At 70.2% G+C, this 57,671-nt stretch carries 48 protein-coding genes (2 of these 48 only partly in view); 30 read left to right on the top strand and 18 right to left on the bottom strand.

The features are described from left to right. Window positions 1-1,350, top strand: partial view of an ATP-dependent RecD-like DNA helicase gene (locus ACFU5O_RS03735; protein ID WP_384235859.1) — the 3' portion only. The gene continues 879 nt to the left of window position 1, outside the view; the window shows 1,350 of its 2,229 coding nt (coding positions 880-2,229); its start codon lies off the left edge, out of view; the stop codon is at window positions 1,348-1,350. Between the two features lie 167 nt (window positions 1,351-1,517). Next, window positions 1,518-2,807 (top strand): citrate synthase, encoded by a 1,290-nt coding sequence (locus ACFU5O_RS03730; RefSeq protein ID WP_384235857.1) that lies wholly within the window; start codon window positions 1,518-1,520, stop codon window positions 2,805-2,807. A gap of 487 nt (window positions 2,808-3,294) precedes the next feature. Here ACFU5O_RS03730 and ACFU5O_RS03725 read toward each other — a convergent pair whose 3' ends face one another. The 3 genes from ACFU5O_RS03725 to ACFU5O_RS03715 all read right to left on the bottom strand — a co-directional run bounded on the left by ACFU5O_RS03725 (window position 3,295) and on the right by ACFU5O_RS03715 (window position 7,065). Further along, window positions 3,295-5,748, bottom strand: a complete 2,454-nt coding sequence (locus ACFU5O_RS03725; protein ID WP_384235855.1) for a heavy metal translocating P-type ATPase — start codon at window positions 5,746-5,748, stop codon at window positions 3,295-3,297. 72 nt (window positions 5,749-5,820) lie between these two features. Beyond that, window positions 5,821-6,135, bottom strand: a complete 315-nt coding sequence (locus tag ACFU5O_RS03720) for a heavy-metal-associated domain-containing protein (protein WP_384235854.1) — start codon at window positions 6,133-6,135, stop codon at window positions 5,821-5,823. Between the two features lie 225 nt (window positions 6,136-6,360). Continuing rightward, entirely contained in the window at window positions 6,361-7,065 is a 705-nt protein-coding gene (locus ACFU5O_RS03715) for a TetR/AcrR family transcriptional regulator (protein WP_384236406.1), read from the bottom strand. 307 nt (window positions 7,066-7,372) lie between these two features. On the opposite strand from ACFU5O_RS03715, the gene ACFU5O_RS03710 reads away from it, so the two are divergent. Together ACFU5O_RS03710 and ACFU5O_RS03705 are read left to right on the top strand one after the other, a co-directional pair. After that, the gene (locus ACFU5O_RS03710; protein WP_384235852.1) at window positions 7,373-9,658 is read left to right on the top strand and encodes an MMPL family transporter; all 2,286 of its coding nucleotides are present in this window, start codon (window positions 7,373-7,375) and stop codon (window positions 9,656-9,658) included. Between the two features lie 41 nt (window positions 9,659-9,699). After that, on the top strand, window positions 9,700-10,755 hold the full coding sequence (locus tag ACFU5O_RS03705) for a zinc-dependent alcohol dehydrogenase family protein (RefSeq protein ID WP_384235849.1): 1,056 nt from the start codon (window positions 9,700-9,702) through the stop codon (window positions 10,753-10,755). Window positions 10,756-10,761: 6 nt separating this feature from the next. On the opposite strand, the gene ACFU5O_RS03700 is transcribed toward ACFU5O_RS03705, so the two are convergent. Both ACFU5O_RS03700 and ACFU5O_RS03695 read right to left on the bottom strand, forming a co-directional pair. Next, a complete protein-coding gene (locus ACFU5O_RS03700) occupies window positions 10,762-10,959 on the bottom strand; it encodes a helix-turn-helix transcriptional regulator (protein ID WP_384235847.1) in 198 nt (65 codons plus the stop codon). A gap of 448 nt (window positions 10,960-11,407) precedes the next feature. Further along, entirely contained in the window at window positions 11,408-12,319 is a 912-nt protein-coding gene (locus ACFU5O_RS03695) for a sugar phosphate isomerase/epimerase family protein (RefSeq protein WP_384235844.1), read from the bottom strand. A gap of 130 nt (window positions 12,320-12,449) precedes the next feature. Between ACFU5O_RS03695 and iolC the strand changes: the two genes are divergently transcribed. From iolC to mmsA, 5 genes are read left to right on the top strand one after another with little or no spacing between them, the layout of a single operon-like run. After that, on the top strand, window positions 12,450-13,484 hold the full coding sequence (gene iolC / locus ACFU5O_RS03690) for a 5-dehydro-2-deoxygluconokinase (protein ID WP_384235842.1): 1,035 nt from the start codon (window positions 12,450-12,452) through the stop codon (window positions 13,482-13,484). Next, window positions 13,481-14,371: a deoxyribose-phosphate aldolase gene (locus ACFU5O_RS03685; RefSeq protein WP_384235839.1), complete on the top strand. Its 891-nt coding sequence runs from the start codon at window positions 13,481-13,483 to the stop codon at window positions 14,369-14,371. The genes iolC and ACFU5O_RS03685 overlap by 4 nt, the downstream gene beginning before the upstream one ends. Before the next feature lie 16 nt (window positions 14,372-14,387). Beyond that, the gene (iolB, locus tag ACFU5O_RS03680; RefSeq protein WP_384235837.1) at window positions 14,388-15,218 is read left to right on the top strand and encodes a 5-deoxy-glucuronate isomerase; all 831 of its coding nucleotides are present in this window, start codon (window positions 14,388-14,390) and stop codon (window positions 15,216-15,218) included. Next, entirely contained in the window at window positions 15,215-17,116 is a 1,902-nt protein-coding gene (iolD, locus tag ACFU5O_RS03675; protein ID WP_384235835.1) for a 3D-(3,5/4)-trihydroxycyclohexane-1,2-dione acylhydrolase (decyclizing), read from the top strand. Before iolB ends, iolD begins: the two co-directional genes overlap by 4 nt. A gap of 23 nt (window positions 17,117-17,139) precedes the next feature. Then, complete coding sequence (mmsA, locus tag ACFU5O_RS03670; RefSeq protein WP_384235832.1) at window positions 17,140-18,642, top strand: CoA-acylating methylmalonate-semialdehyde dehydrogenase; 1,503 nt, start codon at window positions 17,140-17,142, stop codon at window positions 18,640-18,642. A gap of 82 nt (window positions 18,643-18,724) precedes the next feature. Here mmsA and ACFU5O_RS03665 read toward each other — a convergent pair whose 3' ends face one another. Beyond that, complete coding sequence (locus tag ACFU5O_RS03665; RefSeq protein WP_384235830.1) at window positions 18,725-19,102, bottom strand: hypothetical protein; 378 nt, start codon at window positions 19,100-19,102, stop codon at window positions 18,725-18,727. Between the two features lie 83 nt (window positions 19,103-19,185). Here ACFU5O_RS03665 and ACFU5O_RS03660 point away from each other — a divergent pair, with 83 nt between their 5' ends. Further along, entirely contained in the window at window positions 19,186-19,779 is a 594-nt protein-coding gene (locus ACFU5O_RS03660; protein WP_384235828.1) for a DUF4291 domain-containing protein, read from the top strand. Window positions 19,780-19,784: 5 nt separating this feature from the next. Here the strand turns inward: ACFU5O_RS03660 and ACFU5O_RS03655 are convergent, their stop codons facing one another. After that, window positions 19,785-20,984 (bottom strand): S8 family peptidase, encoded by a 1,200-nt coding sequence (locus tag ACFU5O_RS03655; protein ID WP_384235826.1) that lies wholly within the window; start codon window positions 20,982-20,984, stop codon window positions 19,785-19,787. Between the two features lie 467 nt (window positions 20,985-21,451). Between ACFU5O_RS03655 and ACFU5O_RS03650 the strand changes: the two genes are divergently transcribed. Both ACFU5O_RS03650 and ACFU5O_RS03645 read left to right on the top strand, forming a co-directional pair. Continuing rightward, on the top strand, window positions 21,452-24,310 hold the full coding sequence (locus ACFU5O_RS03650) for an alpha/beta fold hydrolase (protein ID WP_384235824.1): 2,859 nt from the start codon (window positions 21,452-21,454) through the stop codon (window positions 24,308-24,310). Next, on the top strand, window positions 24,307-25,185 hold the full coding sequence (locus ACFU5O_RS03645; RefSeq protein WP_384235822.1) for an ABC transporter permease: 879 nt from the start codon (window positions 24,307-24,309) through the stop codon (window positions 25,183-25,185). Before ACFU5O_RS03650 ends, ACFU5O_RS03645 begins: the two co-directional genes overlap by 4 nt. A gap of 34 nt (window positions 25,186-25,219) precedes the next feature. On the opposite strand, the gene ACFU5O_RS03640 is transcribed toward ACFU5O_RS03645, so the two are convergent. Continuing rightward, window positions 25,220-25,813 carry a DNA-binding response regulator gene (locus tag ACFU5O_RS03640; protein WP_384235821.1) on the bottom strand — a complete coding sequence of 198 codons (594 nt, stop codon included), beginning with the start codon at window positions 25,811-25,813 and terminating at the stop codon, window positions 25,220-25,222. A gap of 294 nt (window positions 25,814-26,107) precedes the next feature. Between ACFU5O_RS03640 and ACFU5O_RS03635 the strand changes: the two genes are divergently transcribed. From ACFU5O_RS03635 to ACFU5O_RS03625, 3 genes are all read left to right on the top strand, one after another. Next, window positions 26,108-26,482, top strand: a complete 375-nt coding sequence (locus ACFU5O_RS03635; RefSeq protein ID WP_384235818.1) for a hypothetical protein — start codon at window positions 26,108-26,110, stop codon at window positions 26,480-26,482. A 241-nt stretch (window positions 26,483-26,723) separates the two neighbouring features. Beyond that, complete coding sequence (locus tag ACFU5O_RS03630; RefSeq protein WP_384235816.1) at window positions 26,724-28,274, top strand: VWA domain-containing protein; 1,551 nt, start codon at window positions 26,724-26,726, stop codon at window positions 28,272-28,274. A 472-nt stretch (window positions 28,275-28,746) separates the two neighbouring features. Beyond that, complete coding sequence (locus ACFU5O_RS03625) at window positions 28,747-29,211, top strand: DUF1772 domain-containing protein (protein WP_384235814.1); 465 nt, start codon at window positions 28,747-28,749, stop codon at window positions 29,209-29,211. A 244-nt stretch (window positions 29,212-29,455) separates the two neighbouring features. Here the strand turns inward: ACFU5O_RS03625 and ACFU5O_RS03620 are convergent, their stop codons facing one another. Continuing rightward, window positions 29,456-30,001: a cupin domain-containing protein gene (locus ACFU5O_RS03620; protein ID WP_384235813.1), complete on the bottom strand. Its 546-nt coding sequence runs from the start codon at window positions 29,999-30,001 to the stop codon at window positions 29,456-29,458. A gap of 223 nt (window positions 30,002-30,224) precedes the next feature. Here ACFU5O_RS03620 and ACFU5O_RS03615 point away from each other — a divergent pair, with 223 nt between their 5' ends. Together ACFU5O_RS03615 and ACFU5O_RS03610 are read left to right on the top strand one after the other, a co-directional pair. Then, window positions 30,225-30,743: a flavoprotein gene (locus ACFU5O_RS03615; RefSeq protein WP_384235811.1), complete on the top strand. Its 519-nt coding sequence runs from the start codon at window positions 30,225-30,227 to the stop codon at window positions 30,741-30,743. Window positions 30,744-30,864: 121 nt separating this feature from the next. Further along, window positions 30,865-31,977 (top strand): NAD(P)/FAD-dependent oxidoreductase, encoded by a 1,113-nt coding sequence (locus ACFU5O_RS03610; protein WP_384235810.1) that lies wholly within the window; start codon window positions 30,865-30,867, stop codon window positions 31,975-31,977. Window positions 31,978-32,204: 227 nt separating this feature from the next. Here the strand turns inward: ACFU5O_RS03610 and cs1 are convergent, their stop codons facing one another. From cs1 to ACFU5O_RS03585, 5 genes are read right to left on the bottom strand one after another with little or no spacing between them, the layout of a single operon-like run. After that, complete coding sequence (gene cs1 / locus ACFU5O_RS03605) at window positions 32,205-33,185, bottom strand: clavaminate synthase Cs1 (RefSeq protein WP_384235807.1); 981 nt, start codon at window positions 33,183-33,185, stop codon at window positions 32,205-32,207. Continuing rightward, complete coding sequence (gene speB, locus ACFU5O_RS03600; RefSeq protein WP_384235805.1) at window positions 33,182-34,141, bottom strand: agmatinase; 960 nt, start codon at window positions 34,139-34,141, stop codon at window positions 33,182-33,184. The genes cs1 and speB overlap by 4 nt, the downstream gene beginning before the upstream one ends. Before the next feature lie 4 nt (window positions 34,142-34,145). Further along, window positions 34,146-35,513 (bottom strand): ATP-grasp domain-containing protein, encoded by a 1,368-nt coding sequence (locus ACFU5O_RS03595; RefSeq protein WP_384235802.1) that lies wholly within the window; start codon window positions 35,511-35,513, stop codon window positions 34,146-34,148. Further along, the gene (locus ACFU5O_RS03590; RefSeq protein ID WP_384235800.1) at window positions 35,510-37,057 is read right to left on the bottom strand and encodes an asparagine synthase-related protein; all 1,548 of its coding nucleotides are present in this window, start codon (window positions 37,055-37,057) and stop codon (window positions 35,510-35,512) included. Before ACFU5O_RS03590 ends, ACFU5O_RS03595 begins: the two co-directional genes overlap by 4 nt. A 1-nt stretch (window position 37,058) precedes the next feature. After that, window positions 37,059-38,780, bottom strand: coding sequence for a thiamine pyrophosphate-binding protein (locus ACFU5O_RS03585; RefSeq protein WP_384235797.1), 1,722 nt, complete (start codon window positions 38,778-38,780; stop codon window positions 37,059-37,061). 161 nt (window positions 38,781-38,941) lie between these two features. Between ACFU5O_RS03585 and ACFU5O_RS03580 the strand changes: the two genes are divergently transcribed. The 6 genes from ACFU5O_RS03580 to ACFU5O_RS03555 all read left to right on the top strand — a co-directional run bounded on the left by ACFU5O_RS03580 (window position 38,942) and on the right by ACFU5O_RS03555 (window position 47,364). Further along, entirely contained in the window at window positions 38,942-40,147 is a 1,206-nt protein-coding gene (locus tag ACFU5O_RS03580; RefSeq protein WP_384235794.1) for a GNAT family N-acetyltransferase, read from the top strand. Beyond that, window positions 40,144-41,826, top strand: coding sequence for an ABC transporter substrate-binding protein (locus ACFU5O_RS03575; RefSeq protein WP_384235792.1), 1,683 nt, complete (start codon window positions 40,144-40,146; stop codon window positions 41,824-41,826). The genes ACFU5O_RS03580 and ACFU5O_RS03575 overlap by 4 nt, the downstream gene beginning before the upstream one ends. Continuing rightward, entirely contained in the window at window positions 41,823-42,821 is a 999-nt protein-coding gene (locus ACFU5O_RS03570) for a hypothetical protein (RefSeq protein WP_384235790.1), read from the top strand. The genes ACFU5O_RS03575 and ACFU5O_RS03570 overlap by 4 nt, the downstream gene beginning before the upstream one ends. Window positions 42,822-43,196: 375 nt before the next feature. Continuing rightward, complete coding sequence (locus ACFU5O_RS03565) at window positions 43,197-44,747, top strand: penicillin-binding transpeptidase domain-containing protein (RefSeq protein WP_384235788.1); 1,551 nt, start codon at window positions 43,197-43,199, stop codon at window positions 44,745-44,747. A gap of 71 nt (window positions 44,748-44,818) precedes the next feature. Next, the gene (locus ACFU5O_RS03560) at window positions 44,819-46,444 is read left to right on the top strand and encodes an ABC transporter substrate-binding protein (RefSeq protein ID WP_384235785.1); all 1,626 of its coding nucleotides are present in this window, start codon (window positions 44,819-44,821) and stop codon (window positions 46,442-46,444) included. 140 nt (window positions 46,445-46,584) lie between these two features. After that, entirely contained in the window at window positions 46,585-47,364 is a 780-nt protein-coding gene (locus tag ACFU5O_RS03555; RefSeq protein ID WP_384235782.1) for a BTAD domain-containing putative transcriptional regulator, read from the top strand. 265 nt (window positions 47,365-47,629) lie between these two features. Here the strand turns inward: ACFU5O_RS03555 and ACFU5O_RS03550 are convergent, their stop codons facing one another. After that, window positions 47,630-48,700, bottom strand: a complete 1,071-nt coding sequence (locus tag ACFU5O_RS03550; protein WP_384235780.1) for an MBL fold metallo-hydrolase — start codon at window positions 48,698-48,700, stop codon at window positions 47,630-47,632. Window positions 48,701-48,829: 129 nt separating this feature from the next. Further along, window positions 48,830-49,990: a bifunctional glutamate N-acetyltransferase/amino-acid acetyltransferase ArgJ gene (argJ, locus tag ACFU5O_RS03545; RefSeq protein ID WP_384235778.1), complete on the bottom strand. Its 1,161-nt coding sequence runs from the start codon at window positions 49,988-49,990 to the stop codon at window positions 48,830-48,832. A gap of 454 nt (window positions 49,991-50,444) precedes the next feature. On the opposite strand from argJ, the gene ACFU5O_RS03540 reads away from it, so the two are divergent. From ACFU5O_RS03540 to ACFU5O_RS03530, 3 genes are all read left to right on the top strand, one after another. Continuing rightward, a complete protein-coding gene (locus ACFU5O_RS03540; RefSeq protein ID WP_384235775.1) occupies window positions 50,445-51,248 on the top strand; it encodes a chaplin in 804 nt (267 codons plus the stop codon). Between the two features lie 586 nt (window positions 51,249-51,834). Further along, entirely contained in the window at window positions 51,835-52,764 is a 930-nt protein-coding gene (locus ACFU5O_RS03535) for a DUF4394 domain-containing protein (protein WP_384235773.1), read from the top strand. Between the two features lie 345 nt (window positions 52,765-53,109). Then, entirely contained in the window at window positions 53,110-53,550 is a 441-nt protein-coding gene (locus ACFU5O_RS03530; RefSeq protein ID WP_384235771.1) for a CAP domain-containing protein, read from the top strand. A 78-nt stretch (window positions 53,551-53,628) separates the two neighbouring features. Here the strand turns inward: ACFU5O_RS03530 and ACFU5O_RS03525 are convergent, their stop codons facing one another. Next, window positions 53,629-54,000: a hypothetical protein gene (locus ACFU5O_RS03525; RefSeq protein ID WP_384235768.1), complete on the bottom strand. Its 372-nt coding sequence runs from the start codon at window positions 53,998-54,000 to the stop codon at window positions 53,629-53,631. Window positions 54,001-54,486: 486 nt separating this feature from the next. Next, window positions 54,487-54,636 (bottom strand): hypothetical protein, encoded by a 150-nt coding sequence (locus tag ACFU5O_RS03520; RefSeq protein WP_384235765.1) that lies wholly within the window; start codon window positions 54,634-54,636, stop codon window positions 54,487-54,489. Window positions 54,637-54,885: 249 nt separating this feature from the next. Between ACFU5O_RS03520 and ACFU5O_RS03515 the strand changes: the two genes are divergently transcribed. The 4 genes from ACFU5O_RS03515 to ACFU5O_RS03500 form a co-directional block, all read left to right on the top strand. Then, the gene (locus tag ACFU5O_RS03515) at window positions 54,886-55,176 is read left to right on the top strand and encodes a hypothetical protein (RefSeq protein ID WP_384235762.1); all 291 of its coding nucleotides are present in this window, start codon (window positions 54,886-54,888) and stop codon (window positions 55,174-55,176) included. A 363-nt stretch (window positions 55,177-55,539) separates the two neighbouring features. Further along, a complete protein-coding gene (locus tag ACFU5O_RS03510; RefSeq protein WP_384235760.1) occupies window positions 55,540-56,046 on the top strand; it encodes a hypothetical protein in 507 nt (168 codons plus the stop codon). Window positions 56,047-56,524: 478 nt separating this feature from the next. Beyond that, window positions 56,525-57,202, top strand: a complete 678-nt coding sequence (locus ACFU5O_RS03505) for a hypothetical protein (RefSeq protein WP_384235759.1) — start codon at window positions 56,525-56,527, stop codon at window positions 57,200-57,202. 112 nt (window positions 57,203-57,314) lie between these two features. Continuing rightward, window positions 57,315-57,671, top strand: the 5' end (the start) of a protein-coding gene (locus tag ACFU5O_RS03500) for a DUF4012 domain-containing protein (protein ID WP_384235757.1). It continues 1,404 nt past the right edge of the window; 357 of the gene's 1,761 nt are visible here — the first part of the coding sequence; it begins with the start codon at window positions 57,315-57,317; its stop codon lies beyond the right edge, outside the window.

Below are 57,671 nucleotides of genomic sequence, written 5' to 3'. Positions count from 1 at the left end.
GCCGAGCTGTCCCTCTCCGCCCAGCTGATCCGCCTGCTGCGCACGGACGAGGACCGCATGGCGGCCTTCCAGGACGTGGCCTGGGACAAAGCACTGGCCTGGCTCGCGGACCGTACGGGGGCGGAGCTGGCCCCCGAGCAGCAGGAGGCCGTGCGACTCGCGCTCACCCGGAAGGTGGCCGTCCTCACCGGCGGGCCGGGCTGTGGCAAGTCCTTCACGGTCCGCTCGATCGTCGAGCTCGCCCGCGCCAAGAAGGCCAAGGTGGTGCTCGCCGCTCCCACGGGGCGCGCGGCGAAGCGACTCGCCGAGCTCACCGGAGCCGAGGCGTCCACCGTCCACCGGCTGCTGGAGCTCAAGCCGGGCGGCGACGCGGCGTACGACCGCGACCGGCCCCTCGACGCCGACCTGGTCGTCGTCGACGAGGCGTCCATGCTGGATCTGCTCCTGGCCAACAAGCTGGTGAAGGCCGTCGCCCCCGGTGCGCATCTGCTGCTGGTCGGAGACGTGGACCAGCTGCCGAGCGTCGGCGCGGGGGAGGTCCTGCGGGACCTCCTGGCAGACTCCGGGCCGGTGCCGAGCGTACGGCTGACCCAGATCTTCCGGCAGGCCCAGCAGTCCGGGGTGGTGACCAACGCCCACCGCATCAATTCCGGGACGCAGCCCCTCACCCAGGGCCTCGACGATTTCTTCCTCTTCGTGGAGGACGACACCGAGGAGGCGGGCCGGCTCACGGTGGACGTAGCGGCTCGGCGCATCCCCGCACGGTTCGGCCTCGATCCGCGCCGCGATGTACAGGTGCTCGCTCCCATGCACCGCGGGCCGGCCGGCGCGGGCACGCTCAACGGCCTGCTGCAGCAGGCCATCACCCCCGCCCGCCCGGATCTGCCGGAGAAGCGGCTGGGCGGAAGAGTGTTCCGCGTGGGCGACAAGGTCACTCAGATTCGCAACAATTACGAGAAGGGCAAGAACGGAGTCTTCAACGGCACGGTCGGCGTGGTGACCTCACTCAATCTGGTCGATCAGCGGCTGACGGTGCTGACGGACGAGGACGAGGAGGTGCCCTACGACTTCGACGAGCTGGACGAGCTCGCGCACGCGTACGCCGTGACGATCCACCGTTCCCAGGGCAGTGAGTATCCGGCAGTCGTGATTCCGGTCACCACCGGCGCCTGGATGATGCTCCAGCGGAATCTGCTCTACACAGCGGTCACACGTGCCAAGAAACTCGTCGTGCTCGTCGGTTCCCGCAAGGCCATAGGGCAGGCCGTGCGCACCGTCTCCGCAGGCAGGCGTTTTACCGCACTCGATCACCGGCTGACAGGTGAGGCGCTCGTGGGAAGGATCACCTAAGGCTTCCGGAACCGGGGCGAAGGGGGCAGGATGAGCAGGTTGACGGCACTGAGTGCCGCCAATTGGCCCAATGGTCGACCCCGAGTGCACTCTCCTCAGCCAAATGGGGGATGGTAGAGACAGTCAGGGCACCTCGAAGAAGAGGCACTACGTCGGTGAGGGATGACGTGAGCGACAACTCTGTAGTACTGCGGTACGCGGACGGTGAATACACCTACCCGGTGGTCGAGAGCACCGTCGGCGACAAGGGCTTCGACATCGGGAAGCTCCGGGCGCAGACCGGTCTGGTGACCCTGGACAGTGGATACGGCAACACGGCCGCCTACAAGTCCGCGATCACCTACCTCGACGGCGAGCGGGGCATCCTGCGCTACCGCGGCTACCCGATCGAGCAGCTGGCCGAGCGCTCCACCTTTGTCGAGGTGGCGTACCTGCTGATCAACGGTGAGCTCCCGACGGTCGACGAACTGGCCACCTTCCGTGGCGAAATCACCCAGCACACGCTGCTGCACGAGGACGTCAAGCGGTTCTTCGACGGCTTCCCGCGCGACGCCCATCCGATGGCCATGCTGTCCTCCGTGGTCAGCGCGCTGTCGACGTTCTACCAGGACAGCCACAACCCCTTCGACGAGAACCAGCGCAACATCTCGACGATCCGGCTGCTGGCCAAGCTGCCGACCATCGCGGCGTACGCGTACAAGAAGTCGATCGGCCACCCCTTCGTCTACCCGCGCAACGACCTCGGCTACGTCGAGAACTTCCTGCGGATGACCTTCTCGGTCCCGGCGCAGGAGTACGAGCTCGACCCGGTCGTCGTCGCCGCGCTCGACAAGCTCCTCATCCTGCACGCGGACCACGAGCAGAACTGCTCGACCTCCACCGTGCGCCTGGTGGGCTCCTCGCAGGCCAACATGTTCGCCTCGATCTCGGCCGGTATCTCCGCTCTCTGGGGTCCGCTGCACGGCGGCGCCAACCAGTCGGTGCTGGAGATGCTCGAGGGCATCCAGGCCAACGGCGGGGATGTCGACTCCTTCATCCGCAAGGTGAAGAACAAGGAGGACGGCGTCCGGCTGATGGGCTTCGGCCACCGCGTGTACAAGAGCTTCGACCCGCGCGCCAAGATCATCAAGGCTGCCGCGCACGACGTTCTCTCGGCCCTCGGCAAGTCCGACGAGCTGCTCGACATCGCGCTGAAGCTCGAGGAGCACGCGCTCTCCGACGACTACTTCGTCTCGCGCAACCTCTACCCGAACGTGGACTTCTACACCGGTCTCATCTACCGGGCCATGGGCTTCCCCACCGAGATGTTCACCGTGCTCTTCGCGCTCGGCCGGCTTCCCGGCTGGATCGCCCAGTGGCACGAGATGATCAAGGAGCCGGGTTCCCGTATCGGCCGCCCGCGCCAGATCTACACCGGTGAGGTCCTGCGCGACTTCGTTCCGGTCGAGGCCCGCTGACGCCTGCGAGGGGTCCGGGGGCTCTTCCCCCGGACCGGCGAGGCCGTGCGTGACGTCACCCCGGCCGAGTCCTGCTCACGAGGTCGTTGCGACCTGCAGGCCGCCGAGACCTGCCCGGAGCATTGGGGTACTGCCCCTCCCCGGAAGCACATAGCGAGAAGCGCCCCGCTGCCGATCCCCCCACGGGTCGGCAAGCGGGGCGCTTCCCATATCCCCGGTGCGGATTCCCCCCACGGGATCCGGCCCGGGCGTCTGCTGGTACCCAGCAGAAGCTCTTCGCGCGGTCTGCCGGGGTACGTATGTCGGGAGGGCCGCTCAAAGCTCCCCGGTCTACGTGCCCCGGCCAACGCTTGCCTGGGACGTCCCCCAAGACATCCCATGAACGTCCCCCAAGACGTTCTGGCATCGCCCACTTAGACTCGCGAAGAGCCCGAATGGTTACCCACAAATATCTGTGATCTGAATCTCTTTGTGAAGGTCCTGTGTATCACGTGAAGGATCGCAGACGAAGGCTGTTGCTGACCACGAAAACGGATGAGAAAGCCATGGCGAATCCGGCGATCATGGGATTGAGCAGTCCGGCGGCGGCCAGCGGCAGGGCGGCGACGTTGTAACCGAAGGCCCAGAAGAGGTTGCCCCTGATGGTGGCGAGGGTCCGCCGGGAGAGCCGGATGGCGTCGGCGGCGACCATCAGATCGCCCCGCACCAGCGTGAGATCCGCTGCCTCGATGGCGGCGTCCGTGCCGGTGCCCATGGCCAGTCCGAGGTCGGCGGTGGCCAGGGCGGCCGCGTCGTTCACCCCGTCGCCGACCATCGCGACCGTCCGGCCCTCCGACTGAAGCCGCCGGACCAGGGCCACCTTGTCCTGAGGCAGTACTTCGGCGTACACCTCGTCGATACCGACCTCCGCCGCGACCGACTCGGCGACCGCCCGGTCGTCGCCCGTCAGCAGGACCGGCTTCATCCCCAGCGCCCGCAACCGTGCGACCGCCTCCGCGCTGGTGTCCTTGACCCCGTCCGCCACGGTCAGCACGCCGCGGGCCTTGCCGTCCCAGGCGACGGCGACGGCGGTACGCCCGGAGACCGCGGCGAGCTCATGCGGCGGCTCCACGCCGGCGTCCACGAGGAGGCGGGCGCGGCCCACGAGTACGGCGTGGCCCTCGACCGTGCCGCGGACTCCGAGGCCGGGTACGTTCTCGAAGGCCTCGGGCGAAGGGAGCCTACCCAGCGTGGCCACGGCGCCTTCCGCGACGGCGCGGGCGACAGGATGCTCGGACGCGTGCTCCAGGGCACCCGCGATCCGCAGCAGTTCCTCCTCCGTGGTGGGGCCCGTGACGTACACGTTCTGCAGGCGCATCCGGCCGGTGGTGACCGTTCCGGTCTTGTCGAGGACGACCGTGTCGACCGTCCGGGTCGACTCCAGGACCTCGGGGCCCTTGATGAGAATCCCCAGCTGCGCGCCTCGTCCCGTACCGACCATGAGAGCGGTGGGAGTGGCCAGGCCGAGTGCACAGGGGCAGGCGATGATCAGCACGGCCACGGCCGCGGTGAAGGCGGCCGTCGGATCGTCCGTGACCAGGAGCCAGGTGACCAGGGTGCCTAGGGCGAGCAGCAGTACGGCCGGGACGAAGACGGCCGAGATGTGGTCCGCAAGACGCTGCACCTGTGCCTTGCCGTCCTGGGCCTCCTCGACCATCCGGGCCATCCTGGCCAGCTGGGTGTCGGCGCCTACCCGGGTGGCTTCCACGACGAGTCGTCCCGCGGTGTTGACGGTCGCGCCCGTGACGCTGTCGCCGGTGATCACGTCCACCGGAACGGACTCACCTGTCAGCATCGACGCGTCGACGGCCGACGTGCCCTCGACGACGGTGCCGTCGGTGGCGATCTTCTCCCCCGGACGTACGACGAAGCGGTCGCCGACGAGCAGCCGGGAGGCGGGTATGCGTTCCTCCGTACCGTTCCTGAGTACGGCGACGTCCTTGGCCCCCAGTTCCAGCATGGCGCGTAGCGCGGCTCCGGCCTTCCGCTTGGCGCGTGCCTCCAGATAGCGGCCGAGGAGGAGGAACGTGACGACACCCGCAGCCACCTCGAGGTAGATGGCCGACGTGCCGTCGGCGCCGCCGGCCGACGGGTTGATCGTGAGGTCGAATCCATGGCGCATGCCCGGCATCCCCGCATGCCCGAAGAACAGCGCCCAGAGAGACCAGCCGAAGGCGGCGAGGGTGCCCAGGGAGACGAGGGTGTCCATGGTGGCCGCGCCGTGGCGCAGATTGGTCCATGCCGCCCGATGGAAGGGCATGCCGCCCCAGACGACGACGGGCGCGGCGAGGGTGAGGGAGAGCCACTGCCAGTTCTCGAACTGGAGGGCGGGAACCATGCCCATCAGGACGACAGGCACCGCGAGCAGCGCTGAGACCTGCAGCCGCTCACGCATGGCGGCGAGGGCGTGCTCAGAACCGGCCCGGAGCGGAGTGCCGTTCGCTCCGGGGGCCGAAGGGGCCTCGGGTGCGGTGCGCTGAGCTTCGGGGGCCGAAAGGGCCTCGGGTGCTGTGCCCGGGTCACCGGCGGGGCGGAGCTCGCCGGTGGCGGTCGTGGGCGCGGTCACCGGTACTTCCGCCGGCGACGCCTGGGCCGGCACGGTGTCCACGCCTGTGGGGCCGGCAGTGGAGGCGGCGGAAGCCCGAGCGGCGGGGGGCAGGCTCAGAGGCGTGGCGGTGTAGCCGGTCTTCTCCACCACGGCGATCAGGTCGGGCACGTCCGTGCTCTCGCCGAAGGAGACGCGGGCCTTTTCCGTCGCGTAGTTCACCGTGGCGGTGACGCCGTTCATGCGGTTGAGCTTCTTCTCGACCCTGGCCGCACACGAGGCACAGGTCATCCCGCCGATGAGGAGTTCGATCCGGGACGTGCCCGCTTCCGGGGTATCGCTTGCGATGTTGCTCATGTGACGTGGCTCCAGGCGCAGGGCCGGGCCCACCGCCATGACGGTTCGGCCCGGCCGGAAGCAGGATGAGGGTCAGGCCCGGCCGACCAGCTCATAGCCGGCCTCGTCGACGGCGGCCCGCACTGCGGACTCGTCGAGCGGAGCGTCGGAGATCACGGTGACCTGGCCGGTGGACGCCACCGCCTTGACCGACGTCACGCCGAGGATCTCGGAGATCTCGCTCGAAACGGCACCCTCGCAGTGGCCGCAGGTCATGCCCTTCACCTCGTAGACCGTGGTGAGGCTGCCCGGCCCGTCGGCCGCCGCGCCGCCGCCGTGGCAGGAACCGGAGGGTGAGCAGCAGGAGCCGGCGGCCTCGAGGGATTCGGTCTTCGTCTCGGCGGTCATGTCGTTCTCCTCTTCGAGGTCGTGTCGCGGTTCGCGAACACTTCGTGCAATGGAGGCGTTGGTGCATCACAGGAGTCCTGGGGATGCCGGGGCCTCCTGACCTTCACCAGGTTATACCCCTAGGGGGTATGGATGCGAGCTCTTGGGGCCGTCCTGCGGCTCGTGTTCCAGGAAAGTGCCGCAGTCATCGGCGTGGGGTCGCGCCGCTCGACGCCTCGGCGTCGGTCACGGACGCCGGGTCGCACCCCTCGACACCTCGGCGTACAGCGGTGCCAGATATCGGTACACGATGGTCTTCAGCTCGGTGATGAACGCCTCCCGCTCCTCGCCCTCGTGGGCCAGGATCAGCTCCAGCCCTGACTTGACCACGGCGAACACCATGCTCGCCGTCCGGTTGAGCTCTGCCGGCCGTGCCGTCGGGAGAAGCTCGCCGAGTATCTGCTCGACCCGGATGAGCAGCGCGGAGTGCACGGCGTCGTGCTCCTCGCTGATCCGGCCGGGGATCTCGGAGCCGTGCATGAGAACGGCGAAGGCGGGGTTCTCGCAGTTGAACGTGATCAGCGGGTCGAGGACCGAGTCCAGCAGTCGGTCCAGAGGCAGCGTGGTGTCGAGCATGTCGAAGACCGCGCCGTGGGACTCGCGCCAGCGCTGCAGCAGCTGCCCGCCGAGTTCGACCGCGATGGCTTCCTTGTTGGGGAAGAACTGGTAAAGCGTGCCGGGGGAAACGCCTGCCTCGCGGGCGATGGCGTTGGTGCTGGCAGCGGTGTAGCCGCAGCGGCAGAAGACGCCCGCTGCGGCCTCCAGCAACTGCGCGATACGGCGCTCTCCGCGGGCCTGCCGGCGGCGCGGCTGTGCCGACCTGGCAGGTGACTCTGCCGGCGCTCCGGTCGGGCCCTGTTCCGGCGCCCTGGCCTCCGGCCCGATCGGCATGGTGGTCGATGTCCTGGCTCGTGCCTGGGGCGACGTCCTGGCTCGTGCCCTGCCCGACGCCTTGGCCTGCTCCACGGCCGGGGGCTCCGTGGGTGTCACGGTCGGTGCCTCGGCCTCGGGTTTCTCTGGCATGTGAATCCCCGATCCCCAGTTCTCCGGTCGCGATTGACAAACACGAGTGGCCGCTCGCATTCTTGAAAAACGCGAGCGATGACTCGTGTTTGCCAGTCTATGGCAATCGTCGACCTGTGCTTCCTGCGTGCTGCCTGCCACGCCGCACCGGTCTCGGTGAAGGGGACACCGCACCATGTCTGGAGTCAACAGCGCGCCGCGCCCCGGCCGCTGGACCCGCATCGTCACCGCCCGACCGCGGCTGTCGTTGCTGCTCGCCCTGGTGATCACGGCACTCGCCGTGTTCGCGGGCAGCGGGGCTGCCGATCGCATGGGCAGCGGGGGCTGGGATGCCCCCGACGCCGAGTCGACATATGCCACGAAGGCCCTGGACCGCGAATTCCCCGCCGCGCGCCCGAATCTGCTGCTGCTCGTCGACAGCGGGCAGAAGAGCGTGGACGATCCGGCCGTCGTGGCCGAGGCCGCGCGGTTGGCGAAGCGGCTGGCAGGCGAGAAGGACGTCACGGGCGTCGGCTCGTACTGGCAGACCAGGTCGCCCGCGCTGCGCGCCGAGAACGGCCGGGAGGCTCTGATCGCCGCCCGGATCGAGGGGGACGAGAAGGCCGCCGGGGAGGTGCTGGAGCGCATCGCGCCCGGGTACCGGGGCGTGCACGGTCCCGTGAAGGTCTCCGTCGGAGGCCCGGTCGCGGTCATTCACGACATGCAGACGATCATCCAGGAGGATCTGCTGCGGGCCGAGATGATCGCCCTGCCGGTCACGCTGGTGCTGCTCGTGATGGTGTTCGGAAGCGCGGTGGCGGCCATGCTGCCGCTGGGCATCGGAATCGTCGCCATCCTGGGTACGAACGCGATCCTGCGCGGACTCACCGAATTCACCGATGTGTCGGTCTTCGCCCAGAACCTCACGACGGCCCTCGGACTCGGACTCGCCATCGACTACGCCTTGTTCATCGTGCGCCGGTTCAGGGAGGAGCTGGCCGCAGGCGCGGAGACCAGGGAGGCGGTCGGGATCACCCTGCGCACCGCGGGCCGGACGGTGCTCTTCTCGGCGCTCACGGTCGCCGTCTCGCTGGCCGCCATGCTGGTCTTCCCCCAGTACTTCCTGCGCTCGTTCGCGTATGCCGGGATCGCGGTGGTGCTGCTCGCCGCCTCGGCCGCACTGATACTGCTGCCCGCCGCACTGATACTGCTGGGGCACCGGGTGAACGCATTGGACCTGCGCCGGCTGTTGCGCGGGCGGGCAGGGAAGCAGAGCGGCGACGACTCCGTGGAGGGCGGCGAAAGCGGGGGCTGGGGCCGGGTGGTGTCCGTGGTGATGCGGCGGGCACCGATCTTCGCGGTCGCCACCACCGCGGCGCTGGTGCTGCTCGGACTGCCCTTCCTCGGTGTGAAGTTCGGGATCGCCGACGACCGTCAGCTGCCGTCGAACGCCGAGTCGCACGTCGTGCAGCAGCACATCCGGGACGCATTCCCCGGCAGCCCGGGCGGCGGCCTGGATGTCTTCGCCGAGGGTAAGGCCACCCCCGCGCAGTACGCCGAGTACCGCGACCGCATCGCCGCTCTGCCTGGAGTGCTGCGAGTGGACGGACCGCTCGTCTCCGGTGCGAACGCGACCTTCACGGTGCTGCCCGAGGAGGAGGCCGTCGGCGAGGAGTCCCAGCGGCTCGTGCGGGAACTGCGCGCGGAGCCTGCGCCGTTCGAGACCTCGGTGACCGGTTCGGCAGCGAGGCTGGTCGACTCCAAGGACGCGATAGGTGACCGGCTGCCTTGGGCGGCAGGCATCATCGCGGTCGTCACGCTGCTGCTGGTCTTCCTGCTCACTGGAAGCGTGGTGATCCCTCTCCAGGCCGTCGTGCTCAACGGGCTGAGTCTGACCGCGATGTTCGGGGCCGTGGTCTGGGTCTTCCAGGAGGGCCACCTTGCCGGGCCGCTCGCCTTCACGGCGACCGGTTCCATCGAGACGACATTGCCCGTACTGATGTTCTGTGTGGCCTTCGGACTCTCGATGGACTACGGAGTGTTCCTGCTTTCCCGGATCAAGGAGGAGTACGACCGCACCGGCGACCATGAGCACGCCGTGGGCTACGGGCTGCGCCGCACGGGCGGACTGATCACCGCTGCGGCCGTGATCCTGGCGGTGGTGATGGTCGCGATAGGCACCTCGCGCGTGAGCAACACCAAGATGCTCGGTCTCGGCATCGCCCTCGCCGTGGTGATGGACGCGATGGTGGTGCGCAGTCTGCTGGTGCCGTCCGTGATGAAGCTGACGGGCAGGGCGACCTGGTGGGCACCGGCTCCGCTGCGTGCCTTCCATTCCAGGTTCGGCCTCAGTGAAGGCGGGATATCCGGGCCCGCTCCGGCCGGCGGCAGCGCCGGGGAGCGGGACGGGGCGGAGCCGGCGGGCCCTGAGCAGGAGGACCGTGACGACCTGGACCGGGACAAGGCAGCGGTGGGCGGCTAGGTTCGAGCCGATCCGAGCGGACCCGGGAAGGGACGAGGCCGATGAGGGCTGTGGTGTTCGAGGAGTACGGACAGGACCCGGGCGTGCGCGAGGTCCCGGACCCGGTGCCGTCGGATCACGGTGTCGTCGTACGCGTCGAAGCCACCGGGCTGTGCCGCAGCGACTGGCACGGCTGGATGGGGCACGACCCGGACATCACCCTCCCGCACGTCCCCGGGCACGAGCTCGCCGGAGTCGTCGAGGCAGTGGGCCCCGCGGTTGCCAACTGGCGCCGCGGGGACCGGGTCACGGTCCCGTTCGTCTGTGCCTGCGGCCGCTGTGCCGCCTGCGCGGCCGGGGACCAGCAGGTGTGCGAGAGTCAGACCCAGCCCGGGTTCACCCACTGGGGCTCCTTCGCCGAATACGTGGCCCTGGAGCACGCGGACGTCAATCTGGTGGCCGTGCCGGAGGAACTGTCGTTCGCGACGGCTGCGGGGCTCGGATGCCGGTTCGCGACCGCTTTCCGCGCCGTGGTTGCCCAGGGGCGCGTGGCGCCGGGCGAGTGGGTCGCGGTGCACGGCTGCGGCGGAGTCGGGCTGTCCGCGGTGATGATCGCCGTGGCCTGCGGGGCCCGGGTGGTTGCCGTGGACGTCTCGCCGCGGGCACTCGAGCTGGCCCGCAAGTTCGGCGCGGCGGAATGCGTGGACGCCACTTCGCTGACCGGGGCGGGCGGTACGGCCGAGGCGGTGCGCGAACTGACGGGCGGTGGTGCCCATCTCTCGCTCGACGCGCTCGGCTCACCCGTCACCTGTGCTGCCTCGGTCCGGAGCCTGCGCCGTCGCGGACGGCATGTGCAGGTCGGCCTGCTTCCCTCCGCCGCCGGAGACCCCGTGGTGCCGATGTCCCGGCTCATAGGGCTGGAACTGGAGATCCTGGGCAGCCATGGAATGGCCGCGCATGCCTACGGTCCGATGCTGGAGATGGTCCGCTCCGGGGCGCTGCGGCCGGACCTTCTGGTGACCTCGGTGATCTCCCTCGATTCGGCACCGGCCGCCCTCTCCGCCATGGGAGGGGCCCCGGGCGCGGGCGTGACGATCATCGAGCCGGCCCGGACCTGAGCGAGCTCACTCCCTGCGGCTCCTGTTCCCTGGGCGGTTGGCGACCCAACTGCGGATCGTGTCCGCGTACCAATAGGGCTTTCCGGCCTCCACATGATCGGGCGGCGGAAGGAGACCGTGCTTGCGATAGGAGCGAACCGTGTCCGGCTGCACCCGGATGTGCGCGGCGATGTCCTTGTAGGACCAGAGCCGTCTGTCCGTCATGTGTGGCACCTCCCTGCGTGCGCCGCAGCGGGCGGCAGGAGGAGCCGTCGGGGGAGCTGCGACGCGGACGCTGGCGATCACTGAGCCTGTGCCCTATGAACGAATCCGGGCGGGCAGGAGGGAGCGGCTGTCGAGAGCCTGTGACGGAAGACCCGCGTAACGGAGACATGTGTGACGGGGTGGCAACCGCCGTGACGCAATCGGCGTCATCCGGCAGTTGACGGGAGCGGACCCGGGCATGTGTCACCGACAGAGCCGAGCCTTTCGCCATCGCCGAGCGCGCGCGAACCCTTGCCGCCGTCCGGGCGATGCCCAGCCCTCGCCGCCGCCCGACATGGGGCGGCGGGGCCGTCCTACGGCCGGAATCCGTGCCAGGGCGCCGGAACCGGCCCCACCTGGCCTGCACTTCAGTGCCAGTGCCAGTGCCAGTGCCAGTGCCGGCCTGCCGTCATGCGCCGCAGGAGCGGAGGAAACGGCGCGTGCGCTCAGCGATGGGGAAGGGCTTGTCCGGGGCGCACGGGTACATGTCCTGCTCGACGATGGCGAACAGTTCGGCGTCCAGCCGCTGGGCCGCGGCCAGTACCGGTTCCAGTGCCGGGACACCGGACGGCGGTTCACACATCACACCCCGCGCCACGGCCGGCCCGAACGGCACCTCGTCGGCGACCACTTCGGCGAGGATCTCCGGATCCACCTGCTTGAGGTGGAGGTAGCCGATCCGTTCGCCGTAGGTCTCGATGAGCTTGACGCTGTCGCCGCCGCAGTAGGCGTAGTGCCCGGTGTCGAGACAGAGCGAGACCAGGCCGGGGTCGGTCGCGTCGAGGAAGCGGCTGACGTTCTCCTCGCTGTCGATGTGGGTGTCCGCGTGCGGGTGGACCACGATGCGCAGCCCGAAGCGGTCGCCGACCTCCTGGCCGAGGCGTTCGGTCTGTGTGGTGAGGCTTCGCCACTGCTCGGCGGTCAGTGTCCGGTCCTCCAGCACGGCACCCGTCTTGTCGTCGCGCCAGAAGGACGGGATGACGACCAGATGGTCCGCGCCCATCGCACGGGTGAGCGTGGCGATGCCGGCGACATGGGCCCAGGTCTTCTCCCAGACGTCCGGCCCGTGGTGCAGCCCGGTGAAGACGGTCCCGGCCGAGACCTTCAGTCCCCGGGACGCGGTCTCCTCTGCGAGCCGGGCGGGGTCGGTCGGGAGGTAACCGTACGGGCCGAGCTCGATCCACTCGTACCCCGCCTGTGCGACCTCGTCGAGGAAGCGCTGCCAGGGAATCTGCTGCGGGTCGTCGGGGAACCACACGCCCCAGGAGTCAGGGGCCGACCCGATCCGGATGCGGTTGAGCGACGGTGCGGAGGAGGTCATGGCGGTCAGCTTTCCGGCCGCCCGAGAAAGGTGTCAAGCTTTCGTCCGAATGTAAGGACAAAATGTTGACAGCCCTCGGGAGTGGGGGCTAGACCAGGGGACAGCCGGGCGTGGAACCGAAGGGACACGTATGCCTCAGCCGTCTCAGTCGTACGACGTGATCACGATGGGCCGGATCGGGGTGGACCTCTACCCTCTGCAGACCGGGGTCCCGCTGGCACGGGTCGAGACCTTCGGGAAGTTCCTCGGCGGCTCCGCCACGAATGTGGCGGTCGCGGCGGCACGGCTCGGCCGCCGGGTCGCGTTGATCAGCCGTACCGGGAAGGACGCCTTCGGGGAGTATCTCCACGAGGCACTGCAGGAGTTCGGGGTCGACGACCGCTGGGTCACGGCGGTGCCGGGACTGCCCACGCCCGTGACCTTCTGTGAGGTCTTCCCGCCGGACGACTTCCCTCTCTACTTCTACCGGCAGCCCAAGGCGCCGGACCTCGAACTGCGCGTGGACGACCTCGACATGGCGGCGATCGGCGCGGCGCGGGTCTTCTGGATGACCGGGACCGGGCTGTGCGAGGAGCCGAGCAGGACCGCGACCCTGGCCGCGCTGGCGCACCGCGCGAAGAGCGGGACGACGGTCTTCGACCTGGACTGGCGCCCGATGTTCTGGACCCGTCCGGACGAGGCGCGCCCCTACTACACGCAGGCGCTCGCCCAGGCGACCGTCGCCGTCGGCAATCTCGACGAGTGCGAAGTCGCGACCGGCGAGCGCGAGCCTCACGCCGCGGCCCGCGCGCTGCTCGACGCAGGGGCCGAACTGGCCGTGGTGAAGCAGGGCCCCAAGGGCGTGCTCGCCGTCCACCGGGACGGCGCGACCGCCGAAGTTCCCCCTGTGGAGGTCGAAGTGGTCAACGGTCTCGGTGCGGGTGACGCGTTCGGCGGGGCGATGGTGCACGGGCTGCTGGCCGGCTGGGAGCTGGAGCGGGTGATGAGGTTCGCGAACGCCGCCGGCGCGATCGTCGCCTCCCGTCTCGCCTGCTCGTCCGCGATGCCTTACCCCGCAGAGGTGGACGCACTCCTCGACGGCCACGCCCCCGGGCCCGAGTACCGCCCAGAGCCGGGCAGTACACCGGGCCACGCCCCCGGCCACGCTCCCGGGACGGCGTCGTGACCCGCGTGGACGTCGGGGACCTCGTCAGGATCAGGGTGCGCCACCCCGAGGCCGTCGCCGAGGCAGCGGCCCGCCGACGCAGGCGCCCTCTCATCGGCGACCACGGCCGACTGATGATCATCGCCGCCGACCACCCCGCCCGCGGAGCCCTCGCCGTCGGTGACCGGCGGTTCGCGATGGCCAACCGCCTCGGCCTGCTGGAGCGGCTCTGCATCGCCCTGGAGCGCCCCGGCGTCGACGGAGTCCTCGCCACCGCCGACATCCTGGAGGACCTGCTGCTCCTCGGCGCCCTCGACGACAAGGTCGTCATGGGCTCCATGAACAGGGGCGGACTCGCGGGCGCCGCCTTCGAACTGGACGACCGGTTCACCGCATACCGGGCGGAGGACCTGGCCCGGCTCGGCTTCGACGCGGGCAAGCTGCTGCTGCGCATCGACTACGACGACCCGGGATCGCTCGAGACCCTGCACTCCACCGCGCGCGCGATCGACGCGATGGCCGCCCACCGGCTGCCCGTCTTCGTCGAGCCGTTCATCTGCCGCCGCGTCGACGGGCGGCTCACCAACGACCTGTCGGCCGAGGCGGTCACCCGGTCCATAGCCATCGCCTCCGGGCTCGCGGGCACTTCGGCCTACACCTGGCTGAAGATCCCCGTCACCGACGACCCGGACGACATGACGCGGGTGATGGAGACCTCGACGCTCCCGGCAGTCCTGCTCGGCGGCGAGGTGGGCGGCTCCGTCGACGACCAGGAGCGTGCCTACGAGAAGTGGCGGGGGGCGCTGCAACTGCCCACGGTCCAGGGTCTCGTGGTGGGCCGCTCGTTGCTCTATCCGGTCGACGGCGATGTCGCGGCGGCTGTCGACACCGCCGTAGGACTGCTCTAGGGGGTACGGAGAACTCATGACCCACACGGACGCCACCGCACACGAGCGGCATGTACGCGCAGGGACCGCGGCCGACGGGCCGTACGCGCTCGACATCGACCCCAAGACGGCAGGGTGGGGCTACACCGCGCTTCGCATCCTGGAGCTGCGCCCGGGCGGTTCGCATCTGCTCGGCGCCGGGGACAGCGAGTGGATCGTGCTTCCGCTCAGCGGCGGCTGTACGGTGCAGACAGAGGGCGAGACCATGGAACTGCTGGGCAGGGAGAGCGTGTTCGCCGGAGTCACCGACTTCGCCTACGTGCCGCGCGACGCCCATGCACAGATCGCCTCCGGCGCGGGAGGCCGCTTCGCCCTGGCAGGAGCGAAGTGCGAGCGACGACTCCCCGCTCGCTACGGCCCCGCGCCGGAGGTACCGGTCGAGCACCGCGGCACGGGCAACTGCGCCCGCCGCGTGAACAACTTCGCCGCCGCCGACACCTTCGAGTGCGACCGCCTCATCGCCGTCGAGGTGTTCACGCCGGGCGGCAACTGGTCGTCGTATCCGCCCCACAAGCACGACGAGCACCGGCCGGGCGAGGAGACCAGACTCGAAGAGATCTACTACTTCGAGATCGACGGCGAGCACGGATTCGGCTACCAGCGCGTGTCACCGTCGCGCCCCGGCGGTACGGACCTGCTCGCCGAGGTCCGCGGCGGCGACGCCGTCCTCGTCCCCGACGGCTGGCACGGACCGTCCATCGCCGCGCCCGGCCATGACATGTACTACCTGAACGTCATGGCGGGCCCGGGCCCCGAGCGGCAATGGCGGATCTGCTTCCACCCCGACCACACGGAGGGCTACCGATGAGCACGGGACCGAGCACGCCCCGCCCCGGCATGCGCCGCCTCACCACCGCACAGGCACTGGTCGCCTTTCTCGCCCGCCAGTACACCGAGCGAGACGGCCACCGGCAGCGGCTGATCGGCGCCACCTGGGGCATCTTCGGCCACGGGAACGTGGCGGGGATCGGCCAGGCACTGCTGGAGAGCGGTCCCGACATGCCCTACTACCAGGGCCGCAACGAGCAGGCCATGGTCCACGCGGCCGTCGGCTACGCCCGCCAGTCCGGCCGCCTCTCCACCCATGCCGTGACGACGTCCATCGGTCCCGGTGCCACCAATCTCGTCACGGGCGCCGCACTCGCCACCGTCAACCGGCTCCCCGTTCTCCTTCTCCCCGGGGACACGTTTGCTGCCCGCCCGGCGGATCCCGTCCTCCAGCAGCTGGAAGTCCCCTACGCGGGGGACGTCTCCGTCAACGACTGCCTGCGTCCCGTGTCGAAGTACTTCGACCGGATCACCCGCCCCGAGGCCCTGATCCCGGCAGCTCTCGCCGCCATGCGCGTACTCACCGACCCGGCCGAGACCGGCGCGGTCACCATCGCGCTGCCGCAGGACGTGCAGGCGGAGGCCTACGACTGGCCCGAGGAGTTCTTCGCCGAGCGCATCTGGGGCGTACGCCGCCCGCAGCCCGACCGGGAGGAGCTCGCGGCAGCGGCTGCGGCGGTACGTTGCGCCCACAGGCCCCTGATCATCGCGGGCGGCGGTGTGCACCACAGCGGTGCCGAGTCCGCGCTGAAGACGTTCGCCGAGGCGACCGGCATCCCCGTCGCCTCCACGCAGGCCGGCAAGGGCTCCCTGCGGTACGACCACCCGGCGGACGTCGGCGGCATCGGCCACACCGGCACGGCGGCCGCCGACGAGCTGGCCCGCGCGGCCGACCTCGTCATCGGCGTCGGCACCCGCTACTCCGACTTCACCACCGCTTCCGCCACCCTCTTCACCCACCCCGGCGTCCGCTTCGTCAATCTCAACATCACCGGCTTCGACGCCCACAAGCTCGCCGCGCTCCCGCTCGTCGCCGACGCCCGCGCCGGACTCGAGGCCCTCACCACCGCTCTCCGCGGCCACCACGTGGAGCACGGCTACGAGACGGAGTACGCGGACGACAGGGAGCGCTGGGAGCACCGCGTCGATGCCGCGTACGAGGCGCGCGACGAGGAGGTACGCCCCACCCAGCCGCAGGTGCTCGGCCTGCTCGACGGCCTGGTCACCGACGAGGACATCGTGATCAACGCCGCGGGTTCGCTCCCCGGCGATCTCCACAAGCTGTGGCGGGCCCGTTCCGCCGACCAGTACCACGTCGAGTACGGCTACTCCTGCATGGGATACGAGATCCCCGCGGCCATCGGCGTCGCGATGGCCGCGCCCGGCCGGCCCGTGTGGGCGCTCGTCGGCGACGGAACATACCTGATGAATCCCACCGAAATTGTCACCGCGGTGCAGGAAAACATTCCGATCAAGCTGCTCATCCTCCAGAACCACGGGTACGCGTCGATCGGCGGCCTTTCCGAGTCCGTCGGCTCCGAGCGCTTCGGCACCGCCTACCGCCATCGCGAGGCCGACGGTATGTACACGGGGGCGCCGCTGCCCGTCGACCTCGCGGCCAACGCCGAGTCGCTCGGGATGCGCGTGATCCGCGCCAAGACCGTGCGTGACCTGCGCGAAGCCCTCACGGAAGCCCGCACGGCCGACCGCCCCACATGTGTCTACACCGAGACCGAAACGGCAGACACTGTGTCGGGCGCGCCCCCCGCCCAGGCGTGGTGGGATGTTCCTGTGGCCGAAACCGCGACCCGACCGTCGGCGGTCAAGGCCCGGGAGGAGTACGACCGGCAAGTCTCAGCCCGACGCCGCCATCTCTGAAGGATCTGAAGGAGCTTTTCGTCATGACGAAGACCGTCAACCACTGGATCGGTGGCAAGACCGTAGAGGGCGCGTCCGGCAACTGGGGCCCGGTCACCGACCCGGCGACGGGAGCGGTGACCACACAGGTCGCCCTCGCCTCCGTCGACGAGGTGGATGCAGCGGTCGCCGCCGCGAAGGCCGCGTACGCCACCTGGGGCACGTCATCGCTGGCACAGCGCACGACGATCCTCTTCCGCTTCCGCGCCCTCCTCGATGCGAACCGTGACGCCATCGCCGAGCTGATCACCGCCGAGCACGGCAAGGTCCACTCGGACGCGCTGGGCGAGGTGGCGCGCGGCTTGGAGATCGTGGACCTGGCCTGCGGTATCACCACCCAGCTCAAGGGCGAGCTGTCCACCCAGGTCTCCAGCCGGGTGGACGTGGCGTCGATCCGCCAGCCCGTCGGCGTCGTCGCCGGCATCACGCCGTTCAACTTCCCGGCGATGGTGCCGATGTGGATGTTCCCGCTGGCCATCGCCTGCGGAAACACCTTCGTCCTCAAGCCGAGCGAGAAGGACCCGTCGCCGGCGCTGAAGCTCGCCGAGCTGCTCGCCGAGGCAGGCCTGCCTGACGGTGTCTTCAACGTGGTCCACGGCGACAAGGTCGCGGTCGACCGGCTCCTGGGGCACCCGGACATCTCGGCGATCTCCTTCGTCGGCTCCACACCGATCGCCAGGTACATCCACACCACCGCCTCCGCCAACGGCAAGCGCGTCCAGGCGCTCGGCGGCGCCAAGAACCACATGCTGGTCCTCCCGGACGCGGACCTGGACGCGGCTGCGGACGCGGCCGTCTCCGCGGCGTACGGCTCCGCCGGTGAGCGCTGCATGGCGATCTCCGCCGTCGTCGCTGTCGGTGCGATCGGCGACGAGCTCGTCGACAAGATCCGCGAGCGCGCCGAGAAGATCAAGATCGGCCCGGGCAACGACCCGAACTCCGAGATGGGCCCGCTCATCACCAAGGCCCACCGCGACAAGGTCGCCTCCTACGTGTACGGCGCGGCGGACCAGGGCGCCGATGTCGTCCTCGACGGCACCGGCTACACGGTGGACGGCTTCGAGGACGGCCACTGGATCGGACTGTCGCTCCTCGACAAGGTCTCCACCGAGTCGGACGCGTACCGGGACGAGATCTTCGGCCCCGTGCTCTGCGTGCTGCGCGCCGAGACGTACGAGGAGGGCATGGAGCTGATCAACGCCTCCCCGTTCGGCAACGGCACCGCGATCTTCACCCGCGACGGCGGCGCCGCCCGACGGTTCCAGATGGAGGTCGAGGCCGGCATGGTCGGCGTGAACGTGCCGATCCCGGTCCCGGTGGGCTACCACAGCTTCGGCGGCTGGAAGGACTCCCTCTTCGGCGACCACCACATCTACGGCAACGACGGCGTGCACTTCTACACCCGCGGCAAGGTCGTCACCACCCGCTGGCCGGACCCGTCAGAGGCCCCTGCGGGCGTGGACCTGGGCTTCCCGCGCAACCACTGATCCGCACCCGGAACGCCACCCACACGCCTGACGCCGCGCGGCCCGTACGGAACTCTCACCCCGTACGGGCCGCGCGGCTGTTTCAGTACCGCTCGTCCAGCTCATCGACGACCGCCCTGAGTTCACGCGCGGCCCTCTTCGGCAGGGCCCGCAGCGCGCCCTCCAAGAGGTCCCGGGCCCTGTGCGGATCGCCGCAGCACAGCCACTCGGTACAGCCGGCCTGGTCCTCGTCCCACAGCCGGTGACCAAGCTGCCCCACATGCCGGCGCCACATCCCGAGAGACTCGCGGACGGCGCCGGACCACAGATAGTTGCGGGTCTCCTCGACCCTGGCGATTTCGTGGAGCGCCCGCCGGGACACCCCGCCGATCGGATTCAGCTCGTTCTTCCGGCATCTGCGCCGCACCGCGAACTCGGTACGCACCTGCCGAGGCCGCCTACGCGGCATGGCCTCCGTCATGCACGGTCATGGTCATGTGCCTGATGCTGCCAGGACCGTAACGCCAGGACCAGCGATTTTCGAACTTGGTAGGTTCACGCACCATGACCCCGCCGAACCAGCAGATCCGCGCTGTCCACACGGACACCACGATTACCGTCTACCAGGCCTACGACCCGGCCATCGGCATTCCGGCGGCGCGTGACGGCCGCTTCCCGGCCAGCTGGAAGCGCGACCGGATGACATGGATCAAGCCCTCGTTCCTGTGGATGATGTACCGCTGCGGCTGGGGCACCAAGGAGGGGCAGCAGACCGTTCTCGCGGTCGAGATCGAGCGCGAGGGCTTCGAGTGGGCTCTTCGTAACGCCTGTCTGTCGCACTACGCCCGAGGGCTGTATCCCGATCAGGCGGACTGGAAGCGGCAGTTGCGGCAGGCTCCTGCCCGGGTGCAGTGGGACCCCGAACGCGATCTGCGTCTGGCGCCGCTCCCGTACCGCTCACTGCAGCTGGGCCTCGCCGGGAAGGCGTCGGCGCGCTACGCGGACGAGTGGACCGTGGCCATCGACGACGTGACCCCGCTCGCGCACGAGATCCATGGTCTCGTGCGCGGCGGGGACGTCGAGGGCGCCCGGCGGCTGTTGCCCGAGGAGCGGGTCTACCCGGCAGGGGAGGAGCTCCTCGGGCACCTCATGGCGTAGCCGCGTCAGAACAGCGAGTGCAGCAGCTTGTTCGGGGAACCCACACGCGGGTCCACGACCTTGCCGTTCGTCGCGTTGTTCACCAGGGCGTCGCGGACCTGCGCCGGGGTCGCCGTGGGGTTGTTCGCGAGGTACAGCGCTGCGACGCCCGCGGTGTGCGGGGTGGCCATCGACGTACCGGAGATGGTGTTCGTCGCGGTGTTGCTGTCCTTCCATGCCGACGTGATGTTCACGCCGGGCGCGAAAAGGTCCAGGCAGGTGCCGAAGTTGGAGAACGACGCCCTGCGGTCGGTGTTGTCCGTCGCGCCGACCGTGATCGCCTCGGGGACGCGGGCCGGAGAGTTGTTGCACGCGTTCGCGGGCAGACCGAGGATGTTGCCGTTGCCGGCCGCGATGGCGTAGCTGACACCCGAGGCGATGGAACGCTTCACGGCGTTGTCGAGCGAGGCGTTGACCCCGCCGCCCAGGCTCATGTTGGCGACGGCCGGCTTGACGGCGTTCGCGGTGACCCAGTCGACACCGGCGATGACGCCCGCCGTCGTGCCCGATCCGTTGCAGTCCAGCACGCGGACGGCGATCAGTCTCACGTTCTTGGCGACGCCGTACGTCTTGCCGCCGACCGTGCCCGCGACATGGGTGCCGTGGCCCTGGCAGTCCTGTCCGTTCTGGCCGCCGCCGACGGTGTCGGTACCGACACCGGCACGCCCGCCGAACTCGCTGTGCGAGGTCCGGATGCCGGTGTCGATGATGTACGCGTTCACATTCGAGGCGGTCGTGTTGTACGTGTACGTCGTCGACAGCGGAAGACTGCGCTGGTCGATGCGGTCGAGGCCCCAGGTGGCATTCGGCTGGGCCGCGTCGATACGGACGACGGCGTTCTGCTCGACATACGCCACGCGGGGGTCGGCGGCGAGGTTCGCTGCCTTGGCCCTGGACATCGAGGCGGAGAAGCCCTTGAGGACCGAGCGGTAGGTGTGTTGGGGGGACACACCCTCCTCGGCGGCGAGATCGGAGACACGGGTGCTGCCGTCCTTGAGGACGACGATCCAGCTGTTCTGGACAGCGGTTGCAGTGGGGGCGAGACGGAGATCGCCGAGCGACGCGCTCTGCGCGGTGGGGGAGACGGCGAACTGGAGACCGGCCACGAGGGCGACTGCGGGGAGCAGTGCGCCCATGCGTATGGACTGCCGGGCAGTGATTCTCATCTCGTGCACCTGACCTTTCTTTGATCGGAAGCACGACAAACATCCGCTCGGCTCGCGCGGATGTGCGGCACAGCGTCTCGTGCGGAGATCACGGAAACAAGGGGTTGTTACTGGTGGGTTCGCAGTAATGCCCGGGTGGCGTACGGAATTTGGCGGACATCGCCGACATTTGCGCCGGGTATTGCGACGCCCGTGTTCCGGCGGCTGGTCGGCGCGAATTGACCGAACCGTCCTCAATCATGAAGTCCCAGGTCAGGACCGTGAATTTGCCGTCGTTCGTGGCGTCCCGGACCGTCCCGGAATTCCCGCGCGGATTGCGGGACCCACTTACCGCCCGCCGCTCACCGGCTATCGGACATGTACCGCGTCTGGTGTACGGAGACGGTCGCGGGTACTACCCGAGGAGGTCGGTGAGTTCCGCCCGGCGGCAGCGGCTGTGGCCGTGGCGTCCGCTTAGGGTTTCAAGCATGAAGATCCGACTTCCCCGGCGGGCAACCGCGTCCCGGCGCCGCGGGCGATGGACGGCCGGCCTCGCCGCGCTCGCCGTACTCGCCGGCGCCGGCACCTGGACAGCCGCCGCCTCGGACGATGCGCCTGCCGTGCACCGCGAGGACCAGGTGCTGACCATGCCGGGGGCGAGGATCGACACCTCGTACTTCACCTCGGGCGACGGTGACGGGCGCAGGCCCGCCGTGCTGCTCGGGCACGGGTTCGGCGGCAGCAAGGACTCGGTACGGGACCAGGCGGAGGCGCTGGCGCGTGACGGATACGCGGTCCTGACCTGGTCCGCACGCGGCTTCGGCGCGTCCACCGGACAGATCGGACTCAACGACCCGGACCACGAGGTCAAGGACGTCTCCCGGCTGATCGACTGGCTGTCGAAGCGCCCCGAGGTACGTCTCGACGCGGCCGGTGACCCCCGGGTCGGACTGGCCGGCGCGTCGTACGGCGGCGCGATCGCGCTCCTCGCTGCAGGCTACGACCAGCGGGTCGACGCGATCGCTCCGGAGATCACGTACTGGAACCTCGCCGACGCGCTCTTCCCGAACGGCGTCTTCAAGAAGCTCTGGGCGGGGTTCTTCTTCACGACCGGCTCCTCGGGTACGGACGGCCTCACACCGGACACCTCCGGCGCCGGGACCCCCGCGGACGAGGAGCCACCGGCCGGTCCCGGGCAGGGCGAGGGGGGCGGCGGGGCGGAAGCCCCGGCTGCTGCGGGCGGCGCCGCGAAGCAGGCCGGCGCAGGCGGCGCCGCGACGGCGGCCGACCGTGAACCGGCCGACGACGGCCGGTCCGCCCCGCCCGCCTGCGGACGCTTCCAGCCCGTGCTGTGTGACATGTACGAGCGTGTCGCCACCTCCGGCAAGCCCGACGCGGAGGCACGTGCACTGCTCGAGGCGCGCAGCCCGTCCGCCGTCGGAGACCGGATCAAGGTGCCCACGCTCATCGTGCAGGGCCAGTCCGACTCGCTCTTTCCGCTCTCCCATGCCGACGCGATGGCGGCGACGATCAAGGCGAACGGCGCGCCCGTCGCCGTCGACTGGATCGCGGGCGGTCACGACGGCGGCGACCTGGAGGGAGACCGTGTCCTTGGACGGGTCTCGGCGTGGTTCGACCGCCACCTGAACGGGGACAAGAGCGCGGACACCGGTCCGGCGTTCCGGGTCAGCAGGACCGGTGGGGTGGACTCCACGGACGGGCAGGCGACGCTCCGCGGTGCCACAGCGGCGGACTACCCGGGGTTGCGCGACGGAGCCCGTACGTTCCGGCTCAGCGGCCGGACACAGTCCTTCCGCAACCCCGCGGGCGCGACCCCGCCCGGGATCTCCGCTGTCCCGGGCATCGGCAGCGGGCTCTCCCAGCTGTCCTCCCTCGGCGTCGGTCTCTCCCTCGACTTCCCGGGGCAGCACGCCCGGTTCGACTCCCGGCCCCTGGACCGGACGACGCGGATCACCGGCTCGCCCACCGTCCGCGTCGACGTGACGTCCGACAGCGGGGAAGCGGTCCTCTTCGGCAAGCTCTACGACGTCGGGCCCGACGGACGACAGCAGGTACTGCCCGCCCAGCTCGTCACCCCCGTCCGGGTCGAGAACGCCAAGACCGGCACGGCGGTCGAGCTGACCCTGCCCGCCGTGGACCACGAGGTCGAGGCAGGCCACCGCCTCCGCCTGGTCCTCGCCGCCACCGACCTGGGCTATGCCTCCCCCGCCGCCCCGGCCGCATACACCGTCTCGCTGGCCGGGCAGCTCACGGTGCCCACCGCGCCGGCCGTCACCACCCGGACCGTCGCGCTGCCCTGGTGGGTCTGGGGCCTGCCCGCCGCGGGTGCCGCCATCGCCGCGGCGCTGCTGATCGCCACCCGCCGCCGCACCACCGCACCCGCGCCGGACCCCGAACTGGCCGATGTGCCGCTGCAGATCACCGGGCTGACCAAGAGGTACGCCAGGTCGGCCGACCGGTACGCCGTACGGGACCTGTCCTTCCGCGTCCAGAAGGGCCAGGTCCTCGGACTCCTCGGTCCGAACGGCGCAGGCAAGACCACCACGCTGCGCATGCTGATGGGCCTGATCACCCCCGACGACGGCGAGATCCGTGTCTTCGGGCACGCCATCAGGCCCGGTGCGCCCGTACTCTCCAGGGTCGGTGCCTTCGTCGAGGGCGCCGGTTTCCTGCCCCATCTCTCGGGGCGGGAGAACCTCGAGCTGTACTGGCGGGCCACCGGTCGCCCCGCCGAGGACTCCCATATCGACGAGGCGCTGGAGATCGCCGGCCTCGGCGATGCCCTCGCCCGAGCCGTGCGCACCTACTCGCAGGGCATGCGACAGCGCCTCGCCATCGCACAGGCCATGCTCGGACTGCCCGATCTGCTGATCCTGGACGAGCCGACCAACGGACTCGACCCGCCACAGATCCGCGAGATGCGGGACGTGATGATCCGGTACGCGGCCGGAGGCCGGACCGTCATCGTCTCCAGCCACCTCCTTGCGGAGGTGGAGCAGTCCTGCACCGATCTGGTGGTGATGGACCGTGGCCGGCTCGTACAGGCGGGCCCGGTCGCGGAGATCACCGGCGCGGGCGACACCCTTCTGGTGACGACCGCGGCCCAGTTGCCCGATCCGCTGGTGGAGAAGATCGCTGCCCTGCCCGGGATCGGCTCCGCCGTCCGCACCGACGAAGGGGACGGACTGCTGGTCCGCCTGGACGGCGCCGGCGCCGCCGCGCTCATCGCCGAACTCGTACGGCTGGACGTGCCGGTGACCGGCGTCGGCCCGCACCGACGCCTGGAGGACGCGTTCCTCACTTTGATCGGAGGAGCATCCGCATGAGCACCGTGGGCACCACATCGACCGTGGCGACCGCGCCTGGCTACCGGGCACGGCACACTCTGCCCCTGCGGGTCGAGGCGGTACGCCAGTTGAAGCGCCGGCGGACGCTGGTGATGGGCGGGATCCTCGCCGTGCTGCCGTTCGTACTGATCGTGGCCTTCGCGATCGGCGGCACCCCTGACGAGCGCGACGGGGGCGGCGGCCGGATCACACTGATGGACACGGCCACCGCGTCCGGCGCGAACTTCGCCGCCACCTGCCTGTTCGTGTCGGCCGGGTTCCTGCTGGTCGTGCCGGTCGCGCTGTTCTGCGGGGACACCGTGGCGTCCGAGGCGAGCTGGTCCTCCCTCCGCTATCTGCTCGCGGCGCCGGTACCCCGGTCCCGGCTGCTCTGGTCGAAGCTGGTCGTGGCGCTGGGCTTCAGCGCGGCGGCCATGCTGCTGCTGCCACTCGTCGCACTCGCGGCGGGCACGGCGGCCTACGGCTGGGGCCCGCTGGAGCTCCCCACCGGAGGCACCCTGGCGACCGCCGACACTCTGCCTCGGCTTGCGCTCGTCGTCGCGTTCATCTTTGTGTCCCAACTGGTCACCGCAGGGCTGGCGTTCTGGCTGTCGACCAGGACCGACGCCCCGCTGGGCGCGGTCGGCGGAGCGGTCGGGCTGACCATCATCGGGAACGTTCTGGATGCGGTGACGGCGCTCGGATCCTGGCGTGACTTCCTCCCGGCGCACTGGCAGTTCGCCTGGGCGGACGCGCTCCAGCCCCAACTGGAATGGGGCGGGATGCTGAAGGGCACGGCGGTGTCCGTGACCTACGCCCTGATCCTCTTCGCCCTCGCCTTCCGGGGCTTCGCCCGCAAGGACATCGTGTCCTGACAGGGCCGTCGCCCGCCCGGGCACCGGCCGTTCGTCAGATCCAGCCACGGCGTGCCGCTTCCGCCCCGGCGCGGAAGCGGCTCGACGTGCCAAGGACGGCGAGGAGCTCTCCCACACGGCGGCTGTACGTCCTGGCCGACACGCCCAGACGGACCGCGGCCGTCTCGTCCGTCAGCCCGGCCAGCAAGGCGTCGAGGACGGGGCGCAGATGCACGGGCGCCGACCCCGACACGGCGGCCGCGACCTCGTCCCCGCCGTCCCACCACGACTGATGCGTGCGGACCAGCGCCTGGACGATGACGGGGTCGCGGATCAGCAGCAGTCCGTTGCAGTGCCGCTCGAGGTCGAGCGGCAGGGCGGCGACCGTGCGGTCGGCGACGACCAGTTTGAACGGGATCGAGTCCGTCACCCGTGACCGGCCGCCGAGCTGCCCCGGCGGCGGCAGAAGAGAGAGCGCGCGCCGCGGCACGATGCGGCGGACCGCGGCCGGCCGTTCCGCCGCCGCACGGACGCAGGCACCCGCGAGCGCCCGGAAAGGTCCGGGAACGCCCGGCGAGGCCACCGGATCGTCGAACGTGAGCAGTTCATGACGGGCCGAATGGACCAGACCCGTCAGCGTGGCGCTCACCTGCTCCAGTCCTCGGACCGGCCTGCCTGGCCCTCGTGCCTCGGTCACGGCGGTGGGCCTGCAGGGAACGGAGCCCGGTCTGGGCATGACGATGGCGTTGAGCACGGCTGACCACCCCCCGATCTCGGAGCCGTACGCCACTCCATGTACGCATGTGAGTGCACACAGTGACAACCCCCAGTTCAGCGGATGGCGAGTCCCTGCCACTCCCTTCACTCGGGGCTGGTGTGCCCGCCAGTCTGGACGAGCGGCGCGACAAGCGATCCGTGTCCGAGTCGGAGAAGGGAAGGTCACATGTTCCGACGCAAGACGGGGCGCATGGGCGGACGGCCCGTTCGATCAATGCGCGTGTTCCTCGCCGCCGCGGCGGCGCTCCCCCTGGCCGTACTGTCCCCGAGCGCAGGCACGGCCCAGGCGGATGCTCCGGACGACGCGCGAGGAGCAGCCGCCCTGCTCTCCTGTACGACGAGCACCGACGGGTGGACGGGCTGGGCGAATTGCCACAATCCCAGTGGTCAGGTCGTGGCGTTCCGCGCCGTGGTCGTCTGCGGCTGGTGGCCGGACGCGTACGGCGGTTGGGTGACGCTGCGTCCGGGCGGCTCCGGCGGCTCTTCGGCCACCTGTGGAGGAGGGAGCGGTGTGGGCAGCGTGAGCTGGGAAGAGGGCTGACCCCGGCTGATCTCACGTCATGTCGCCTCCGACCCTTTGGGTAGCGGGAGTTGGCACGGTCGGCGATCCGGTGCGCCCAGCTCTCGCTCGTACCCGGGCAGCGAGAGCCGCCGTTGCCGCATCGAGACTCATCCGCAACTCCTTCGACTGCTCCAGAAGGCCGTCTCGGACGTCACATTCACAGTGCTGACGATCCAGGGGGCGGATGATGAATCTTTGCGCAAGGGCACATCGGACAAGGATGCACAGAGGGGCGCTCGTCGCTCTGCTGGCCGGCGCCATGCTGCTGACCGGCTGCGGGGCGGGCGGGCAGACGGACCGTGCCTCGAACGGCGGTGGCGCGCACCGGGCCGAGGACGGTCCCGCGGTTCCGATGCCTCCCGACGGCGGCGGCCGCCCGGCGGAGGAGGGCGGCGGGAACGCGCGCGAGGGTGAGCAGAAGGGAGACGCAGAAAGGGAGTTCGCACCGCCGGCCGACTATCTGTCCACCTTCGCGCTGGACGTGGACACGGCCTCGTACGGGTACGCCCGGCGATTGCTGGCCGAGGGGCGGCTGCCGGAGCCGGACTCCGTAAGGCCCGAGGAGTTCATCAACAGCTTCCGGCAGGACTATCCGCGGCCCGGGAGCGACGGCTTCACCGTGACCGTGGACGGTGCACGTGCGGGAACCCGAGAGGAGGAGGGATGGTCACTGCTGCGGGTGGGACTTGCCACCCGGCCCTCGACGCGAACCGGTGAACGGCCCCCGGCTGCTCTGACGTTCGTGGTGGACATCTCCGGCTCGATGGCCGAGCCCGGTCGTCTCGACCTCGTCCGCGAGTCCCTTGATGTCCTCACCGACCAACTGCGCGACGACGACTCGATTGCCGTCGTCACCTTCAGCGACGAGGCCGAGGTCCGGCTGCCGATGACCCGGCTCGACGGCAACCGGGACCGCATCCACAGCATCGTCGACGGGCTGGAGCCGACCGACTCGACCAATGTGGAGGCCGGTGTCCGCACCGGTTACGACGCCGCGGTGGAGGGACGCAGGCGCGGTGCCAACAACCGGGTGGTACTCCTCTCCGACGCGCTCGCCAACACCGGTGAGACCGAGGCCGACGCGATCCTGGAGCGGATCGGTGAGTCCCGCCGGGAGTACGGCATCACGTTGTTCGGTGTCGGGGTGGGAAGCGAGTACGGCGACAAGCTGATGGAACGGCTCACGAATCGGGGCGACGGCCACACGACCTATGTGTCCACGTCCGCCCAGGCCCGGAAGGTGTTCGTCGACCAACTTCCCGCCCATGTAGAACTGCGCGCCCGTGACGCCAAGGCACAGGTCGCGTTCGACTCGCAGACAGTGAAGGAGTTCCGGCTGATCGGATACGAGAACAGGGCTGTCGCCGACGAGGACTTCCGCAACGACCAGGTGGACGGCGGCGAGGTGGGCCCCGGTCACACCGTGACCGCGCTCTATGCGGTACGGCTCCGCGACGGGGCGAGCGGGCACATCGCCACGGCGACTGTGCGCTGGCTCGACCCGCGGACCAGGGCTCCGCACGAGATGTCGGGCACGGTCGAGGCCTCCGCGCTCGAGCATGACCTGTGGTCTGAGAAAACAGCGCCCAGGCTGCAGGTCAGTGCCGCTGCCGCCTTCTTCGCGCAGGCGTTGCGCGGCGCCGAGATGCCTGGTGCGCCACGGCTGGACGACCTCGCCGAGCGGACGGGCACCCTTGCGCGGCGAACGGAGGACGCGTCCGTGCGCCAGATGACGGAGTCGATCCGCCAGGCCGACGCGCTGCTCGGGTGAGTGCCGGACAGGCCCGTGAGGGCGAGAGGGCAGGGACTCGCCGACCGGCCCGCCCGCACGGCACGCAGTGAGGAGCTGCACTGAGCCGCACTGAGCTGCACTGAGCCGCAGTGAGGGCTGTGGCCCGGGCGGGCGCGGGTGGCGCGCGCCCGGGCCACGGTCAGCTGCAGCGGTGGCCGGGACGCCGACCCCGGCCACCCCGCCGGCTCTCGCTGCGCCACTCCCTGTCGCCGGTCTCCACGCCGGTCTCCACGCCGGCCACCACGTCGGTCTCCACGCTGGCCACACGCCGGCCACCACGTCGGTCGGTCTCCACCGCCCGTCGGCAACCCGTCAGTCGGCGGCCACCGGCCACCGGCCGCCACCCGCCGGTTGTCAGCCGCGCGGGCGGGGGCCTTTGACGGGAGCGGGGCTGTGACTCAAGGTGGTAAGTGTGCTGCGCAAGGGCGTTGGGCGCGTCATGATGTCCAGCATGGCGGCCACCCTGCTGCTCGCACTCGCCGTGATCTCCACCGGCCTGTACGCGGGTTTCATGCTGATCTTCCAGACCGGGATCATGCCGGCGCTGGCCGAGCTCTCCGACGAACAGTTCGTCGCGGCCATGCGGCGTATCAATGAGGAGGTGCCGCGTGCTGTGTTCCTGGTGGTCTTTCTGGCCATCATTGTGTTCCCCGCGGCGGCGCTCGCCGTGCCGGTCGAGGGCCGTTCGGACACCCAGATGTGTCTCGTCCTCGCCGGGTTGGTGTGCGCCGCGCTCAATCATCTGATCACGGTCGCCGGGAACATCCCGCTGAACAGCGCGCTGGCATCCTCCGAGGGAGCCCCCGACCCCGAGGTCCGCGAGGCCTTCGAGGCCAAGTGGAACCGGTTCCATGCCGCGCGCACGGTGCTCATCATCGCCTCTTTCGTGCTCCTCGTCTGGGCCGCGCTCGTGTGACGAAAAGCCGACGCTGAAGGGACGAAGGCAGTCCGCAGAAGCGGAGAACTCTTGTACGGTCGTAGCAGCCCACCCGAGACAACGTTGTCGGATCGACGCGTGCGTACGCGCACGAGCACACATCTCCGGCGCCGACGCCGGCGCGATCCGCCGGTCGGGCCGGGGGCGGGTTGTCGCGGTCGCCCTCCAGCCGGCAGAGGGCGATCCCCCACCCGGGACAGCTCGTCCCCTTCCGGGCGCCGGTTCAGCCGACGTCCGGAAGACGCTCCCCGCAGCGGCCGCAGTAGCGCGCGTCCGATTCCGTCGAGAGACGGCCGCACTCCACGCAGACCCGGTCCAGCAGACAGGCGGGCTCACCGCCCTCCACCGTCACACCCGTCACGCCCTCCACCGTCACACCTGCCATGCCCGCCACGTCCGTCACGCTGACGTTCCGGATGGCCAGGCCGGGGCGCCTCCGGTGGACGCTCAGCTGCACCAGTCCCTCGGACCCGGCGTGCAGGGTCCGGCGGCTGCCGCGCGGCAGCCACACCACCGACCCGGCGGCGAGGTCCTGCGGTACGCCGTCGACGTGGAGGAGTCCGCCGCCTCCGGTGACATAGAGCAGCACATCCAGATCAGGTTCGACATGTTCGGCGACACATGTGTCCGGCGGCAGCCGAACGACATTGGCGTCGAGCTGGCGCCCGTCCGCCGCGAGGCGCCAGAGTGCCCCGCTCCGGTCCTCCGGTATGCCGTCGCCCAGTTCGGCCAGCCGTGCGAGCACGCCCGGGTCGGAAGGGGATGTCATGTGGTTCCTCCTGTGCTCAGTCCCCACGCGATCCTCGCCGGACCCCGAAGCCAGGGATGCTACTCCCCGCCGGGGGGCCTCAATGGCCGGTAGCCGTACCCTGCCCGCGCACCACGAGGTATTCAGACGTCTCAGAACCGATTCCGAATCAGTCTCAAGTGACCCCAGGCGATCTCAAGCAGTCCAAAGCGGTCGCGAGTAGCGCTCGAACAGGAGAACCCGCGTGACCGATCAGCCCAAGAAGCCGTTTCTCTACGTCGTCGTGTGCGCGGCCGGGAACGCGGGCGACGTAGGCAAGTTGATCACTGCGGCGCAGGAACAGCGGTGGGACGTAGGCGTCATCGCCACGCCGCAGGGCCTCGGCTTCGTCGACGCCGACGCCCTGACGTCCCTGACGGGGCGCCCGATCCGGTCGGCCTGGCGCCGCCCGGACGTGACGAGCCCGTTCCCGCCCGCGGACGCGATGGTGGTGGCCCCGGCGACGTTCAACACCATCAACAAGTGGGCGGCAGGGATCGCCGACACCCTGGCCGTGGCCACGCTGTGCGAGGCGTACGGAGCCGGTGTGCCCACCGCTGTCCTGCCGAGCGTGAACGCGGCGCTGTCTCTGCATCCCGCATACCGGGAGAGCGTGGAGCGGCTGCGTGCGATGGGCGTGCTGTTCGGCACGGAGGAGGACTTCCGGTGGGAGCACGCCCTGGAACTGCTCGCTCCGGCAGTGGGCAGGGCCGTCGGCCGGTGAGGCCCGTCACGCGGGGCATCCCCGAGGCGGCATCGGGTCCTCCCGCTTGCCGTTACGGCAACGAAGTTTGTCGGCCGACTGTGCACGGGCCGAGCATCTCCGGTGAACGGAGGTAGGAGACATGACCGTGCAGAATGATGGGATCCCGGCCGCCGGCTCGGCGGACGGGGTGGACCGCTACGACGTTGTCGTCGTCGGAGGTGGTGCCGCGGGGCTCGGCGGAGGACTGGCGCTGGCGCGAGCGCGGCGTTCGGTGCTGGTGGTCGACGCCGGAGAACCGCGCAACGCGCCGGCCGAGGGTGTGCACAACTATCCGGGCCGCGAAGGGACTTCCCCGGCCGAGCTGCTGGCGGACGGCAGGGCCGAGGTGACGGGATACGGCGGCACGGTCGTCGCCGGCCGCGTCGTCTCGGCTCGCCCCTTGGAGCAGCGCCCGGAGGGCCAGGAGGAGGGTCGCGCCGGCTTCACGGTGGCCCTTGCCGACGGTACCCGGGTACGGGCCCGCAGGCTGCTGGTGACCAGTGGCCTGGTGGACGAGCTGCCGGATGTGCCGGGTCTGGCGCAGCGGTGGGGACGGGACGTGCTGCACTGTCCGTACTGCCACGGCTGGGAGGTCCGTGACCGGACGATCGGCGTTCTGGCCACCGGGCCGCACGGGGTGGAACAGGCGTTGCTGTTCCGGCAGTGGAGTGAGGACGTGACGCTGTTCCTGCATACCGCGCCCGATCCGACCGAGGAGCAGCGGGAGCGGCTCGCCGCCCGCGGTGTCGTCGTGGTCGACGGCGAGGTGGCCGGGGTGGAGGTGACCGACGACCGCCTCACCGGCCTGCGGTTGCGCTCCGGCCGGGTGGTGGGGTGCGAGGCCGTCGCAGTCGCGCCGCGATTCGTCGCCCGCGGCGAGGTGCTGGCCTCCCTCGGTCTCGATACGGCCGAACTCAGCAACGGGACGGAGTCCTTCGGCAGTTACGTGCCGGCGGGTCCGGCAGGTGCCACGGAGGTCCCGGGGGTGTGGGTCGCGGGCAATGCCACCGACCTCTACGCCGGGGCGATCCAGGCGGCGGCGGCTGGTGTCACCGCCGCTGCCGCGATCAACGCCGACCTGGTCGGAGAGGACACCGACCGTGCTGTGGCGGGCTTTCGGGCCCGGGGGGCGGGCGCGGAAGGGCCGTTCTCGGCCCGGATGGAGGCCGCCGTGGCGGAACGGGTCCTCGGTGCACGTCGGCACGGCCTTTGACGAACCCGTCCCCCCGACCGCCCACCCGACCGCCCACCCGACCGTCCCCACCCGACCGCCCCCGGCCTCACGTGCTACGCAGGCGGGGACCAGCGAGCTCCCCGCCTGCGGCGCGATCCGGCGCGTCGGTCCCGTGCCCGCACCGTGGTCCCGTGCCCATACCGCTGCGCCGTCCCCGGAGCAACGCCGCCGGAGCAACGCCGCCGGAGCCGCCCGCCGGAGCGGCCCTACCGGCGCGGGCTGAACGTCACGACGTCCCCGGCCCGCTCACCGCCCGACAGCTGTCCATTGCGGTCGGTGCGGATGTAGACGCGGTGCAGCCAGCGGTCCTTGCCGTCCCAGCGGGGGGTGAAGGGCGTGCGGGCGTGAGTGGTGCGGAAGTTGTCGATGATGAGCAGGTCACCGGGGGTGAGCCGGACCGACTCGGTCACCTCGTCCAGAGCCTTGGACAACGCGGCGACCGCCTCCTTGTCCTCGGCGTCCGTGGGCGAGAGAAGCTCACGGTCGTACCCGAGCAGCGGGTCCTTCGCCTCGCCGTACAGCGGCTTGACGTTGGCTACGGCGCCGGGGTCGTCGACTCCGCCGCGGAAGGCGACATCGACGCAGCACGGCAGCTTGCGGTCGAAGAGACGCGCCTTGACGTCGTCCGTCAGCAGCCGCAGCGCCTTGCGGACGGAGCCGACCAGCGTCTCCGCCTTGCGCTCGTGGTCGGCACGGGAGCAGGCGAGCATCACATAGTTGGGCTGAAGGACGTGGTAGGCCATCTCCGTGTGGAACTCCAGCAGTGTCTCGGAGGTCTCCGACGACAGGTAGTGCGCTCCGGGCGACGGATACACGTCGTGGTAGACCGTCCCGGAGCGGAGCTCCCGGTATCCCGTGTGGAGCCCGAGCCTGCGGCCGGCCAGCGCGAGCATCGCCTCCATGGTCAGCAGCGGGCGGTCCTCCGGGGCCGGGGTGCTGCTCGGCGTGGCGGGCAGTTCCTCGTCCGCCTCGACGGGCAGGGCGCGCAGCAGAAGATAACCGTCCTCGTTGCCGTGGGCGTTGAACTCGTCCAGGGCGGAAACCAGTTCGTCGGGCAGCTGCTCGGAGAGCCCCTTCGCGGCCTCCAGGAAGCCGTACAGGTCGCTGCGCGGAACCTTCGGGAGCTGCGCGGCGAGCGCCCGCAGCCGGTCCTGGTGCTGGGTGCAGTCGATGACCGGACTGGTCATTGCTGGTGGTCTCCTTCACTTCCGGGGCGGTGTGCGCGGGCGTACTGGTAGAGCAGTTCCGCGCCGATCTCGGTGGCCAGGACCGAGGTGATCCCGGCGTGGTCGTACGGGGGAGAGACCTCCATGACGTCGAAGCCGACGGGGTTGAGGTCGCCGATGCAGCGCAGCAGCGCGAGCAGTTCACGGGACGACAGCCCGCCCGGGGCGGGTGTGCCGGTACCGGGGGCGAAGGCGGGGTCGACGACGTCGACGTCCACGGAGACATACACGGGACGCCTGCCGACCCGCTCGCGGACAAGGCCGGCGGCGCCCGCCGGGCCGAGGTCGGCGAACTCGTCCGCGGTGACGATCCGGACCCCGTGCCCGCGTGCGTAGTCGAGCGAGTCCGGCTTGGGGTTGTGGCCGCGTATGCCGATCTGGACCATCGCGGCCGGGTCGACGAGTTTCTCGTCGATACCGTGCCGGAACGGTGTGCCGTGATGGAACTCGCCGCCGTAGAAGGCGGGATTGGTGTCCGAGTGGGCGTCGAGGTGGACCACGGCGACGGGCCCGTGCTGCTCGGCGACCGCCCGCAGCCCGGCCAGGGTGAGGGAGTGGTCGCCGCCCAGCATCAGAAAGGCGGCGTTGTCCCCGAGCAGCCGGGTGAGATGGGTGCCCGCGGTCTCCATGGCGATGTGCATGTTGAACGGGGTCAGATCGATGTCCCCGGCGTCCGCGCATCTGATCAGGTCGAAGGTGCCGGGCCCGCGGTCGATGCCGACGCCGTGGATGAGCCCTGACTCGTTCCGGATGGCGCGCGGGCCGAACCGCGCGCCGGGCCGGTAGCTGGTGCCGCCGTCGTAGGGAGCGCCGATCACCACCACGTCGTAGCCGCGTGGTTCGGGATCGTGCGGGAGGCGCATGAACGTGGGGATCTGCGCGTAGCGGGGTGAGACATGCGAGTCGACGCGTTCCACGGGCTCAGTCCTCCTCGTGGGTCTCGACGGTGATGAGGGAAGCGGCGTGCCGCGCCTTTGCGAGCGCCGCTCCGGCGGTCTCCGCGTGGGCGTACACGAAGCCGACGGAGGCCGAGTTGTCGAGGCGCGAGGCCACCGTGGCGCCCGGGTCGGCGTGGAGGGTGACGACGACGCCTTCGTTCTCCTCGGCCCGGTCGATGCCGCGTACCGCGGTCAGCACGCCCGGCCGGTCGGGGAAGAGCACGACGACCGCCGCCGCGGGTGTCACGCCCTCGCCCACGAGCCCCGGAGACGGATCTCCGCCCAGCGCGAGGAGTTTGGCGACCAGATGAGGATTGGCGCCGCACACGTCCGCGACCATCGTGGAGATCATGTGCGCCGGGAGCCGGGTGTTGACCTCGATGATCTTCGGGCCGTCGCCGGTGAGCTTCACCTCGGTGTGGGCAGGGCCCTGCCGGTAGCCGATGGCCCGGAGCGTGCGGTCCACGGCGGCCGTGACCTGCTCCCACGTTCCGGGCGGGAGCTGCACCGGGAAGCTGTGGGCCTCCTCGAGCATCGTCGTGCGGTGCAGGTCCTTGGAGGTGGCGCCGTAGAAGTGCGTGACGCCGCCGGCGGTCATCGACTCGACGGAGATCTCGGTCCCGGGCACGTACTGCTCGAAAAGTACGTGTCCGGGCCGAGGCTGGCCGCGCAACGACCTTTTGAAGGAGGACAGTTCCTCGTAGGCGGCGGTCGCCTCTGACTCGTCGTGGCATTTGCGTACGCCGTAGGAGATCGCCTCCGACGGGGGCTTGGCGATCAGCGGCAGTCCCACCCGGCGGATGGCCTCCCGCACTTCGTCGGGCGATGTGACCAGGAAGTGCGGGACGTTGGCGGGATCGTCGCCGAGCAGACCGCGCAGCACGTGTTTGTGGTTCGCGGCGGTGACCGCTTCCAGGCCCTGCGAGGGGAGACCCAGGCTTTCCGCCACGACGGCCGTGGCCTCGGTGTGGTAGTCCGAGAACGACAGGATGCCGTCCACCTGCGGACGTCCGTCGGTGTCGGTGACGGCGTCGATGATGGCGCCGGGGTCGTGCGTATCGGTGTGGATCACCTTGTCGACGCGGGCGAGGGGATGGTCGTCGAACGGTTTGCCGTCTGTGTACCACTCGACGCCCTGGACCAGCAGCCAGATCTCGCAGCCGAGATCGCGGGCCGCGTGGATGCCGTCGTAGAACGCGGAGTGCAGCATCGATTCCACGAGCGCGAGCCGCTTGCCCGCGAAGCCCGTGACCTTCCTGGTGTCCGTGGCATCCGTGACACCGCCGGCACCCGTGACACCGCCGGCGCCCGTGAACCCGGCGCGGCCCGGCGGGCCGCTGTCCGGCGTCATGCGGCACCGCGCTTCAGCCGTGCCGCCACGGACTCCACCACCGAGCCCGTGCTCACGTGGTCCGGATGGTCGCCTTCCACGACGGTGCGGTCGAACAGTTCCTCGACCACCAGCCGCTTCGCGCTGTGGATGCTCTCGTCCGGGATGCCGTGATCGGCGAGCAGCAGTGAGAACGAGGACGTCGTGCCGGACCCTTCGTGCACACCGAGCTTCGGCCGGTTGACCGTCTCTTCCGGAAGCAGTCCCTCCATGGCGGCCCGCAGGACCCATTTGTCCCGTCCGTAGCGGCGCTTGAGCCCGGCCTCCAGACAGACCAGCAGGTCCAGGACGTCCCGGTCCCAGTACGGGTGGGTCGACCAATGGCCGCACACGGCCGAGAGCACCGGCGACATCTCGTTGAGCCCGTCGAAGGTGGCCATGTCGTGCGCCACGGCCGAGTCCAGGTCGGGCAGCCGGTCCTCGCGGTGCATCCCCGCGAGCGGGATGTCGGCCCCGTATCCGGTGAGGATCCTGCGCCCCGGTCCGTCGAGCGCCCGGTAGAGGGCGGTCAGCGGAAGGAGGTACTCGATGATGTCCGGGTCGTGCGACTCCGATGCCCACACCGTGTGGGGGAGCTGCGTGAGCAGATCCGGGGTACGGAGGGTGAACTCCCCGTGTTCGGAGCCCAGATGGTCGGCGACCAGCCTGGCCTGGGGGAACTCGTTCCTGGTGTCGGTGCCCATGGACACCGTCTCCAGACTCCCCGCCGCGTGCCTGGCGAGCGCGGCGACCCCTGAGGAGTCGATGCCCCCGGAGAGCACCACCAGCGGAGTCGTTCCGGGCGCGAGTCTGGCCCGTACGGACGCGTCGAGTGCCGTGCGTACGGCCTCGACGGCCTCACTCTCCCCGACGATACGGCGCGAAAGCGGCGGGGCCCAGGTCGGATGGGTCTCCGTGGTGCCGGTCTTGAGGTCCATGACCATCACCGCACCGGCCGGTACCTGGTACAGCCCGGGCATCCGGCGGACGCGGCGCGCACCGGCGATCGGGGGGCCCTGCGGACTCGCGTACCGGGCCAGGGTCTTCACCTCGGTCGCCGCCACGACCTCGCCGCGCCCCGGGCGTAGATACAGGGGCACGGAGCCGGCGTGGTCGGTGGCGAGGAGTACGCGCCGTCCCTCCGCCACGACCGCGGCGAAGCGGCCGTTGACGAGGCGGAAGGCGTGGTGGCCGTAGCGGTGGAACAGGGCCAGGACCAGCTCTGCGTCGCCCTGGCCGGCCGAGGCCGCCGCGCCGGCCTCGGTGGGCAGTACGGTTCGCAGTTCGTCCCGGTTGTAGATCTCACCGGCGATCAGTACGGCGGTGTCCGCCTCGCGCGCCAGTGCCGGTTCGGGAGTGAGGTCGGGGGCGTGCACCAGGGATGCCGTGAGGGTCTGCGTACGCAGCCGCTCCCGGCGCCTGGTACAGGTGCCTCTGGTCGCGAAGGCCGCACCCGGTATCCGGCCTTCGCCCAGACGGGCGGAGGCCAGGAAACCGAAGGCGGCAGGAAAGGCCTGCTCGTCCATGTCAGATGCTCAGCGCCCCGAAGCCGCCGGGCCGGAAGTCGTAGCTGACCGGCACCTCGACGAGGAACGGACGGCCCAGTTCGACGCCCTTGCGCAGCGCCGCGACCAGTTCGTCGCGAGAGGTCGCACGGGCGGCCTCGACACCGTTCGCGTGGGCGAGGGCGACGAAGTCGACCCCGGTGAACTTCACGGCCGGGTCATGACTGCGGTGGTGGCCGAGGTTCTGGTAGAGCTCGATCAGCCCGTTGGTGTCGTTGTTGACGACGACGGTGATGATCGGCAGCCCGAGCCGGGCGATGGTTTCCAGGTCGGCGCTGTTGGAGTGGAAACCGCCGTCGCCCGCGATGAGGAACGTGGGCTGGCCGGGGCGGGCCAGCTGGGCTCCGATGGCCGCGGGGATGCCGTAGCCGAAGCTGGAGCAGCCTGCCGAGGTGAGGAATCCGAAGGGCTGGTCGGCGCGGGCGAACAGCACGCCGTAGTGCCGGAAGAAGCCGATGTCGGAGACGATCGTGCCCTCGCCGGGCCGCGCGGTCTCGGCCATGACGGTGTTCATGGAGTCCATGACCTGGTGGACCCGCATGCCGTCCGCGTGGACCTCCGGATCGGCGAGGAACTCGGCGATGCGCTCGCGCAGCGGTGCGATGTCGTGCCGGACCTTCGCCGCGAGTTCTGCGGTCGCGCCGTCGATGTGCTCGACGAAGGCCAGGACGTCGGTGACGACGTCGACGGTCGGACGGTAGACCCGGGGGATCGGGTTCGGGGTCGGCGAGACGCGTACGGTCTTCTTCTCGGCGCCGCGCTGCCACATCGAGGGACGCAGATCCTCGGCGTAGTCGTAGCCGACGGTGAGGATGACGTCGGCCGGGCCGAACAGGGTCTCCAGGGCCGGGAAGCCGAGAATCCCGTCCATGTAGCCGGTCACGGCACCGTAGTTGAGCTCGTGTCCGACGGGCAGCACGCCCTTGGCGATGTACGTGGTGATGACAGGGATGTTCAGGCGCTCCGCGAGGGCGCGGATCGCGGGCACGGCCCCGGCGCGGATGGCGGCGGCGCCGACGACCAGCACGGGGTGCTCGGCGGACCGGAGCAGCGCGGCGGCCTCGTCGGCGGCGCTCTGCCAGCCGTGGGCGACCGCGCCCGTCGGCCTCACCGGGGTGTTCACCGGTGGGTTCGCGACAGTCGTGTCGATGCCTTCCGACGAGCCGAGGAGATCGACGGGCAGCGAGATGAAGGAGGGCCCGACCGGCTCGGTCATGGCGGCCGAGACCGCGGAGTCCACCAGGTCGGTGATCTCGTGCGGGCGCTGGAGCTCGACGGCGTACTTGGCCATCGGCTTGATGACCGCCACCGAGTCCAGGCACTGGTGGGTGTCGTTGGGGAAGATGTCGTGCGACTCGGACTGGGCGGCGAGCGCGATGACCGGCGAGCGGTCCAGCATCGAGGTGGCGATGCCGGTGGACAGGTTGGTCATGCCGGGGCCGAGGGTCGCCCAGCACGCCTGTGGCCGGCCGGTGATCCGGGCGAGGACGTCGGCTGCCACGCCGGCGGTGAACTCGTGCCGGGTGAGGATGAAGTCGATGCCCTCGACCTCGTCGAAGAGGATCGATGCGGCTTCACGGCCGACGACCCCGAACACCTTGTCCACGCCGTGCTCGTGCAGCCGGGTGAGGAGTGCGTGGGCGGCCGTCGGTTCCGTGCTGGGTCCGGTCGATACGCGGGACATGGGTCTCCAGGTCGTTCGGCGGTGAACGGGTCCCGGAAACCGTGACCGGCGCCACTCTCCGGGCTCTCTTCCGCCGGTATCGGGGAGCGTGCGAAGAGAGGCCGGAGACAGCCGCGGGTGACACTCCTGCGGTGTCCGGAACAGCGAACCCACGGGCGGCGATGTCCGCCACAGACGCGCCTGCCACAGACGACTCCGCCACGGACGACCCCGCCACGGCGGTCTCCACCGCGGCCGGCTCCGCCACGACGACGTCCGCCGGGGCGACGACCACCGGTGCCGCCGTCGACGAATGGCAGGACCCGGCGGAGGCCGAACAGGCGGGCTGGGCACGGCTGGCCGGCGACGAGGACTTCTTCCTCACGCCCGAGTGGATGCGGGTCCTGCACGACACCGCGGGTGCCCCGATGCGCTATCTCACGGCCTCACGACCCGGCTCCGGCCACGGACCCGTGGCGGGGCTGCCGCTCGTGTTCGCCGACCGCACCGCCCCCTGGTCGCTCGGGCGTACCGATCTGCTGATGCGGCACTGCGCCGCCGAGAACATGGACGGCGCCGCCGCGCTCCTCGCCGCCTTCGAGGGTGCGGACCGCCTGATGCCGTCGCTGATGGCCGGCGGCCGGCACCTCGGCCGTACCCGTCTGCTGCTCGCCGCGAGAGCCACCGCCGAGGACGCCGACCGCGTCGTCGCCCGGGCCGAACGCATTGCGGCGGACATGGGAGCCGCCTCTGTGTGCTTCCCCTACCTCGACGCCGCCGACGAGCGCGTCGCCCGGGTTCTCGGGGCCCGCGGCTATCTGTCCCACACCTCCGGCGAGTTCGCCTCCCTGGACGTCCCGGCGGGGGGCTTTCCCGAGTACGCGCTCGGGCTGCCGTCCCGCCGCTCGCGCCGGGTCCGGGCCGAGCGCAGGCGCATCGAGGCGTCCGGTGTCCGGATCACGCTCGAGCCCCTGGTGGCGGACGAGATACCCCGGCTCGCCGAGCTGGAGACCGAGCTGTTCGCCAAGTACGGCATGACCGGCTGGGATCCGGCGCGCTCCGCCGCTGTGTTCGCCGCCGCGCAGCGCACCCTGGGCCCGCGCGCACTCGTCAGCAAGGCCGTGTCCGACGGGGAGATCGTCGGCTTCGGGCTGATCCTCCACCACGGAAGCCACTGGTTCGCCCATCGCGCGGGATTCGACTACGAGCGCCAGGGCGAGCTGGGCCTCCCGCTGTACTACGAACTCCTCTACTACACCCCCGCCGACCACGCCCCCTCCCGCCGTGTCACGCGCATCCACTACGGGATCGGCAGCACCGCGGCCAAGGTCTCCCGCGGCTGCGTGCTGTCGACCCAGTACCTGTACGTGAAGGAGCTCGGTCGATGACCGGCTGGAACGCCGCCGTCGGGCGGATCGCGAACCCGTCCACCCGCCGTGGCGGCCACATCAGGACGGTCGCCTCCGCCGACGTCGACTCGCTCGATCCCGCCCGCACGTACTACGTCTGGTCCTGGCTGCTCCAGCGCACCATGCACCGCACCCTCATGGCGTTCGGCACCGACCCCGCGGCCCCGGGTGTCGTGCCCGATCTGGCCGAGGCGCCCGGGGCCGTGTCCCGGTCCGGCCTGACCTGGACGTACCGCATCCGCTCCGGCGCACGCTTCGAGACGGGTGAGGAGATCACGGCGTACGACATCAAGTACGCCATGGAACGGGTCTTCGCCCAGGACACGTTGCCGGGCGGACCCACCTACCTGCTCGACCTGCTCGACCACGGCGGCTACCGAGGGCCCTACCGCGACGGCGCCGACGGCCTCAAGGCCGTCGAATGCCCCGACGAGCGCACCCTCGTCCTCCGGCTCAGAAGGCCCTTCGCGGACTTCGACCACCTGATGGCGCAGCCCAACACCGCCCCCGTTCCCCGTCTGCGCGACAACCGCGAGGCGTACGGGAGCGCGCCGGTGTGCTCGGGGCCGTACCGGATCCGGAGCTACGAGCCCGGCCGGTCGCTCCATCTGGTGCGCAACCCGCGGTGGGACCCGGCCTCCGACCCCGTCCGCTCCGCACTTCCCACGGAGCTGACGGTCGCGTTCGGGATCGAGGTGAACGAACTCGACGACCGGCTGCTCGCGGGCGAGTTCCACCTCGATGTGGAGGGGCGCGGCATTCAGCACGCAGGCCGTGACCGCATCCTCGCCGACCCGCGGCTGCGGGGACGCGCGGACAATCCGGCGACCGGCTTCCTGCAGTACATCACCGTCCAGCAGGCGGTACCGCCGTTCGGCGATGTGCACGCCAGACGTGCGGTGTTCCACGCCGCCGACAAGGCCGCCCTTCTCGAGGCCCGCGGCGGGGCCGGCGTCGGCGGGGCACTCGCCACCTCCCTGATCCCGCCGACCCTGCCCGCCCACACGGGCAGCGACCGCTACCCGTCCGGGGCGGATCTGTCGGGCGACCTCGACGCGGCGAGGGCCGAACTGGCCGCTGCCGGACTGCCCGGAGGTTTCCGCACGGCGATCGGCACCCAGCCGGGCAAGTTCGAGCTCGTCGCCCGCACCCTGGCCGCCTCCCTCGCCCGCGTGGGCATCGAGGCCGAGGTGAAGGTCCTGGACACCGCCTCGTACTACCGCTCGGGGCTCGGCAGCCCCGCCACCGTCCGTGAACTGGGGCTCGGCCTCGGGGTCACCGACTGGGGCGCCGACTACCCCACCGAGTACGGCTTTCTCGCCCCGCTCGTCGACGGCCGCCAGATCAAGCACGGCGGTGGCAACTTCAACTTCGCCGAACTCGACGATCCGCAGGTGAACACGCTCATCGACGAGGCGGCTTCGGAGCCCGACGGGCAGCGGCGCAGGGTCCTGTGGCAGCGCGTCGAGCAGGCCGTGACGGACCACGCCGTGATCCTTCCCATGGCCCACGACCGCACTCTGCACTACCGCCACCCCGACCTGACCAATGTGTATGTGCACCCCGCCTTCGGCCTCTACGACATCCAGGCCCTCGGTCTCGTCGGAGACCGCGCCGATGCCCCGGGCAGGGGAGACATGGGAGAAGGAGACGCGTGAACCCGGTCTTCACCGAACTCGACCCGTACCACGGCGATCACATCGACGCGGTGTTCTCGCTGCGCACGGAAGCGGCACGCGAGGACACCCCCTGGCTTCCGGCGCCGTGCCGCGCCGACCTCGCCGGCTCGGTGCGGGTCCCGCCGCCCGCGACCAGGGTGGAGGAGTGGCTGGTCACCGAGGACGGGGGCGCCGGGGCCGCCGTCGCTTCGCTGCGCCTGGAGTTCCCCACCGAGGAGAACATCGCTTCGGTGACCGCCGCGGTCCTCGTCGTACGGCCGGGCCTGCGGCGCCGGGGGGTCGGCCGCGCGGTCATGGAGTTCGCCGGCGCCCGGGGCAAACTCGACGGCCGGAGCCGGCTGCTGTTGTGCGCCGACGCGGCAGCGGGTGCCGGGGAGGCCGTCCCCGGAGCCGCGTTCGTGGAGGCGCTCGGTGCCCGGGCCGTCATGACTCTCGACCATCTGCGGCTGAACGTCGCGGACGCACCCGCCACCGCGCCCCTGCCTGACGGGTACGCGTCCCGTACCTGGGGCAGCACCGTGCCCGAGGATCTCGTCGCCGAGGCCGTCCGCCTGGAGGCCACCCTTTCCGCGGACGCCCCGACCGGCGACCTGGACTGGGAGCCGCAGCCCGCCGCGATCTCCCGCATCCGTGACTTCGAGCGGATGCGGATCGCCCGCGGCAGGCGTGCCCACCAGACCGGGGTGAGCCACCAGGGGACGGGCCGGCTGGTGGCCTGGTCAGCGGTGTCGATGACCACCGCCAACCCCGACAACGCGCTCCAGGCGGTCACGGTGGTCGACCCGGACCACCGCGGACACGGTCTCGGGCGGCTCGTCAAAGCACTCAACCTCGGGCACGTCCGTGCCAGTGAGCCGCAGCTGCGCACCATCGACACCTGGAACTCGTCGGGCAACGTCCATATGCGCAGGATCAACGAGGAGTTCGGCTTCCGCCCCGCGGGCAGCCGGCGGATGTGGGAGCTGGACATCTGAACCAGGGTGACAACGTTATTTCAGCCCGGCACATGACACTGACACAGTCCGTTCTTTGTCACGCCTTCCACTTTCGGCCAAACCTCCCGGCGGATATCGATCGGTCGGGCCGGCGGGAGTGCAGTTCGGGTACTCGGCCGACGGTCGGGCCGGACTCGAATTGGATCGGACCGATCCACCGCAATGGGGCACGGCCGTGACAATGCCGTGGGGAATGCGCATGTCCGGAATCGCGCGGCAGAGGAGAGTGTGAAGAGACTGTGCCCATAGGATGCGCGCATGGCACGCGAGGGCGCTTACCAGGATTTTCTTTTGCGGGACCGGCGGCGGTCACGCCGCCGTCTTGCTGTCGGCACTCTGGCATCACTTGCGGCCATGGCGGGGATCGGCTACTGGGGATACAGCGCCCTGATCGCCGGTGAGGCCGATGACCCCGAGGTCAGGGCGGCCGGGCAGCAGCTCGACAAGTTCCTCGCGGCCTGGGAGGCGGGGGACGCCGGGAAGGCCGGCTCGTACACGGATACTCCCGCGAATGCGGAGTCCCTCATCAAGTCCGTCATGACGAACCTGAAACCGTCGAAAACGGAAGCGACGGCGAAGGGCGGGAAGCGTCTGACGGAAGGGGATGTTCGCATTCCGTTCACAGTTGCGATGAAGATTCCCGGTGCCGGTGACTACACCTGGGATTCCACCGCAAAACTCGTGAAGAAGCAGGGTGAATGGCAGGTGGAGTTCACCACTCCGCTGATCCATCCGAAGATGGTCCCCGGTCAGACTTTGGCCCTGCAATCACGGGAACGTGCCGCGGTACTCGATGTGAATGGAGACGCGCTGCAAGCACCCTCCATCGTCGGCTCGGTCGACCCGAAGAGCGGGAAGGGCGTCTCGGGACTCGAGGCCCGCTACGACAAGCAGCTCACGGGCGGCGCGGGCGGTGCGAAGTCCGTCGCCATCGTGGACCGTGAGTCGGGCCTTGCCGTGAAGCGGCTCAGCAACGACAAGGGTGCCGAAGGCGTGCCTGTGAGGACCACCATCGACCCGAAGATCCAGGAAGCAGCCGCGGAAGCGCTGGACGGAGTCGGCAAGAACGCGTCCCTCGTGGCCGTCGATCCCTCCACCGGCCACATCCTGGCCGCCGCCAACAGGCCGGGGGGCATGAACCGCGCCCTGGAAGGACGTTATCCGCCGGGCTCCACCTTCAAGGTCGTCACCGCCGCGGCGCTGCTCGGCGAGGGGATGGGCCCGGGCGACACCGTGGAGTGCCCCAAGTTCGCCCATGTCAACGGGCAGCGGTTCGAGAACCAGAACCAGTTCACCCTTCCTGCGGGCTCCACCTTCAGGGACTCCTTCGCCAAGTCCTGCAACACCTTCTTCGTCAACGCCCGCAGCAGGCTTCAGGATTCGTCGCTGCACGACGCGGCGCAGGCCTTCGGTATCGGTGGCACGTGGGACGTCGGCGTCAGCACGTACGACGGCAGCGTCCCGGTCGCGACGAGCGACAACGACAAGGCCGCGGCCACCATCGGACAGGCCCGCGTCCAGGCTTCCCCCCTGGTGATGGCGTCGATCGCGGCGACGGTCAAGGAGGGCGCATTCCGGCAGCCGGTCCTCGTGCCTCAAGCGGTGAAGAAGAGACACGAGGCAAAGACCCGGCTCGATCCGGCGGTCGTGTCCGGTCTGCGCACGATGATGCGCGCCACGGTCACCTACGGCGCGGGCCGGGCACTGAAGGAGGTTCCGGGCGAGCCGTACGCGAAGACGGGCACGGCCGAGTTCGGCAACGCGACCCCGCCGCGCACCCACGCCTGGATGATCGGCTACCAGGGCGAGAAGAACCTCGCCTGGTCGGTGCTGGTGGAGGACGGCGGCTCGGGCGGTTCCGACGCCGGACCCATCGCGGCCAGGTTCCTCAAGGCGATCGGCTGAAAGGCACAACCCACCCCAGGTCTCACGCAGTTCTCCTGCGGAGCTGTCCGGCACACGAAAGGCGATGACACGTGGGATTCGACGACGCATCACGCGCAGTGGTGCGCCCTTCCGAGGCAGAGGGCGGAGTGCTGAGGTTCGTCCGCACGGACGACTTCGACTCCCTCGATCCGGCGGACACGTACTACGCCTACACCTGGAACTTCATCCGGCTGATCGGGCGGTCCCTGGTGGGCTACCGCCCGGACGACGACGGCAGGCCCGTACTCGTCCCCGACCTCGCCGAGGACCTCGGCAGCCCCTCCGAGGACGGCCGGGAGTGGACCTACCGCCTGCGCCGGGGAGTGGCGTTCGAGACCGGCCGCCCGGTCACCTCGCGCGACGTACGCCATGCCGTGCTGCGGGCCAGCTTCCCCGAGGCGGTGTACGAAGGCGGAGCCATGGTCACCCGGGGCGGTCCCCAGTACCTGCGCCAGTACCTGACCGGCGCAGAGGACGGCATCGCGTGCCCGGACGACCGGACGATCGTCTTCCGGCTGAGGAATCCGTTCTCCGGGTTCGACCACCTGGCCGCCCTCCCGACGACCATTCCCGTCCCGGAGGACGCGGACGCCTACCCCCGCTACCACGAACGGCCCGTGTCGTCCGGCCCGTACCGCATCAGTTCCTACATACCCGGGCACGAAGCCCTCCTGGTGCACAACCCGCACTGGAACCGGGACACGGACCCCCTGCGCACACGCAGACCGGACGAGATCCACGTCCGGCTCGGCGTCACCGGGCAGGAGGTCGACCGCATGCTGCTGGCCGGCGAGGCGGACATCGATCTGGCGGGCGTGGGGGTGCAGCCGGAGACCCAGGAACGGCTTCTCGCCGACGACTCCCTGAAGGAGCACGTCGACAATCCGCGCACCGGCTTCGTCTGGCTCTACTGCATCAACCAGAACATCGGTCCGCTGACGGACGTCCACGCCCGCAGGGCGGTCCAGTACGCGACCGACAAGGCCGCCATGCGCGCCGCGTACGGCGGCGAACCCGCCGGCGACATCGCCACGACCCTGCTGCCACCGACGGTGGCGGGCCATGAACCGCACGACAGATACCCGGTCGGTCCCGACGGCACCGGCGATCTGGAAGCGGCGCGCAGCGAACTGGCCCTGGCGGGAATGCCGGACGGCTTCCCCGTCAGGATCGCGGCGCGTGAGGACCGGCGCAAGGAATGGAACGCGGCCATGGCCCTCGCCGCCGGCCTGGCCCGTGTGGGAATCGACGCGGAGGTCGTCGCCTTCACCTCGGGCGACTACTTCACGAAGTGCGCCGGTGTCCCGGCCTATCTGAGGGAGCACGGAATCGGCATCGTGATGTTCGGCTGGGCCGCCGACTTCCCGGACGGTTTCGGCTTCCTCCAGCAGATCGCCGACTCCCGTGCCATCAAGGAGTCGGGCAACCAGAACCTCGGTGAGCTGGCCGATCCCAAGATCGACCATCTGCTCGACGAGGGCGTCGCCACGGCCGACCCGGAGGAAAGAGCCCGCATCTGGGCGGAGGTGGACCGACTCGCGATGGACAGCGCGGTGATGTGTCCGTACATGTATGTGAGATCGGTGGTCTACCGGGGTCCGGGAGCCTCGAACATCACCATGTCACAGGCATACGGTATGTACGACTACGCAACGATCTCGGCGACGCCGGGGTAGTCCGCCGCCTGCGGGCAGATCCCGCGCGCGAGCGGCAGCACGGCAAACGGGGGTACGCGAAAACAGCAGACGTGCGGAAACACCGCCCAAGCGGCACTCGCCCCCCGACATCATGCGCACCCACGAGGGGGGTAAGTACCTTGAACAGCGCCAGACGCCTGACGGTCCAGCTCCTCGGACCCGTGGCATTGCTGAACGCAGGCGTACCCATTCCGATCCAGGGCCAGAGGCAGGTGCGATTCCTCGCGGCCCTCGCGCTGAAGCCCGGGCAGGTCGTGACCAAGGAGGCCATCATCGCGGACTCCTGGGACGGCGAGCCGCCGCGTACCGTATCCGGGCAGCTCCAGACCTCCACCTGGCGTATTCGTACCGCGCTGGAGGCGGCGGGCCTGGGGAGGGACGTCCTTGTGTCCCACCGCCTCGGATACCAGCTTCATGTTCCCGCCGTGCGCATCGACCTCTTCGTCTTCCGCGAGGCGGTCAGAGAGATCCGCGAACTCTACGCGCGTGGGGAGTTCGACGCCGCGGGGCAGCGGATCGAAGCCGTACTGGCGATGTGGAAAGGCGCAGCACTCACGGATGTCACCTCCGGCAGGCTGCGCCTGCATGCCGAGAGCCTGGACCGGGAGCGGACGGCCGCCATCGAACTGCGCGCGCGGATCGACATAGGACGAGGGAAGTTCGAGGACGCGATCGCGCAGCTGTCGGAGCTCCTCGGCCAGGACCCGCTCCGCGAGGACCTCTACATCGGTCTGATGAAGGCCTACTACGGCACGGGCCGGCAGGCGGACGCGATACAGATCTTCCACCGGGCGAGCAGGACCCTGCGGGACCAGATCGGGATCGACCCGGGGGTGAAGCTCAAGGCGACCATGCAGGCGGTGCTCCAGCAGGACGAGCGCTATCTCAAAGCCGCCTAGGGTCCTTCGTCCGGATCGGGCCGGATCGGTGAGCGGGGTCCGGCGGCGTGCATCGCAAGGCCGAGAAGGGAGCCCACGCGGTGGGGACACCTCCCAGCGGTGGCCGGGGGACGTAGGCGACCGACGACAACACAGCGAGGTGCGCGGCGCCAGGGCACGCGAACCCGGCAAGATCCGAACGATGTCGGCCCTGGACCGGAACGGGCGTTCTGCGCACGGACTGCGGGGCCGGACTCCCTATGAGGTCCGGAATCCGGCCCCGCGGCTACCCGGCCAGCTCCGCCGTGATGTCGAGGGGCTCGTACGGCCGTGGTCGGAGCACCCGCGTCCTGGCCGCGGTGCCCCGCTTCCGCACCGCCGTGGCCAGTGTGGCGACGGCCGCATCGTCCCCTCGCACGGCCCGGCCGCCGGCCGTGGTGAGCGGGGACACCATGTCGTCGTGGTGGCTGGGGACCAGCAGCGGCGGGTCGCCCAGGACGTCGAGCAGCCGGTCCAGATAGCGGTGCACCGCGGAGTGCGAGGTCATGCCCACCACGGCCGCATCCGGGCGCAGACCCGTGAGTTCGCGGGCGATGTAGTTGCTGGCTCCGGAGAGCAGCACGGTCGGGCCGTCGTCGACGGTGACCGCGTACATCAGCGTCTCGCCCTCCGGAAGCTCACCGAGCGTCGCCGGGCGGGTCCCCGGCCGGGCGGCGAGCCTGCCGGGAGCGAAGTACCCGTGGTCCGCCCCCTGGCTGTGCAGACTGCGGAAGACCTCCACGGTGAAGCCGTCGAACTGCAGGTACTCGCCGCCCCTGACGGTGATCACATCCGCGACGCGACGCGCGGGAGCCCCCAGGGCCGTCAGCAGATGCCGGGAGGAGTCGTCGCACAGCGTACGGATGCGGCTGTCCTTCCATCCCGGCAGCGACAGCAGCTGCGGTACATCGGCGATGTGGTCGAAGTGCCCGTGGCTGACGAGGATCAGCTCCGGCGCACCGGCGAGCCTGCTGCGCGCCGCCTCCTCGACCGCGGCCCGGTCGAGCCGGAGGGGGAGGGACGGATCGAGCTTTCCGTCCTCGCCCAGGCAGCGCATCCGGCTGAAGTACGGGTCGAAGAGCAGACTGCGGCTGCGACCGCCGGCTCCGCCTCCGAAGGCCAGCTCCCAGCCCGCGACCCCCAGCCAGCGCATCGTCAGCGGGGCCTTCGCCGGGCCGAGTCCGGGCGGCCGCTGCCGCGCGAAGGTGGCCGCCGCGGGTGCCGCGCCTCCGGACAGCAGTCCGGCGGCCCCGGCCGCCAGCGTGCCTTTCAGTACCGATCGCCGCAGCCGCAGCATGAGCAGGACCTCCAATGTCACCTTTGGTGACGAGGAGGATATGTAAGGAACACGCAGCGTCAGCGCTTTCCGGCCAGGGACACCCCGGCTGTTCCCCTGCGTCCCGCAGGGGAACAGCCCGCACTCCAGGCCGCCCTGTAACGCCCTTGCTCAGGTGGTGTATTCGGAGTTCAGCCGCACGTATCCCTCGGTCAGATCGCAGCCGTAGACCGTGAAGGCGCCGTCGGCGACACCGAGATCGATTCCGATGACGATCTCCTCACCGCGCAGATACGCCGTCAGGTCGTCGAGGACCGCGTCGTCGTCCGCCCGTGGCGGATAGACGGAGATATCCCCGAAGCGGATGGTGACCCTGTCCTGGTCGATGTCCGTCTCGTCCTTGCACTTCCCGATCGCCATCGCGACCCGTCCCCAGTTCGGGTCGCATCCGTGGACCGCGGTCTTCACCAGGGGCGAGTTGACGACCGCTTTGCCGACCCGCTTCGCCTGCGCCGCGTCCCGCGCGCCCGCCACCTCGACCTGGATGAGCTTGTCGGCGCCCTCGCCGTCGGAGGCGATCATCTTCACCAGATCGAGTGCCACACGGTGCAGCGCGGCCCTGAACTCCTCCGGGTCGACCTCACCCGCGAGCCCGTTCGCGAACAGCGCGGCCGTGTCCGACGTGGAGGTGTCGGTGTCGATGCTCACCGCGTTGAACGTGATGTCCATGACCTCGCGGAACAGCTCGTCCTGCACATCCGGGGGGAGATGCGCGTCGGTGGCGAAGAAGGTGAGCAGTGTCGCCATGTCCGGCTCCAGCATCCCCACCCCTTTGGCGATCCCGGTGATCGTGGCATCGCCGACGCGGGCAGTGGCGATCTTGGGGCGGGTGTCGGTGGTCATGATGGACCGTGCGGCGGCCTCGAAGCCGTGGTCCTGCGTGAACGGCCAGGAAAGTGTGGCGACATGCTTCCGGATGCTCTCCATGGGCAGCTGTCGGCCGATCACACCGGTGGCGGCGACGAGCAGTTCGTCGGCGGGCAGACCGATCGCCTTGGCGACGCCGTCGCGTACCTCCAGTGCGTTCGCAGCTCCCTGGGCACCCGTGGCGACGTTCGCGTTCCGCGCCACGACCACGACTCCCCGGGCGACACCGTCGGCCGCGGCCTCACGGGACAGGAGCACGGAAGGGCCCGCGAACCTGGACCGGGTGAACACCGCACTGACCCGCGCGGGCTCCGTGGACAGCAGGACCGTGAAGTCGTCCCTGCCGTCGTCGCCTGCGCCGACCGGCGCCACGTGGACAGCGAATCCCCTGGGCGTATCGACCATGAGTCACCCCTCTGAATAGTCATGCGTCGAGACTCATATCGATGCGAGCTTATACGGTGGCGCTCTCGGGGGCCTCTCGTCGGCCGATCGCGCGGCGCCGATGTCCGCCCGGCCTGGGTCGCCCCGGCCTGTGCCCGCTGATGGATCCAGGAGCCGCCGAGGCCGAGCGGGAGCTTCGGAGGCCGCTCGCCTTCGTCCTCTACGGCCTCGTCGCCGAAGGCGGCGCCGGAGCTGCCGGGCAGGGTCGGCCGTATTCACCTGAGAACGCGTGAGAAGCCTTCAGGCGATCCGCTCCGATCGTAAGAAACCTCGAATGCCCAAATGAGAATAGGGATTTGCACCGGTGCCACTCAAAAATCGGAGCCACGTCTGCGTTACGTGGCGCCGTTTGTTTCGTTTCCTGCTCGAAGGGAGGAGGTCCGATCCTTCTCCCGAAGCAAGAAGGGAAACAAAGGTGGAGAGCAAGGCTCAGCGCATCCTCCTCGCGGCCTGCCTGGCTACCGGGGCTACCGTGGCCAGCGTCGGAGCGGCAGTGGCAGACGTCGGCAGCGTCGGAACCGCGGACGGTTCGCCTGGAATCCTCTCGGGCAATGTCATTCAGGCGGGCGTTCACGCGCCGGTGAATCTGTGCGGTAATACTGTCAATGTCATCGGACTGCTCAACCCGGCATCCGGCAACGCCTGCGTCAATGGTGACACCGGGGCTGCCGCTCCGGGTGAGGAGCAGACGCCTCCGGATGACGTTGATCTGCCCAACCCGCCGGAGGTGCAGGAACCGCCCGTTGTCGACCCGATGCCGCTGCCGGTGCCGGTACCCGACGGGAACGAGCCCGGAGAGAACCCGGTGCCGGTGCCGCCCACGGTTCCCGACGACGACGAGGCCGTCCCGCCGGTCGTTCCCCCGGTCGTCGCTCCGCCGGTCGTTCCGCCGGTCGTCGCTCCGCCGGTTGTCCCGCCGGTCGTCGCTCCGCCGGTTGTCCCGCCGGTCGTCGCCCCGCCGGCTGCCCCGCCGGTCGTTCCACCCGTGGCGCCCGTGCCCGCGGCTCCCCTCCCGGAGGCACCGGCCGTTCCCGAGGCGAGCACGCCGCTGCCCGCCGAGCCGGTCGCCGAGGTGCCCGTGACCGAGGGCGCGAAGCCCCCGGCGACGCTCGCCCGGACCGGAGCCGAGGCCAACACGGGCCTGATGGCACTGGCCGCGCTCGCCCTCGCCGGCGGCGGCGCCGCCGCCATCCGGAGCACCAGGGCTTCGCGACGCTGACACGGGGCATACACCGCCCCACAGCCGCCTTCACCCCGCCGGACAGGCTCCCCGGCCCACCGGCAGCGCAGGCCCGGCAGTACATCTCCGGGCCTGCACCCATGTCTGCGGAGGGCGGCGCCCAGGGCCTCTCGTTCGGACCCTGCCGGGTTCGTGTGCCCTGGCGCCGCACCTCGCCGTGTTGTCGTCGCTCGCCACCCTAACGGGCCGGTGACGGCCTGATTGCGGTTCGGACGCCCCCGGTTCATCCGCCCGCGGACATCGTTGGCAGGCCATGGATGTCTTCAGTGCGGGCCGCGCGGCAATGCTCGTCATCGCCGTCGTCACGATCGTCGCGGCGGTGGTGGCCGTCGCCGGGGGAGCGCTGTCCGTCTGAGCCCGTCGCCGTGAAGCCCCTCGCCGCCCGGCCCGTCGAAGGCCCGCCGTCCTTCCTTCGTGGCGGCAGCTCTTTCTGCGGCGGCCGGGGAAGCGCTTACGGTGTGCGGCCGAATGGCCGCATTGAGGTTGCTGATTTCCCTACGCAAGGTATGTGGCTGTCCGACGCCCAGTGGATAGGGGCGATTCGACCTCTGAGGGAGACACACACATGCGTAGAGCAACTCTCGCCGCGGCGGTGCTGGCCGCTGTGGCGGCCTGGCCGCAGACGGCCGCGGCCAACGCCGAGGCCGGGCAGGCACCAGCGATCGCCCAGTCGGGGTCCGTGGCTGCCGTCCGGGCGACAGGGGGTGACTACCACGGGCGCCTGAAGGTGTTCGGCCTGACGACCGACCAGCGGCTGGTGAGCTTCAACACCAGCACTCCGTCGACGGTGCGCTCGATCGCGCAGATCTCAGGGCTCGTCGGGGACACGTCTCTGGTGGGGATCGACTTCCGGGTCCAGAACGGACTGCTCTACGGGGTGGGCAACCAGGGCGGCATCTACACCATCAACACCCTCAACGCGGTTGCGACAAAGGTGCACCAGCTCACGGTCGCGCTCTCCGGCACCCAGTTCGGAGTCGACTTCAACCCGGCGGCGAACCGCCTGCGCATCGTCAGCGACACCGGTCAGAACCTGCGGCACAACATCGACGACGCCAACGCTCCGCTCGTCACCACGGTCGACGCCGTGCTGACGCACCCGTCGGCCGCCGTTGCGCTGGGGATCACCGGCGCCGCCTACACCAACAACGACCTCGACCCGGCGACCGGGACCACCCTGTTCGACGTCGACACCGTCAACGACACGGTCGCGGTGCAGTCCCCGGCCAACTCCGGCAATCTCGCCCCCACGGGCAGCCTCGGCGTCAACGCGGGGCCGTCGGCCGGCTTCGACATCTACTACTCGGCCAAGAACGGAAACGGCAACGGCTACGAGGGCAGCAACCAGGGCTTCGCCACCCTGCAGGTCGACGGCGTCTACCGCTTCCACCACGTCAACCTGCTCACCGGCGCGGCACAGCGGGTGCGCTCGTTCCCCCTGAACCACCAGGTCACCGACATCGCACTGCCGCTGGCGCAGAAGTCCACCAACTGATCAGGAATGTCCGCTCGGTTCGGCGCAGGGCGACATCGAAGTCCTCGGGGGCCGAAGGAAGCCGGACGATGCTCCGGGCCGAGCGGAGCGAAAAGGGAAGTCCCGGACACGGAAAGACCGGTGTCCGGGACTTCCTTTTTCGTGTTGTCCGGAGCGGAAGCACGGAATTCCCCGAATCGCCCGACGCGAAAAACACTCTTTCGCCTCGGCCCTGAAGGGCATGGATGAGAGCGGGGGCAGCGGTAGAAATGTCCCATGACGAACTGGGCAAAAGGAATTCTCACGGTGGCCCTGCTCGCGGGGCTTGAGGTGGCAAGCACGGCGACGGGGGGAGTCGCATCGGCAATGGGAACGAATTCCGGCGCCGCCGCCGGACAAGCCGGTTCCGTGGCCGCGTCGGCGGCGACCGCTGAGCGCGTTCTCGCTCTGGTCAATCTGGAGCGGCTGCGCGTCGGCTGTCCCGCGGTGCACGAGCACCCGGCGCTGGAGCGGGCGGCGGAGCGGCACAGCGCCGAGATGGCGACAGGAGGACGGCTGACCCATATGGGCAGGGGCGGCGTCTCGGTCGGCGAACGACTCCACGATTCCGGATACGAGAACGAGTACTACGGCGAGAATGTGGCCAGGGGGTCGCAGAACGCACCGTCGGTCGTGCGGAGCTGGATGAACAGCCCCGATCATCGAGAGATCATTCTCACCTGCACCTACAGGGAGGCCGGCGTGGGGATTTCCCATGGCCCGGACGGTCCTTGGTGGACTTTCATCCTCGGCGCCGCCCACGCCTGACATCCGCCGGACACGAGTGGCCCGGGAAATACCGAGGCGCCCGACCGGAGTTGTCGAGCGCCTCGGATTGTGTGTCCGTCAGGAACGCGAGAACGTCATCGAGGACGATGCGCCGTTCTCGTCCGCGACCATCTGGTTGACGAGGTAGTAGGTGTGGCCGTCCGCGTCGACGCCGCTCGAGACGGCCGAGGAGGAGGCGCCGGCCGCGTCGGCGGTCTGACTCGACCCCAGGTACACCGGGCTGCCAGGGGCAGCCGCGCTGCCGGCTTCCTGGTCGCCGGCCCCGAGGAAGCCGGACAGCACTCCCGAGTTGGATGCGCCCGCGGCGTTGGCCGAAGACTCGAACTGCCCGTGGACCGGCCCGGCGTCAGCGGCCGCGATGCCGGCGGCGCCCAGCACGAGGGGGAGTACGAGGGCTCCGGTGGCGGCTGCCCTGGCGATCTTGCGCATGCTTGTCTCTTTTCCTTGCCGGTGCGAGCGACTACAGGATCACCCTTGGCCCCCACTCGCTCGCACAGCGCGGGCCGAACAGCACGATGGCATCGAAGAGAACGCCCGGCTGAGGAAGAGTGTTCGACGCGCTCAAGAATTCAACCCAGTGGATGCAAATTCTTTCGTCACAGCATCCGATAGACGGATGAGCGCCCGTCCGTCCCGGGCCGCCGGCCCCGGCGCCGTGGTGTTCACGGCGCCACCCGTCGCTGCCGGGTGGCCGCCCCGTCGCTCCGGATGCCGAGCTCCGGCCGCTCGAGAGCTCGAACGTCGGGTCGAGTGTGACGATCCGATGCGATGGCCATAAGTTATCGGCTGTGATCTTGATTGCCTTTAGTTTTTGGCTCTCTTTGTGTTGATTATGCGGGAACCGCGAGCTCAATAGCCGCGCCAGGCGTTTGTGCGTATGTGGAACCGCGTGAAGTATGGGAAAGAAATACAATCCTAGCGAAGGCCTTCTGTGCCAGCGACGATCGCGTCCGGCAGGCGCAGACCGCTCTGGACGAGGCGCAGGCCGACCGCACGAGGAAGCTTGCGGCCTTCGCCGTGGTCGTCGGCGACGACGGAAGCGTCGCCGGCATGATGGGCCTGCACGAGCGCGAGGTCCGTGTGGCGCGCAGGACCGTCGGCCGCGACGGCGCCCGTACGGTGGCAGCGAATCTGCTGACCACGGGCCAGGACAGAGTCAGGGAGGCCGTCAGCGATCCTCCGACCGAGCCCCAGTTCCCGCTCCCTCGCGTAGAGCCGGCGCCTGCGGTTCCCCCACCGCCTCCGCCTCCCCATCCCGCGCCGACTCCCCAGGTGGCCACCCCGGTTGCTGCGCCGATGGTCGAGGATCCCTGGGTGGACACGCACCCGGCGGCGTTGATCTGGTCCCCGGCGATGGACTCGGTGCTGGTGTGGAGTTGGCAGTCGGGCGTGGATCTGCTGGTCGTCGCCAATGAACTGGGCCTCGATCTGAGGTCGGTGCTCCAGCGGGTCCAGACCCTCGCGGCCGACGGCCGGCTGGCGAAGCCGGACACGTCGAGTTCCCGGGGAACTCTGGGCCGGCATCGCCGATATGAGGAAGAGCTCGTGTTCGCCGACGCGGTCAGCGGTGAAGGCGACCTCTACCCACCGCCGGGGTGGACCTGACAGAGCCTCCGTCCACTGCCGCGGCGACGGGCGTGCGCCGCGGCAGTGCTGTCCCCCGGCGCGCCCGGCCGGTCGGGCCGGGTCCGAGGACCCCCCGGCGCCGCGGGGAGCCCCGTGTTCACTTCCTGATGTGTCGCCAGATCCCTTTCTTTGCACCCTCCATGTCCGCGCAGACCCCGAAGTCGCCATGACTTCCAGGGGTCTGCGCGGCATGTTCTTACGCCATCTCGGTGCCTCCGTCGTCCGCGGTGTGCACTGTCTCGGGATGTCGCCATGTATCCGTGCATACGGGACGTATAAGTCGTCAGTCGTCGGCCTGAACTCTCTCGAGGAGCGTGGAGCACATGAGGACGTCCAGATGGCGTGGCCGGCCTTACGGCCCTGGCCGCCTCCGCCGTCATCGTCGCCGCACCGCTGATCGCTGCCCCGCCCGCCTTCGCCCAGTACCCGCCGACGGTCCCGGGACCTGGCCTCGGACTCGGTGCCACGGTCCTAACACCGGGCGACGACCTCGACTTCACGGGCACGGGCTTCGAACCCGGGCAGGCGGTCACCGCGCTCCTGTTGTCGCGCGAGGTGGTGCTGGGCAGGTTCACCGCCGACTCGCAGGGCATCGTCGAGGGGACGGTCACCATCCCCAGGCGCATCGAGCGGGGGCGGCACACTTTCAGGCTGAGGGCCCGGAATCCGTATCACGTTCTGTCGGCCACGATCCGCATCAAGAGGGGCTCGTCGCCGCACTGGGGCAGCGGACCGCAACTCGCGGACACCGGAGGGAACGATTCGCTGGTGCTCGTCGGGGGCGCCGCGGGTCTGGTGCTGCTCGGTGGCGGGACGGCGATGGCCGCCCGGCGGCGTACGAACAGCTGACCACCCCTGCCATGCGGCCGCTCCGCCTTCACCTTCGCTTCCCGATTCGCCTGCCGCAGTGCCCCGGGCGACCGACGGGTCCGCTGCCCGGTGCCGGGGCCTCTCCCGGCGCCGAGGGAGGTTCCCGCCGGCGCGACCTGACGGCTCGGGAAGGCCGCCCATCGCGCGGCAGGCGCTCCTCACCATGGCCGGACCGCGGTCACGAGCGTTCGGGGGCCACATGGGTGCTGCGACTGCGCCGTCCTGTGGAGCCCGGCGGTGAGCCTGTTTGGCCCGAGTTGCCCACGTCAAGGGATCCCGATGCCTGCTTTCGGACGGATGCCCTTGCCGTCCTGCAAGAGGTGGTGCAGATGACGGAGCCGTTCACGCGCGTCTCCGTGCGCCCGTTGCCCGGCAGCGGGTGACCGACGTTCCACCGCAACCGACAACAACGAAGATCGCCACTCGTCGAGCGCCTTGCGAAGGAGACCCGATCACGATGCCCAGACGTTCCAGATGGCGGGTCGCCCTGGCCGCCACCACCATCAGCCTGATTGTCGCCGTTCCGGTGGTTGCCGCCGAACCGGCCTTTGCGCAATACCCGCCGACCCCCGGTCTCACGATCGACGACAACACCGTGTCGCCCGGCGACGACATCAACCACACCGCGACCGGGTACCAGCCGGGCGAGCTGGCCATTGCCCGCCTCGTCCCCGGTTCCACGCCCGGCGACGGAGACGACGACAGGCCCATCGTGGTGCTCGGCCACTTCACGGCCGACGCGAACGGCATCGTGACGGGAAGGGTGATCATCCCCAGGCGCATCCGCCCGGGCACCTACCTCTTCCAGCTCGTCGGCCAGAAATCCGAGCTCACACTGTCCGCGCAGGTGACCGTCTTCCGTGACCACGACGGTGACGGCGGTGCACTCGGCAGTGCGGGCGAGGGTGACGACGAGCACGGCCGGGACAAGGGCGACGACGAGCGCGGCGGCCACGGCTCGGACCGTGACAAGGGCTCCTTCGGACGCGGGAACGGGGCCCCTCCGGAGCTGGCTCACTCCGGTTCCCCGGACCCGACGGTGGCGCTGCTCACCGCGGCAGGCGGCCTGGTGATCCTCGGCGGCGGGACTCTGGTGATCAGCAAGCGACGGCGTGCTGCCACCGAACATGGCTGAGCGGCCCTCTGCGCCACACACCACCCGCAAGCAAGTCCCGGGCAGCGTCGTTCTGTCCCACCTCACCGGCCTGGTGCGACGGAATCACCGTCGCGCCAGGCCGGTGGCGTGGGTGGTGGCAGGGCTTCTGGTCGTCGGTTCGGGCTGGGTGCTCGTCACGGGCTTCTTCGCCCGCAGCGAGCTGCTCGAGGCCCAACGGGACCTGGAAACGCTCCGGAACACGGTGGCGGCGTCCTCCGCGGCGGGCGCGCCGGCGCAGGACGCCACCGGCCGGCGGGAGCGCGGCGACGCACTGGCGCGCTCCGCCGCGGACCACGCTGCCCGGGCCCACCGGCTGACCACCGGACCGGCGTGGTCCGTGGCCGCGTACCTCCCCGGACTGGGGGCGCCTCTCGAGAGCGTCCGTGGCACGGCGAAGGCCGTCGACCGGCTGGCCGGCCGGGTGCTGCCTGCGGTCGTACGCACCGTG

The sequence above is a fragment of the Streptomyces sp. NPDC057445 genome, assembly GCF_042802855.1.
Classification (GTDB): domain Bacteria; phylum Actinomycetota; class Actinomycetes; order Streptomycetales; family Streptomycetaceae; genus Streptomyces.
This window is presented reverse-complemented; position numbering and strand designations above follow the sequence as displayed.

Excerpts from the sequence above, each read along its gene's own strand:
- ACFU5O_RS03530 (WP_384235771.1), top strand. The coding sequence starts at position 53,110 with ATGGGAACGAATTCCGGCGCCGCCGCCGGACAAGCCGGTTCCGTGGCC.
- ACFU5O_RS03655 (WP_384235826.1), bottom strand. The coding sequence starts at position 20,984 with ATGAGAATCACTGCCCGGCAGTCCATACGCATGGGCGCACTGCTCCCC.
- ACFU5O_RS03650 (WP_384235824.1), top strand. The coding sequence starts at position 21,452 with ATGAAGATCCGACTTCCCCGGCGGGCAACCGCGTCCCGGCGCCGCGGG.
- ACFU5O_RS03505 (WP_384235759.1), top strand. The coding sequence starts at position 56,525 with ATGCCCAGACGTTCCAGATGGCGGGTCGCCCTGGCCGCCACCACCATC.
- mmsA (WP_384235832.1), top strand. The coding sequence starts at position 17,140 with ATGACGAAGACCGTCAACCACTGGATCGGTGGCAAGACCGTAGAGGGC.
- ACFU5O_RS03710 (WP_384235852.1), top strand. The coding sequence starts at position 7,373 with ATGTCTGGAGTCAACAGCGCGCCGCGCCCCGGCCGCTGGACCCGCATC.
- ACFU5O_RS03620 (WP_384235813.1), bottom strand. The coding sequence starts at position 30,001 with ATGACATCCCCTTCCGACCCGGGCGTGCTCGCACGGCTGGCCGAACTG.
- ACFU5O_RS03695 (WP_384235844.1), bottom strand. The coding sequence starts at position 12,319 with ATGACCTCCTCCGCACCGTCGCTCAACCGCATCCGGATCGGGTCGGCC.
- ACFU5O_RS03645 (WP_384235822.1), top strand. The coding sequence starts at position 24,307 with ATGAGCACCGTGGGCACCACATCGACCGTGGCGACCGCGCCTGGCTAC.
- ACFU5O_RS03525 (WP_384235768.1), bottom strand. The coding sequence starts at position 54,000 with ATGCGCAAGATCGCCAGGGCAGCCGCCACCGGAGCCCTCGTACTCCCC.
- ACFU5O_RS03580 (WP_384235794.1), top strand. The coding sequence starts at position 38,942 with ATGTCCGCCACAGACGCGCCTGCCACAGACGACTCCGCCACGGACGAC.
- iolD (WP_384235835.1), top strand. The coding sequence starts at position 15,215 with ATGAGCACGGGACCGAGCACGCCCCGCCCCGGCATGCGCCGCCTCACC.
- ACFU5O_RS03705 (WP_384235849.1), top strand. The coding sequence starts at position 9,700 with ATGAGGGCTGTGGTGTTCGAGGAGTACGGACAGGACCCGGGCGTGCGC.
- ACFU5O_RS03660 (WP_384235828.1), top strand. The coding sequence starts at position 19,186 with ATGACCCCGCCGAACCAGCAGATCCGCGCTGTCCACACGGACACCACG.
- ACFU5O_RS03635 (WP_384235818.1), top strand. The coding sequence starts at position 26,108 with ATGTTCCGACGCAAGACGGGGCGCATGGGCGGACGGCCCGTTCGATCA.
- ACFU5O_RS03595 (WP_384235802.1), bottom strand. The coding sequence starts at position 35,513 with ATGACGCCGGACAGCGGCCCGCCGGGCCGCGCCGGGTTCACGGGCGCC.
- ACFU5O_RS03715 (WP_384236406.1), bottom strand. The coding sequence starts at position 7,065 with ATGCCGATCGGGCCGGAGGCCAGGGCGCCGGAACAGGGCCCGACCGGA.
- ACFU5O_RS03535 (WP_384235773.1), top strand. The coding sequence starts at position 51,835 with ATGCGTAGAGCAACTCTCGCCGCGGCGGTGCTGGCCGCTGTGGCGGCC.
- iolB (WP_384235837.1), top strand. The coding sequence starts at position 14,388 with ATGACCCACACGGACGCCACCGCACACGAGCGGCATGTACGCGCAGGG.
- ACFU5O_RS03575 (WP_384235792.1), top strand. The coding sequence starts at position 40,144 with ATGACCGGCTGGAACGCCGCCGTCGGGCGGATCGCGAACCCGTCCACC.
- ACFU5O_RS03700 (WP_384235847.1), bottom strand. The coding sequence starts at position 10,959 with ATGACGGACAGACGGCTCTGGTCCTACAAGGACATCGCCGCGCACATC.
- ACFU5O_RS03610 (WP_384235810.1), top strand. The coding sequence starts at position 30,865 with ATGACCGTGCAGAATGATGGGATCCCGGCCGCCGGCTCGGCGGACGGG.
- ACFU5O_RS03565 (WP_384235788.1), top strand. The coding sequence starts at position 43,197 with ATGGCGGGGATCGGCTACTGGGGATACAGCGCCCTGATCGCCGGTGAG.
- ACFU5O_RS03630 (WP_384235816.1), top strand. The coding sequence starts at position 26,724 with ATGCACAGAGGGGCGCTCGTCGCTCTGCTGGCCGGCGCCATGCTGCTG.
- ACFU5O_RS03720 (WP_384235854.1), bottom strand. The coding sequence starts at position 6,135 with ATGACCGCCGAGACGAAGACCGAATCCCTCGAGGCCGCCGGCTCCTGC.
- argJ (WP_384235778.1), bottom strand. The coding sequence starts at position 49,990 with ATGGTCGATACGCCCAGGGGATTCGCTGTCCACGTGGCGCCGGTCGGC.
- cs1 (WP_384235807.1), bottom strand. The coding sequence starts at position 33,185 with ATGACCAGTCCGGTCATCGACTGCACCCAGCACCAGGACCGGCTGCGG.
- ACFU5O_RS03625 (WP_384235814.1), top strand. The coding sequence starts at position 28,747 with ATGGCGGCCACCCTGCTGCTCGCACTCGCCGTGATCTCCACCGGCCTG.
- ACFU5O_RS03585 (WP_384235797.1), bottom strand. The coding sequence starts at position 38,780 with ATGTCCCGCGTATCGACCGGACCCAGCACGGAACCGACGGCCGCCCAC.
- ACFU5O_RS03665 (WP_384235830.1), bottom strand. The coding sequence starts at position 19,102 with ATGACGGAGGCCATGCCGCGTAGGCGGCCTCGGCAGGTGCGTACCGAG.
- ACFU5O_RS03590 (WP_384235800.1), bottom strand. The coding sequence starts at position 37,057 with ATGGACGAGCAGGCCTTTCCTGCCGCCTTCGGTTTCCTGGCCTCCGCC.
- ACFU5O_RS03725 (WP_384235855.1), bottom strand. The coding sequence starts at position 5,748 with ATGAGCAACATCGCAAGCGATACCCCGGAAGCGGGCACGTCCCGGATC.
- iolC (WP_384235842.1), top strand. The coding sequence starts at position 12,450 with ATGCCTCAGCCGTCTCAGTCGTACGACGTGATCACGATGGGCCGGATC.